Annotated in this window: 49 protein-coding genes and 3 pseudogenes (1 of these 52 running past the window's edge); 21 read left to right on the forward strand and 31 right to left on the reverse strand. The window is 62.2% G+C overall.

The features are described 5' to 3' along the window. The 11 genes from DYL59_RS11440 to tssA form a co-directional block, all read right to left on the reverse strand. Positions 1–1,669, reverse strand: the beginning of a protein-coding gene (locus DYL59_RS11440; protein ID WP_135289285.1) for an RHS repeat-associated core domain-containing protein. 2,705 nt of this gene lie to the left of the window's left edge; 1,669 of the gene's 4,374 nt are visible here — the first part of the coding sequence; it begins with the start codon at positions 1,667–1,669; its stop codon lies off the left edge, out of view. Between the two features lie 12 nt (positions 1,670–1,681). Further along, positions 1,682–2,113 (reverse strand): DcrB-related protein, encoded by a 432-nt coding sequence (locus tag DYL59_RS11445; RefSeq protein WP_135289286.1) that lies wholly within the window; start codon positions 2,111–2,113, stop codon positions 1,682–1,684. A gap of 15 nt (positions 2,114–2,128) precedes the next feature. After that, complete coding sequence (locus DYL59_RS11450; RefSeq protein WP_135289287.1) at positions 2,129–4,069, reverse strand: type VI secretion system Vgr family protein; 1,941 nt, start codon at positions 4,067–4,069, stop codon at positions 2,129–2,131. A gap of 156 nt (positions 4,070–4,225) precedes the next feature. Further along, positions 4,226–6,889: a type VI secretion system ATPase TssH gene (gene tssH, locus DYL59_RS11455; protein WP_135289288.1), complete on the reverse strand. Its 2,664-nt coding sequence runs from the start codon at positions 6,887–6,889 to the stop codon at positions 4,226–4,228. Continuing rightward, positions 6,882–7,925, reverse strand: a complete 1,044-nt coding sequence (gene tssG / locus DYL59_RS11460; protein ID WP_135289289.1) for a type VI secretion system baseplate subunit TssG — start codon at positions 7,923–7,925, stop codon at positions 6,882–6,884. The genes tssH and tssG overlap by 8 nt, the downstream gene beginning before the upstream one ends. Continuing rightward, positions 7,889–9,748 (reverse strand): type VI secretion system baseplate subunit TssF, encoded by a 1,860-nt coding sequence (tssF, locus tag DYL59_RS11465; protein ID WP_135289290.1) that lies wholly within the window; start codon positions 9,746–9,748, stop codon positions 7,889–7,891. The genes tssG and tssF overlap by 37 nt, the downstream gene beginning before the upstream one ends. Then, positions 9,745–10,260, reverse strand: coding sequence for a type VI secretion system baseplate subunit TssE (gene tssE, locus DYL59_RS11470; RefSeq protein ID WP_135289291.1), 516 nt, complete (start codon positions 10,258–10,260; stop codon positions 9,745–9,747). Before tssE ends, tssF begins: the two co-directional genes overlap by 4 nt. Before the next feature lie 78 nt (positions 10,261–10,338). After that, positions 10,339–10,827 (reverse strand): Hcp family type VI secretion system effector, encoded by a 489-nt coding sequence (locus DYL59_RS11475; protein ID WP_017735732.1) that lies wholly within the window; start codon positions 10,825–10,827, stop codon positions 10,339–10,341. 175 nt (positions 10,828–11,002) lie between these two features. Continuing rightward, a complete protein-coding gene (gene tssC / locus DYL59_RS11480) occupies positions 11,003–12,502 on the reverse strand; it encodes a type VI secretion system contractile sheath large subunit (protein ID WP_135289292.1) in 1,500 nt (499 codons plus the stop codon). Positions 12,503–12,504: 2 nt separating this feature from the next. Next, entirely contained in the window at positions 12,505–13,011 is a 507-nt protein-coding gene (gene tssB, locus DYL59_RS11485; protein WP_135289293.1) for a type VI secretion system contractile sheath small subunit, read from the reverse strand. 54 nt (positions 13,012–13,065) lie between these two features. Next, a complete protein-coding gene (gene tssA / locus DYL59_RS11490) occupies positions 13,066–14,076 on the reverse strand; it encodes a type VI secretion system protein TssA (RefSeq protein ID WP_135289294.1) in 1,011 nt (336 codons plus the stop codon). Between the two features lie 393 nt (positions 14,077–14,469). On the opposite strand from tssA, the gene tagH reads away from it, so the two are divergent. The 13 genes from tagH to DYL59_RS11555 all read left to right on the forward strand — a co-directional run bounded on the left by tagH (position 14,470) and on the right by DYL59_RS11555 (position 31,863). Then, entirely contained in the window at positions 14,470–15,774 is a 1,305-nt protein-coding gene (gene tagH, locus DYL59_RS11495) for a type VI secretion system-associated FHA domain protein TagH (RefSeq protein ID WP_135289295.1), read from the forward strand. 51 nt (positions 15,775–15,825) lie between these two features. Beyond that, positions 15,826–16,335 carry a type VI secretion system lipoprotein TssJ gene (gene tssJ / locus DYL59_RS11500; protein WP_135289296.1) on the forward strand — a complete coding sequence of 170 codons (510 nt, stop codon included), beginning with the start codon at positions 15,826–15,828 and terminating at the stop codon, positions 16,333–16,335. Positions 16,336–16,353: 18 nt separating this feature from the next. Next, positions 16,354–17,688: a type VI secretion system baseplate subunit TssK gene (gene tssK / locus DYL59_RS11505; protein ID WP_135289297.1), complete on the forward strand. Its 1,335-nt coding sequence runs from the start codon at positions 16,354–16,356 to the stop codon at positions 17,686–17,688. A gap of 6 nt (positions 17,689–17,694) precedes the next feature. Beyond that, positions 17,695–18,984: a DotU family type VI secretion system protein gene (locus DYL59_RS11510; protein WP_135289298.1), complete on the forward strand. Its 1,290-nt coding sequence runs from the start codon at positions 17,695–17,697 to the stop codon at positions 18,982–18,984. Then, complete coding sequence (gene tssM, locus DYL59_RS11515) at positions 18,981–22,481, forward strand: type VI secretion system membrane subunit TssM (protein WP_135289299.1); 3,501 nt, start codon at positions 18,981–18,983, stop codon at positions 22,479–22,481. The genes DYL59_RS11510 and tssM overlap by 4 nt, the downstream gene beginning before the upstream one ends. Further along, positions 22,478–23,098, forward strand: coding sequence for a type VI secretion system-associated protein TagF (gene tagF, locus DYL59_RS11520; protein ID WP_135289300.1), 621 nt, complete (start codon positions 22,478–22,480; stop codon positions 23,096–23,098). Before tssM ends, tagF begins: the two co-directional genes overlap by 4 nt. Next, positions 23,099–23,818: a PP2C family protein-serine/threonine phosphatase gene (locus DYL59_RS11525; protein WP_135289301.1), complete on the forward strand. Its 720-nt coding sequence runs from the start codon at positions 23,099–23,101 to the stop codon at positions 23,816–23,818. Beyond that, positions 23,815–26,772, forward strand: coding sequence for a serine/threonine-protein kinase (locus DYL59_RS11530; protein ID WP_135289302.1), 2,958 nt, complete (start codon positions 23,815–23,817; stop codon positions 26,770–26,772). Before DYL59_RS11525 ends, DYL59_RS11530 begins: the two co-directional genes overlap by 4 nt. Further along, on the forward strand, positions 26,772–27,476 hold the full coding sequence (locus DYL59_RS11535; RefSeq protein WP_135289366.1) for an ABC transporter ATP-binding protein: 705 nt from the start codon (positions 26,772–26,774) through the stop codon (positions 27,474–27,476). Before DYL59_RS11530 ends, DYL59_RS11535 begins: the two co-directional genes overlap by 1 nt. After that, a complete protein-coding gene (locus DYL59_RS11540) occupies positions 27,476–28,654 on the forward strand; it encodes an ABC transporter permease family protein (protein WP_135289303.1) in 1,179 nt (392 codons plus the stop codon). Before DYL59_RS11535 ends, DYL59_RS11540 begins: the two co-directional genes overlap by 1 nt. Then, positions 28,647–30,356: a formylglycine-generating enzyme family protein gene (locus tag DYL59_RS11545; protein WP_135289304.1), complete on the forward strand. Its 1,710-nt coding sequence runs from the start codon at positions 28,647–28,649 to the stop codon at positions 30,354–30,356. Before DYL59_RS11540 ends, DYL59_RS11545 begins: the two co-directional genes overlap by 8 nt. Before the next feature lie 84 nt (positions 30,357–30,440). After that, the gene (tagQ, locus tag DYL59_RS11550) at positions 30,441–31,364 is read left to right on the forward strand and encodes a type VI secretion system-associated lipoprotein TagQ (protein WP_135289305.1); all 924 of its coding nucleotides are present in this window, start codon (positions 30,441–30,443) and stop codon (positions 31,362–31,364) included. Positions 31,365–31,488: 124 nt separating this feature from the next. Next, positions 31,489–31,863, forward strand: a complete 375-nt coding sequence (locus DYL59_RS11555; protein WP_135289306.1) for a helicase — start codon at positions 31,489–31,491, stop codon at positions 31,861–31,863. Positions 31,864–31,966: 103 nt separating this feature from the next. Here DYL59_RS11555 and DYL59_RS11560 read toward each other — a convergent pair. Further along, positions 31,967–32,152: pseudogene (locus DYL59_RS11560) on the reverse strand (histidine kinase); the annotation flags it as partial. A gap of 357 nt (positions 32,153–32,509) precedes the next feature. Here DYL59_RS11560 and DYL59_RS11565 point away from each other — a divergent pair. Continuing rightward, positions 32,510–32,623, forward strand: a pseudogene (locus tag DYL59_RS11565) (helicase); the annotation flags it as partial. A gap of 104 nt (positions 32,624–32,727) precedes the next feature. On the opposite strand, the gene DYL59_RS11575 reads toward DYL59_RS11565, so the two are convergent. From DYL59_RS11575 to exbB, 6 genes are all read right to left on the reverse strand, one after another. Beyond that, positions 32,728–34,128 (reverse strand): aminoacyl-tRNA deacylase and HDOD domain-containing protein, encoded by a 1,401-nt coding sequence (locus DYL59_RS11575; protein ID WP_135289307.1) that lies wholly within the window; start codon positions 34,126–34,128, stop codon positions 32,728–32,730. A 77-nt stretch (positions 34,129–34,205) separates the two neighbouring features. Further along, positions 34,206–36,281 carry an ATP-dependent DNA helicase RecG gene (recG, locus tag DYL59_RS11580; RefSeq protein ID WP_135289308.1) on the reverse strand — a complete coding sequence of 692 codons (2,076 nt, stop codon included), beginning with the start codon at positions 36,279–36,281 and terminating at the stop codon, positions 34,206–34,208. A gap of 8 nt (positions 36,282–36,289) precedes the next feature. Further along, a complete protein-coding gene (locus tag DYL59_RS11585; protein ID WP_016975936.1) occupies positions 36,290–37,210 on the reverse strand; it encodes a hydrogen peroxide-inducible genes activator in 921 nt (306 codons plus the stop codon). A gap of 231 nt (positions 37,211–37,441) precedes the next feature. Continuing rightward, the gene (locus DYL59_RS11590; RefSeq protein ID WP_135289309.1) at positions 37,442–38,191 is read right to left on the reverse strand and encodes a TonB family protein; all 750 of its coding nucleotides are present in this window, start codon (positions 38,189–38,191) and stop codon (positions 37,442–37,444) included. Continuing rightward, entirely contained in the window at positions 38,188–38,613 is a 426-nt protein-coding gene (gene exbD, locus DYL59_RS11595) for a TonB system transport protein ExbD (protein ID WP_135289310.1), read from the reverse strand. The genes DYL59_RS11590 and exbD overlap by 4 nt, the downstream gene beginning before the upstream one ends. 6 nt (positions 38,614–38,619) lie before the next feature. Further along, a complete protein-coding gene (gene exbB, locus DYL59_RS11600) occupies positions 38,620–39,579 on the reverse strand; it encodes a tonB-system energizer ExbB (protein WP_135289311.1) in 960 nt (319 codons plus the stop codon). Positions 39,580–39,766: 187 nt separating this feature from the next. On the opposite strand from exbB, the gene DYL59_RS11605 reads away from it, so the two are divergent. Continuing rightward, entirely contained in the window at positions 39,767–40,618 is an 852-nt protein-coding gene (locus DYL59_RS11605; RefSeq protein WP_135289312.1) for an SDR family oxidoreductase, read from the forward strand. A 125-nt stretch (positions 40,619–40,743) separates the two neighbouring features. Here DYL59_RS11605 and DYL59_RS11615 read toward each other — a convergent pair whose 3' ends face one another. The 6 genes from DYL59_RS11615 to DYL59_RS11640 all read right to left on the reverse strand — a co-directional run bounded on the left by DYL59_RS11615 (position 40,744) and on the right by DYL59_RS11640 (position 46,056). Next, positions 40,744–41,487 (reverse strand): hypothetical protein, encoded by a 744-nt coding sequence (locus tag DYL59_RS11615; protein ID WP_135289313.1) that lies wholly within the window; start codon positions 41,485–41,487, stop codon positions 40,744–40,746. Between the two features lie 57 nt (positions 41,488–41,544). Beyond that, complete coding sequence (locus DYL59_RS11620; protein ID WP_003176922.1) at positions 41,545–41,925, reverse strand: RidA family protein; 381 nt, start codon at positions 41,923–41,925, stop codon at positions 41,545–41,547. 39 nt (positions 41,926–41,964) lie between these two features. Beyond that, complete coding sequence (spoT, locus tag DYL59_RS11625) at positions 41,965–44,070, reverse strand: bifunctional GTP diphosphokinase/guanosine-3',5'-bis pyrophosphate 3'-pyrophosphohydrolase (RefSeq protein ID WP_058424246.1); 2,106 nt, start codon at positions 44,068–44,070, stop codon at positions 41,965–41,967. A gap of 60 nt (positions 44,071–44,130) precedes the next feature. Next, on the reverse strand, positions 44,131–44,394 hold the full coding sequence (gene rpoZ / locus DYL59_RS11630; protein ID WP_003176920.1) for a DNA-directed RNA polymerase subunit omega: 264 nt from the start codon (positions 44,392–44,394) through the stop codon (positions 44,131–44,133). A 167-nt stretch (positions 44,395–44,561) separates the two neighbouring features. After that, complete coding sequence (gmk, locus tag DYL59_RS11635; protein WP_016975930.1) at positions 44,562–45,182, reverse strand: guanylate kinase; 621 nt, start codon at positions 45,180–45,182, stop codon at positions 44,562–44,564. A 10-nt stretch (positions 45,183–45,192) separates the two neighbouring features. Beyond that, positions 45,193–46,056, reverse strand: coding sequence for a YicC/YloC family endoribonuclease (locus DYL59_RS11640; protein ID WP_135289314.1), 864 nt, complete (start codon positions 46,054–46,056; stop codon positions 45,193–45,195). Positions 46,057–46,275: 219 nt separating this feature from the next. Here DYL59_RS11640 and rph point away from each other — a divergent pair, with 219 nt between their 5' ends. Together rph and DYL59_RS11650 are read left to right on the forward strand one after the other, a co-directional pair. After that, the gene (rph, locus tag DYL59_RS11645) at positions 46,276–46,998 is read left to right on the forward strand and encodes a ribonuclease PH (protein ID WP_017735760.1); all 723 of its coding nucleotides are present in this window, start codon (positions 46,276–46,278) and stop codon (positions 46,996–46,998) included. 22 nt (positions 46,999–47,020) lie between these two features. Further along, positions 47,021–47,389: a DUF4870 domain-containing protein gene (locus DYL59_RS11650; RefSeq protein WP_135289315.1), complete on the forward strand. Its 369-nt coding sequence runs from the start codon at positions 47,021–47,023 to the stop codon at positions 47,387–47,389. A 58-nt stretch (positions 47,390–47,447) separates the two neighbouring features. Here DYL59_RS11650 and DYL59_RS11655 read toward each other — a convergent pair whose 3' ends face one another. Next, positions 47,448–48,227, reverse strand: a complete 780-nt coding sequence (locus DYL59_RS11655; RefSeq protein ID WP_003195493.1) for an exodeoxyribonuclease III — start codon at positions 48,225–48,227, stop codon at positions 47,448–47,450. An 82-nt stretch (positions 48,228–48,309) separates the two neighbouring features. Here DYL59_RS11655 and pyrE point away from each other — a divergent pair, with 82 nt between their 5' ends. Then, positions 48,310–48,954, forward strand: coding sequence for an orotate phosphoribosyltransferase (pyrE, locus tag DYL59_RS11660; protein ID WP_021492595.1), 645 nt, complete (start codon positions 48,310–48,312; stop codon positions 48,952–48,954). Positions 48,955–49,140: 186 nt separating this feature from the next. On the opposite strand, the gene argB is transcribed toward pyrE, so the two are convergent. The 4 genes and pseudogenes from argB to coaBC form a co-directional block, all read right to left on the reverse strand. After that, positions 49,141–50,046, reverse strand: coding sequence for an acetylglutamate kinase (gene argB / locus DYL59_RS11665; RefSeq protein WP_016975925.1), 906 nt, complete (start codon positions 50,044–50,046; stop codon positions 49,141–49,143). Positions 50,047–50,065: 19 nt separating this feature from the next. After that, positions 50,066–51,487 (reverse strand): annotated as a pseudogene (locus DYL59_RS11670) (phosphomannomutase/phosphoglucomutase); the annotation flags it as partial. A 240-nt stretch (positions 51,488–51,727) separates the two neighbouring features. Further along, the gene (gene dut, locus DYL59_RS11680) at positions 51,728–52,183 is read right to left on the reverse strand and encodes a dUTP diphosphatase (RefSeq protein ID WP_135289317.1); all 456 of its coding nucleotides are present in this window, start codon (positions 52,181–52,183) and stop codon (positions 51,728–51,730) included. Positions 52,184–52,188: 5 nt separating this feature from the next. Next, positions 52,189–53,397: a bifunctional phosphopantothenoylcysteine decarboxylase/phosphopantothenate--cysteine ligase CoaBC gene (coaBC, locus tag DYL59_RS11685; RefSeq protein ID WP_135289318.1), complete on the reverse strand. Its 1,209-nt coding sequence runs from the start codon at positions 53,395–53,397 to the stop codon at positions 52,189–52,191. Between the two features lie 138 nt (positions 53,398–53,535). On the opposite strand from coaBC, the gene radC reads away from it, so the two are divergent. Next, positions 53,536–54,210, forward strand: coding sequence for a RadC family protein (gene radC / locus DYL59_RS11690; RefSeq protein ID WP_135289319.1), 675 nt, complete (start codon positions 53,536–53,538; stop codon positions 54,208–54,210). A 28-nt stretch (positions 54,211–54,238) separates the two neighbouring features. Here the strand turns inward: radC and DYL59_RS11695 are convergent, their stop codons facing one another. Next, positions 54,239–55,831 (reverse strand): ABC transporter substrate-binding protein, encoded by a 1,593-nt coding sequence (locus DYL59_RS11695; protein WP_135289320.1) that lies wholly within the window; start codon positions 55,829–55,831, stop codon positions 54,239–54,241. Between the two features lie 458 nt (positions 55,832–56,289). On the opposite strand from DYL59_RS11695, the gene rpmB reads away from it, so the two are divergent. Together rpmB and rpmG are read left to right on the forward strand one after the other, a co-directional pair. Further along, positions 56,290–56,523, forward strand: coding sequence for a 50S ribosomal protein L28 (gene rpmB / locus DYL59_RS11700; protein WP_003176907.1), 234 nt, complete (start codon positions 56,290–56,292; stop codon positions 56,521–56,523). A gap of 11 nt (positions 56,524–56,534) precedes the next feature. After that, entirely contained in the window at positions 56,535–56,690 is a 156-nt protein-coding gene (gene rpmG / locus DYL59_RS11705) for a 50S ribosomal protein L33 (protein ID WP_003176906.1), read from the forward strand. A 71-nt stretch (positions 56,691–56,761) separates the two neighbouring features. Here rpmG and DYL59_RS11710 read toward each other — a convergent pair whose 3' ends face one another. Then, positions 56,762–57,124 (reverse strand): cupin domain-containing protein, encoded by a 363-nt coding sequence (locus DYL59_RS11710; RefSeq protein WP_135289321.1) that lies wholly within the window; start codon positions 57,122–57,124, stop codon positions 56,762–56,764. Positions 57,125–57,238: the final 114 nt, after the last annotated feature.

A 57,238-nucleotide genomic window follows, 5' to 3' on the forward strand; every position in this document is an offset into this window, starting at 1 on the left:
GCAAGTCGTATTCGAACTGGTACGTGTCGCCCTCATCGGTCCAATGCCGCACCACACGCCATTCCAGGCCTTCCACCAAGGCCCACGCATAAAAACAGCGCAACCCGGTGGGCAGTTGGTGCTCCACCATCCGGCGGCCGCTGTCGTAGGCAAAGCGGCGTTGCACCTGGCCGGTTGCGTCGCGAACTTCGGCCAGGCTTGCGCCGGCGTCATAGGCATAGCTGACCAGCACTTCCCGGCGGTTATCCGGATACACCCGCTCGATACGCGTCACATGGCCCTGATCGCGGACCAACGCCACTTGCACCAAATCGAAGGTATCGCGCAGCCGCACCAGGCGGCCGGCTTCGTCGTAGTCGATATGGATACGGTTGTCGTTGCGATCACCAAGCTGTGCCAGACGCAGCCGCGACGAGTTGGCGGTTGGTTCGAACAACCGGTACAGGCCATCGTCGCTTTCGATCAACAACTGCCCATTGAGATGGCGCCGCACCGCCAGCCCTTCACCGGCGCTGAATACCGCACCGCCCAAGGGAATCGAACCCATGTCGATCGGGCGACCCTGCTCGTCGGTGTAGATCAGTGTCTCGCCGCCATCGGGATGGGGGCGGATCTCGACGCTCACTTCATACGCCACGCTCCAGCCTGGGCCAAACAGGCTGCCCATGCGGTCGTCGCGGCTGTTGTAGAAGCGTTGCCAGGCAATCGGCAAGATGCCCGGCAGTACGAAGTCCAGTTCCTCCACATCACCCAGCACTTTCGCGCCAGTCGCCGCATGCACCGGGTTCGACGAACCCATCGCCGCATTGGCCATCGCCCCCATGGCGCTGCTGACGGCCATCGAGGTCGCGCCACCGATCAGCATGCACGGCAACTTGCTGAAGAACTTGCCCTTGCCACCCTTGAGCATCAACAACGCGGTCACTGCCAGGCCCACGCCAGGGGTCTTGCCACTGCGGATCTCACGCACCACCACCGAGCCGCCGCCGATGGTTACGTTAGAGGAGATCAACCCGGACGACACCACCTTGGCATCGCAGGTACTGCGGTCACCGCTGCGCACTGCCGGCTGGCCGTTGATGGTGACTTTGTCCGAACCCTCGGCCAGAAACTGCGGCGGCATCGGTGGATGCTTCATGCAGGCCACCAGGTCCAGCGGCTTGGGCACGGCGCCAGGCGCGGGAGTGGCAACGGTAGGGCGCCACATCTGCGAGAAGAAACTCTCGGCCATGTCCAGGTAGCTGGCTTCTGGCGCGGGTTCTTCCAGCTCAGTGCCTGCTGGCGCGACATGGGAGCTGATCGCCCCGGCAGCACGCGCAGCGGGAATGCTGTTGGTCAGGGTATTGGTGGAGCCGGTGAGAATATTGGCCTGCACCGTGGGCGGGAACAGGGCGTTGCTGAAGCTCTCACATAAATTCGATAAGCCTTTGTCCGCCCCGGTCTTGCTCATGGCCAGCCCGACAATCGTGCCCACCACCGCGCCCAGCAGGAAGCAGCCGAGCCCGCCGGTGGCGACGGTAATGCCGGTGGCGGCGACCACGGCAGCGGTCGCCACGGCGGTGATGGCGATATTGGCCGCCACCTCCAGCACGCCACCGAGAATGTCCGCCATCATCGAGGTATGGTCGAGCGCATCGCCCATCCGGGCCGCCCAAAGCGCATCAGACATGCAGGCAACTCATCAAAGGGCGTCGAACGACAGCGAGTGCTTGATCAAGGCCCAGTGTGCCGCCTCGGCATCCCCCAGGGTGTCGGCCTTCACATAGCTCAAGGCGAGCATCTTGCGCGTGCCCGGCAGCACCAGCGCCAACTGGTACTGGAACACCTTGTCATTGCCCTTGTTGAACTGGCTGCGCAGCTCGATGCCTTCAATCTCCTGTGCGGTGTCCAGGTGCACGCTCACGCTCGGCTGGCAGCGCAAATCCTGCACCTGTTGTTCCAGGCGCTTGAGCTGGTCGGCGAAGTTGCTGTGCAGGGTTTCGCCGTCTGCCAGCAAGCTGCGGCTGATGATCAAGGAGGTCCCCAGTGCCGGGAACTTGAGGATGTTGATCGTCGCGTCCTGCAGTTCGGCGTCGGGCAGTTGCAGCTGGAATTCGTTGATTCGGTACGTCATCGCAAACAGGTCTCGTCAGGAGCTTTTCGGCGCGGGGAATGCGGCTTGGATATTGGCGTCAATGCTGGCTTTCACGCCCTGGCCATCGGGCGTTGCGCCGGGCCCGCCGCCGTTGTTCAGGTGCAGCACGCCGCCGGTGTTGAACTCGGCGTCGCCGCTGGCGTAGAAGCTGATCTGCACCCCGGTGAGGTTGATCTGCCCGCTGGCATTCAACTCCAGGATGCTTTCGCCACACACCAGGCGCAGGTTTTCGCCCACTTCGATGACGTAGCTCTGGCTGATGCTGTCGGTCTTTCGCTGGCCCACCGAGAGGATGTCTTCCTGCTTGACGATGCGCAGGCGGTTGTTGCCGATGGTCACCGTCTCGTTGTGGCCGATGCTCTTGTTGCGGTCATGCCCCACCGAGTGGCTCTCGTCCACCTCCACCACGATGTCCTGGTTGCGCTCGGCGTGGATGTACAGCTGCTCCAAGCCCTTCTTGTCCTCCATGCGGATTTCATTGAAGTTGGCCGGGGTGCCGCCTTTGCTGGAGCGACTTTTCATACCACTCTGGGTGGCGTTTTCCGGCAGGTCGTAAGGCACGGTCTGCTCGGCGTTGTACACCCGCCCGGTGATGATCGGCCGGTCGGGATCACCTTCCAGGAAGCTTACGATCACTTCCTGGCCGATCCGCGGGATCTGCATCGAGCCCCAGTTTTTACCCGCCCAAGACTGCGACACACGAATCCAGCATGAGCTGTTTTCGTTGGACTGGTCGTGACGGTCCCAGTGGAAGTGCACCTTTACGCGGCCGTATTGGTCGGTCCAGATTTCTTCGCCTTTGGGGCCGACCACCAGGGCGGTCTGCGGGCCTTTGACAATGGGCCGGTGGGTAGTGGCCAGCGGGCGGAAGCTTTGCTGGGCGTCGATGCAGGTGAGGCTGCTTTCGAACTGCGCCGAGCCTGACCCGCCGCCGCTTTCCAAGCTTTCCTGGGTGATGTAGTAGCGGGTGCCGACGATCAGGTATTCGCGGTTCTGGTCCTGGCGGCTGAAGCCGGTGAGGCTGAACAAATGCCCCGAACCCAGGCCCCGTGCATTGCCGCTGAATTCGATCTGCTCATGCTGGGTGTGCAGGGCTTCGATGCGGGTGCGGGCGTAGTGTTCGCCGTCCTCGCTTTGCACGTAGGTGCCGGGGTAGTCATACAGCGGGTAATCCCCGGCGGTGTGCTCGCGGGGCATGGCCGAACGCACGTCGATGCGGGCGCTCGGGCGCTGAAAGTCGTAGTCGTTAAGCTCAAGCGAACCGGGTTGGACGTTACGCGCCAGATGCCAATGGTGCATATGGTCGCGCTCGCGCTGCTGCTCGTCCTTGGGGTAATAGGGGATCGACGCGTAGCCGGGCACTGTGGTGTGGGCGCCATAAGCGTCGGCCAGCACCAGCACATGGCGGTCTTGTTCGTGACGGAAGAAGTAGTAGATGCCTTCCTGTTCCATCAGGCGGCTGACGAAGTCGAAGCTGGTCTCGCGGTACTGCACGCAGTATTCCCACTCGCGGTACGGCCGGCTCAAGGCGTCTTCAAAGTCAGAGAAACCCAGGTCGCGAAACACCTGCTTGATGATCTGCGGGATGCTCAGGTTCTGGAAAATCCGGCAGTCCGAGGTGCGGCTCAGCAGCCACAGCCACGGGCGCAACGTCACTTGATAACTGGCGAACTGGCCCTGGTCGATGTCCTGGCTGCAACGGGCGACGATGCCGTGGAAGTGCCGCTCGCCACCGTCTGCCAGCTGCACGCCCACGCTCATGGGTTTGCCGAGCAACTGGTTGAGGTCGATGTTGGCGTCCAGGGACGTCAGTTGCAGCTCGTAGTTGAACAGCCTGCCCAGCTCCTCACCGCCGCCCATTTGGTTGAGCAGCAGCACATCCGGCCCGAGGGGGCTGGTGATTTTGGCCAGGCGTGAGGCTTGGTTGAATAGCATCGATTAACCCGTAAATGTCGTTATATCTGACGAAACCGCATCCAATGTGGGAGGGGGCTTGCCCCCGATAGTGGTGAATCAGCCACCGGATGCGTCAACTGACACTCCCTCATCGGGGGCAAGCCCCCTCCCACATTTGAACTGTATTTCTTCAGATCAATCGGCGTCGCTGAAGGCGTAGTGCAATTCGTTATCCCGGCTACTGATCCGCACCCCCGCCAACGCCTTGCCCTCCAGCATGCGCGTGAGGAACTCACGGCTCATGTCCGGCAGCAGGCTGTTGGTGAGGATGGTGTCGATCATGCGCCCGCCGCTCTCGGTCTCGGTGCAGCGCGAAACGATCAAATCCACCACCGCGTCGTCGTAGTCGAAGGCCACCTTGTGGGTGCTCTCCACACGCTTCTTGATGCGGTTCAGTTGCAGGCGGGTGATCGCCTTGAGCATCTCGTCGTTCAGCGGGTAGTAAGGGATCGTCACCAGACGCCCCAGCAGCGCCGGCGGGAAGATCTCCAGCAGCGGCTGGCGCAGGGCCTTGGCGATTTCTTCCGGCTCCGGCACGTTCGCCGGGTCTTTGCACACGCGGGAGATCAGCTCGGTACCGGCGTTGGTGGTCAACAGGATCAGGGTGTTCTTGAAGTCGATCACCCGGCCTTCGCCGTCTTCCATCACGCCTTTGTCGAACACCTGGAAGAAGATCTCGTGCACGTCCGGGTGGGCTTTTTCCACCTCGTCCAGCAGCACCACGCTGTAGGGTTTGCGCCGCACGGCTTCGGTCAGCACGCCGCCTTCGCCGTAGCCGATGTAGCCCGGTGGCGCGCCCTTGAGGGTGGACACCGTGTGGGCTTCCTGGAACTCGCTCATGTTGATGGTGATCACGTTCTGCTCGCCGCCGTACATGGCTTCGGCCAGGGCCAGGGCGGTTTCGGTCTTGCCCACGCCGGAGGTGCCGGCGAGCATGAACACGCCAATCGGCTTGCTCGGGTTGTCGAGGCCGGCGCGGGAGGTCTGGATGCGCTTGGCGATCATCTGCAAGGCATGGTCCTGGCCGATGATGCGTTTTTTCAGGTGCTGGTCGAGGTTGAGCACCGTCTCCAGTTCGTTGCGGGCCATGCGGCCCACCGGGATGCCGGTCCAGTCGGCGACCACCGAGGCCACGGCCTGGTAATCCACGGTCGGCAGGATCAGCGGGGTTTCGCCTTGCAGGGCGCTGAGGCGCTGTTGCAGGTCCACCAATTGGGTGCGCAGCGCATCGTTGCCGCTATCGACCACGCCTGCGGTTTCGCGCAAGGTCGCGCGGGTGGCGAGCAGTTCGTCCACCAGGGCTTTCTCTTCGGCCCAGCGGGTTTCCAGGGTAGCCAGACGCTCGCGTTCAGCGCTCAACAGCGCCTCGCTGTTGGTTTGCCGCGCACCAATGGCAATGCCGATGGCATGTTCGCGGGCGATGATCTGCAGTTCGGTTTCCAGGGCTTCGATGCGACGGCGGCTGTCGTCCACTTCCGCCGGCACGGCATGCAGGCTGATGGCGACGCGGGCGCAGGCGGTGTCCAGCAGGCTCACGGATTTGTCCGGCAATTGACGCGCCGGGATGTAGCGGTGGGACAGCTTCACCGAGGCTTCCAGGGCTTCGTCGAGGATCTGCACCTGGTGGTGCTTCTCCATGGTCGAGGCCACGCCGCGCATCATCAGCAGCGCTTTGTCTTCCGAAGGCTCAGCGACTTGAACGACTTGGAAGCGGCGGGTCAGGGCCGGGTCTTTTTCGATGTGTTTCTTGTACTCGGCCCAAGTGGTGGCGGCCACAGTGCGCAGGGTGCCACGCGCCAAGGCCGGCTTGAGCAGGTTGGCCGCATCGCCGGTCCCGGCAGCGCCACCAGCACCCACCAAGGTATGAGCTTCGTCGATAAACAGGATGATCGGTTTGGGCGAGGCTTGTACGTCTTCGATGACCTGGCGCAGGCGCTGTTCGAACTCGCCTTTCATGCTCGCGCCGGCTTGCAGCAGGCCCACGTCGAGGCTACGCAGTTCCACGTCCTTGAGCGCTGGCGGCACGTCGCCGGCGACGATGCGCAGGGCGAAACCTTCGACCACGGCGGTCTTGCCCACACCCGCTTCGCCGGTGAGGATCGGGTTGTTCTGGCGGCGGCGCATGAGGATATCCACCAGTTGGCGGATCTCTTCGTCGCGGCCCACGATGGGGTCGAGCTTGCCGCTGCGGGCCTGTTCGGTCAGGTCCACGGTGAAGCGCTTGAGGGCTTCCTGCTTGCCCATGGCACTGGGCGCCATGGCGCCGCTGGCTTCGCCCGGAACGGCTCCGGCGTTAAAACCGTCGCTGGCGCTCAGGGCGTTTTCCGGCGAGTCGCCCACGTATTCGTCAAAGCGTTCGCTCAGGGCTTCGGCCTTGATCTTGTCGAACTCCGACGACAAGCCCAGCAGCGCATGGCGCAGGCTTGGTGTCTTCAAGATGCCCAACACCAGGTAGCCGGTGCGCACCTGGCTTTCGCCAAACATCAGGCTGCCGTAGACCCAGCCGCGCTCGACGGCTTCCTCCACATGGGACGACAGGTCGGTGATCGAGGTTGAGCCACGCGGCAGGCGGTCCAACGCTTCGGTGAGGTCGCGGGCCAGGCGCGCCGGCTCGACGTTGAACTGGCGGATGAGGCGGTGCAGGTCCGAGTCCTGCAGTTGCAGCAACTGGTGAAACCAGTGGGCCAGTTCCACATACGGATTGCCCCGCAATTTGCAGAACACCGTGGCGGCTTCGATGGCCTTGTAGGCCACGCTGTTGAGTTTGCCGAACAGTGCGGCGCGACTGATTTCACCCATGCTCTGGATTCCTTGAGGTGGTGGCGTGATCGGCGTAATGCCGGGCCAGGGTTAGGTCGTTGGCGTCATGCGCCGGTTGGCCGAGCCAGGTGTTGAAGCCCAGGCGGAACTGGCCGTTGAGTTGCAGCGCAGGCACTTCGGGTTGTTGCAGAACCAGGTTCAGGTCCCAGTCCAATTCGTGGCCCAGGTACTCGGCCACCCACGCCACCAGCTCGTTGAACGGCTGTTGGCCGGGCAGCATGCCCATGTAGTCGTCGAGGGTGAGCGGGCCGAGGCGGATACGGAATTTATGCTGGCGGTCCCACACATGGCTGCCCAGGCAAAAGTCCACGCCCAGGCGATTGGCGCTCACGCCCACGCGGCTGCGCTCGGGCAGTTCCAGCCATTGGCCGACGTATTCTTCGATCGCCACCGGCAGGCCGAAATACTCGCTGAGGATGGCCTTCAAACCGTCCGGGTAGCGGGTTTGCGCCGACAGGTGGCCGCTGTAATGCAGCTTGGCCGTGTCGGGGATCAGCCCCTGATTGAGTAGGCTCGGCATGCCGCGACCACTCAGGGCTGCAAGGCGGGCGGACCAGTAATCGTCGTCGGGGCGGTCATGGCTGACGGTTGGCCGCGCTTCGGCCCAGGCCCGGTAAAACAGGCTGAGCAGGCGATGGTGGAACACATCCAAAAACTGCTTGCTGGTGCTGTCGGCGTTGTTGCGCTGACGCTCGCGCACGTACTCGGTGATGTGCAGCGGCAGCGGGCCGTTGGGGCCGCCGAGGCCGAAGAAGAACTGCTCCAAGCGCGCGGGTTTGCCGTCGCCGCCGGGGTCGACCGAGGCCAGCGTGGCCGGCGCGAAGGTGCAATCGGCCTGCTGCCCCAGGCGCAGCGGGTCATCGGCCAAGCGCAGGGAATGGCCCAGGCGCGGCAGCTCTGGCGATTCACACTCGATACGCCGCAGTGCCTGGAAGAAATCGTATTCCCAGGGCTCCTGATGCATCGCATCCAGGGTATTCACAGGGTCGGCCGCCGGCCAGGCTTGGCTTTCCAGCGCATGATCTCGCCGCGTTCGGTGGTGCGGATCACCGTTTCGGTAAAGCTGTTGATCGACACGTAGCGCGCCAAGAAGCGCTCCAGCACCGCACCGAGCAGGAACACACCGGTGCCGCGAAACGCGTTTTCATCGAATTCCAGGGTGATCTCCAATCCACGGCCAAACACGATCGGGCCGGGCATCGGCAGGCGACGTGTCACGGCTTTGCTGCTGACCTCGCGCAGGCCTTCGATCTGCAGTTGCAGCGCCGCGTCGTTGCTGTCGCCGTACAGGCGCAGCAGTTCACGCAAGGCGCCGGCGCCTTGGCCCTGTTCGCTCAGCGACAGGTAGTTGAGCGACAGCTGGCTGATCAGGCGCCAGGCCTTGGCGTCGTGGGCATGGCTGGCGCGCGGGCGGCTGGGGCCGGCCACGCAGCGCACGGCCAATACCGGGGCGCTGTCGGCCAGGGTGAAGTCGGTCTTGCCATTGCCCACGCTCATGAACAGTGGCAGGTCGCGGTTGGTGCACAGCGCGGTCACGCCCAGTTGGCGCAGGTCGTGGCCGTAGGGGGCTTGACGGCTGTCCACCAGGCTGACGAAGGTTTCGCTGCCCACATAGGTGGAGCGCGGGCCGTTGCGACGCTGGTCGCTGGACAACACGCGGGGCTCGCGGCGTACCGTGTAGTAGGCCTGATCGCGGCCATAACGGGACGGGTCGCGCACCGCGTAGAACGGCAAGAACGGTTGCTCCGGCCCGGTGCCGTGACCGGTCAGGCCGCTCAATGAATGAATCTCGAAGTCCATCGGCCGCGTGCGATCAGCGATCACATGGTGTTCGTTGACCCGGTCGGACAAGTGGATGCGGTCCACACGCTTGGGAAACAGGTTGATCGCCGGGGTGCAGAACGGCAAAAACTGCGCCGCGCCGACGCTGCCTTCCAGGCTCGGCTCGTGACGATCAAACAGCACGATCAGTTCCAGTTCCTGGCCATCGCAACGCTTGACCGCACGGCTGAGCTCGGCGAACTCCACGAACAGATAGCGGTGGGGCAGGGCGAAGTATTCCTGGAGCAAGCGATAGCCCTGGAACGCCCGCGCCACCACCGGCATGGCGGCGTCTGCATCGTCAAAACCACGGGAGCGCAGGGCGTCCTGGGGCAACCGCTCGACCCAATCGCCACCCGGCTTGCGTGCGAACACCGCGCAGGCGTTGCCCAGCAGTTGCTCGTAAAGGCGGAACGGCTGCTCATCGGCGCCGCTTAGGTACAGCGGCAGGGTGTCCAGGTCGAGGCTGTTGAAGGGCAGTTCGGCGCCGGTACGCAGGGTCAGGCGCAGACCCGCCTTGGCCTTGGGTTCGCTGGCAGCCAGGCGACCGAGCACGGCGCCGGGGTTGCCGAAGTATTCGGCGTTGCTCACCTGCAACGGCCACAACGTCACCGGGTGCGCGGTGCGGTACTCGCAGCAGGTCTGGGTTTCACGGCCCAGGGCGGCACGCAGCACGGTGTCGCGGGGCAGGGGGAAACCGCTGGCAAGCGAGCCTTCGTCCGGGTCGGTCTGCAACTGCACCACGGTCATCGACGGCGTGGGCGCCAGGTAGTGCGGGTAGGCGATTTCCAGCAGGTTGTGGGTGAAGGTCGGGTACTCGGCGTCGAGCTTGAGTTGCACACGGGCCGTGAGGTAGGCAAAACCTTCGAGCAAACGTTCGACGTACGGGTCGGCGCAGTCCATGCCGGACAGGGTCAGCCGACTGGCGATCTTCGGGTATTCCTTGGCGAACTCGGCGGCGCTTTCGCGCACGTGGTGCAGTTCCTGGTTGTACAGCTCCAGCAGGCGCGGGTTCATGGGCGTCTCCGCTGGTCGGCATTGACCACGCGTACATGGCCGGACTCCAGGTCCAGGTCGGTTTGCAGCAACAGGCGCAACGGCACCGGCTGCGCCCACAGGTCGCCTTCGATCTCGAAACTCAACGCGTTATGGTTCATCTCGCCCTGGCCCACGCGCGTCTTGACCCGCAGGGTATGGCGCAGAATACGTGGTTCAAAGGTGGCGATGGCCTGGTAGATCAGCGCTTCGAGGGCCTTGATATCCACGCTGGACACACTGTTGCCCGCCAGCGCCGGCAGGCCGTAGTTGACCACCGAAGTACCGGCCGGAGTGTGCAGCGTGGCATCGGCATCCAACAACGACGTGGTGTTGAGCAGCCACGCCAGGTCACGCAGCACCGAGGCTTTCAATTGGGTCAGGGACAGCACGCGTTTGTCGGCGCTTTCCTTGGGGTTGGTTGGATCGTCATCGGTCAACCGGTCCAGCAGGGACGGTTGCAGACGGTCGCGGGAAGCGATTTCAGTGACCACCAAAGCAGCTCCACGGACGGGTTGCGAGAGGGACAAAATGCAGGCGGCCGTGGCGCAGAACCCAGGCCGCCAAGGCTATCAGCGCTTGGTGTTGGAACGGATATTCCAGCCAAACTTGATCGCGCCGCCGTCTTTGGTGCCGTCGGCTTTCTGCGGCTGGTAGTCGACCATCACTTGGGCGAAGTTCAGGGTGACGTTTTCGGTGAGGCGGTCATCGGAGCCCGAACCGCCGGTGCTCAGGGACGTAACCAGCACTTCTTCCAGGTTGATCACCATGTACTCGACCTGGCTTTCACCACCGGCCTTGCGCACGGTGAGCTTGACCTTGTCGATGTGCTTGCCGCTGGCGCAGTGCATCATCAGGTTCGGCGAGGCTTTGTCGACGTACTTGGTCAGCGACAGGTCCTGGATATTCACCTTGCCAGCGCCACCACCACCGCCTACGTGCATGTTGCCGGACTGGGCCATGCCCCAGCTCCAGTTGAGCACGTCGATTTCGTCCTTGTGGGCCTTGTCCATGGACTCGCCCTTGATGTCGCCGATCTTGATGAAAATATCAACAGCCATGTTTTCTCCCTGTGTGGCCAGAGCCACTGAATGTGTTGACGTCGCCGACCCCTGTAGGAGCGAGCTTGCTCGCGAAGGTCGTCAACGATGACGCGGGCACCCTGAATGTGCGCGGCGTCTTTAAGGTTTTCGCGAGCAAGCTCGCTCCTACAAGGAGCGAGCCGGTCCCGATTATTTAGGCGCTTTTAGCCGAAGGCAGCTTCGATACCAAACGCAGCGACACGGTCAGCCCTTCCAGCTGGTAGTGCGGGCGCAGGTAGAACTTGGAGTTGTAGTACCCCGGGTTGCCTTCGACTTCTTCCACGATCACTTCGGCAGCGGCCAACGGGTGCTGGGCCTTGGTGGTTTCGGTGGAGTGCGCCGGGTCACCGTCCACGTAGTTGAGGATCCAGTCCTGCAACCAGCGCTGCATCTCGTCCTTCTCTTTGAAGGAACCGATCTTGTCGCGCACGATGCACTTCAAGTAGTGAGCGAAACGGCAGGTGGCGAACAGGTACGGCAGGCGCGCGGCCAGGTTGGCATTGGCGGTGGCGTCCGGGTCGTCGTATTCGGCCGGTTTTTGCAGCGACTGGGCGCCGATGAACGCGGCGAAGTCGGTGTTTTTCTTGTGCAGCAGCGGCATGAAACCGTTCTTCGCGAGTTCCGCTTCACGGCGGTCGCTGATGGCGATTTCGGTCGGGCACTTCATGTCCACGCCACCGTCATCGGTCGGGAAGGTGTGGGCTGGCAGGTTCTCGACTTCACCACCGGACTCCACGCCACGGATGCGCGAGCACCAGCCGTAGTGCTTGAACGAACGGTTGATGTTCACCGCCATCGCGTAGGCGGCGTTGGCCCAGGTGTACTTGGAGCTGTCGGCGCCGTCGGTGTTTTCTTCGAAGGCGAAGGCTTCCACCGGGTCGGTCTTGGCGCCGTACGGCAGGCGCGCCAGGAAGCGCGGCATGGTCAGGCCGATGTAGCGTGCATCTTCGGATTCACGCAGGGAGCGCCAGCCGGCGTATTCCGGGGTGGTGAAGATCTTGGTCAGGTCGCGCGGGTTCGACAGCTCTTGCCACGAGCCCATGCCCATCACGGTCGGCGAGGCCGCAGCGATGAACGGGGAGTGCATGGCAGCGCAGACTTTGGACAGCTCGCCCAGCAGTTCCACATCCGGTGGCGACTGGTCGAAGTAGTAGTCGCCCACCAGGCAGCCGTAAGGTTCGCCGCCGAACTGGCCGTATTCTTCTTCGTACATCTTCTTGAAGATCGGGCTCTGGTCCCACGCGGTGCCCTTGAATTTCTTCAGGGTCTTGTGCAGGTCCGGCTTGGAGATGTTGAGCACGCGGATCTTGAGTTGCTCATCGCTCTCGGTGTTGTTGACCAGGTAGTGCAGGCCGCGCCAGGCGCTTTCCAGCTGCTGGAAATCCTGGTGGTGGATGATCTGGTTGACTTGGGCTGTGAGCTTGGCGTCGATGGCGGCGATGATCGATTCAATCGACTTGATCGCGTCGTTGGACACCAGGTCAGTCTGGGCCAAAGCCTGTTCGGCCAGGGTGCGCACGGCGGTTTCCACGGCTTCGCGGGCACGCTCGGTCTTGGGCTTGAACTCTTGCAGCAGCAGGTTGGCGAACTCGCTGGCTTCTTCGGTTTGGGTGCCGAGGATCTGGCTGCCTTCGCGGGCGGTATTGTCCGTCATGATTACTGGTCCCCTACAGGCTTGGGCGCGCTGGCAAGTGCTTGCAGCAATGCCGGGTCCTTGATCGCCTTCATGATGATTTCTTCAGCGCCGGTCTTGCCGTCCATGTAGGTCAGCAGGTTGGCCAACTGGGTGCGGGCTTCGAGCAGTTGGTTGAGCGAATCAACCTTGCGCGCCACGGCGGCGGGGCTGAAGTCGTCCATGCTTTCGAAGGTGATGTCCAGGCTCAGGTTGCCTTCGCCTGTCAGCTCGTTGGGTACGTGGAAGGCTACGCGCGGCTGCATGGCCTTGAGGCGCGAGTCGAAATTGTCGACGTCCACTTCAAGGAACTTGCGGTCGGCCACGGGCGCCAGCGGCTCGGCGGGCTTGCCGGCGAGGTCGGCCATGACGCCCATCACGAAGGGCAGCTGGACCTTTTTCTCGGCGCCGTAAAGCTCGACGTCGTACTCGATCTGCACTCGAGGCGCACGGTTGCGCGCGATGAATTTCTGAGAACTTTGCTTCGCCACGTTGCTGCTCCTGGTCGCTTGAGCGACGGTGTTGTTACTGGACTGCCGGACGCCTTATTCGTCGTCCGGGCCGCGCAGGTTTTCAAATTGGGACATGCCGTCGGGAATCAGGTTGCGCACGATGGCCGCGAAGTCGGCGTGCACCAGATGCTTCGCCCGGTTCAACAGCACCGGCAGCGGGCTGGAAGGCTCGTGCCGGGTGTAGTACGCAAGGATCTTGTCGAGGCTGCGCAGCACGTCATCGCGGTTGGCGATGTCGCCCACCGGGCGGGGTGCTGCGGGGGCAGCGGCGTATTCGACCGAGGGGGCACTGTCTTCACTGACGGCCTCGGGAACATCACTGCCGGGGACTGCTTGATTGAGAATGTGCAGCGCCTGCTTGAGCGGTTGCTTCAAGGCACTGAGGTCCACGCCCTGGGCGGAACCGACCTGTTCGTTGACCTGCTGCTCGATGGCTTCGCAGGCCGCCCGCGCGGCACTCAAGGCGTCGCGGGTGGCTTGCAGGTGCTCGGGGTCGCTGTCGAGGAACGCGGCGTTGAGCTGCTGGGCGCCGAGTTGTTCATCGGCAAAACTCTGCAAACCGCTGGCGTTGAGCGCCGCACGCAGGCTCACGGGGCCGAAGGTGCGCGAGCGCGTGAGGATGCTTTCGCGCAGCAGGCGAATGTTGGTGTCGCAGGTCAAGCCGGTGAGGGCGTTGATTCGCACAGTAGGGTCGTTATCGTCGTCGGCGTCCAGGCGCGGGTGCAGATCGGCCCAGTAGTCGCGCAGCAACGCATTGATCAGCGAAAGGACTTCGGCAAGTCCCGCCACACCCTGCAGGGCCAGCGAGCTTTGCACCAGAAAATGGGTGATGCGCAGGTCTTTGCTGCGTTGCAACAGGTCGAGACTTTGCTGCTGGATGCTGCGCCATTCCGGTGGTTCGGCAGGCAGGATCGAGTCGCCCATGCTGCGCTCGGGCTGGCCCTTGGCGGCACGCTCTAGTTGGAGAAAGTCCGCGTCATATTCCATGTCTTCACCACACGGCGAAGTCGCGGAAACGGCGGTGAGCAGCAACGGCACATCCACTGAAATTGATCTCCCTATCAGCCCGTTAGATGGCGGGCAATTCATGCATTAGTTGCGTAATGAACTTTGCATGTTTTCTCGGTCATATAAGCAAGATGCCACTACTGTGCCACCACTGCTGTCTGAGAAGTTGTGCATTTTTGGTGTAGTAGTTGGGCCTTGTCAAGGTAAGCTATTCGCCCTCTGTGACAGATGTGCGGTGCTTAACAACCTGCGCGACTGGTGGGTCGAACGGCGCACCGGGACAGGATTTTTGTCATAGAACCCAGTTAAGATCAGCGATCATGCAGGAAAAGTCAGGTTGTAGCGGGTTGTTGCGCGACCTGATGGGGATTTCCCGGGAACCACGGCCCCGGAAATCGCTCGCGTGCGAAGTATCAGCAAGGAGGCAAGATGTCGCTGTGTTTGACTATCACTAGTTATCACAAGATTACCCCTGGGCAATGCCCCGAAAAGTCCATGAACCTGGGCTCGATGGCGATTGGCCGCAGTTCTGATAATGACTGGGTATTGCCTGATCCAGAGCGTCTGGTCTCCTCGCAACATTGCGTTATTCAATACAAAGACGGTCGTTACTATTTAACCGATAACAGCACAAACGGTGTGGAGTTGGTTAAAGCCGGTATTCGCATGCGCCGGGGTAATAGCGAGCTGTTGCAAGATGGCGAGTTGATCCGCATCGGTGATTACGAGATTCAAGCGCGTATCGACTTCAATGTGCAGGCCATCGACAGCCAGGCGTTTGCAGCGGATTCGCCCAACAGTTTCGAGGCGTTGATGGGGGCCGTGGCCAGTCCGCAAACGCCCACCCCTGTGATCGCACCGCAGTTCCACGGGGCTTCGTCGATGGACACCCTGCCGGACCTGTTCGACTTCCTCGGCCCTGCCGTCGTACCGCCGCCCACCGTGGCCGATCACGTGCCGGCCGAGCAGCATGACTTCCGCCCGCCGACCCCGGTCGCCGTCGAGAAGCCTGGGGTGTCGGCGTCGGTGATTCCCGAAGATTGGGACCTGTTTGGCGATGCGCCAACCCCTGTTGCGCCACCGCAGGTACCGGTCATTGAACCGCCGCCTGTGGTCGAGCCCGTGCGCCCCGTGGCAGACCACCAGCAACCCGATCTGCTGCAAGCCTTCTTGCGCGGCGCCGGCCTGGATCAACTGAGCCTGGACAAAGCCCAGGCAGAGGCCCAGATGGAAAACATCGGCCGCAGCTACCGCCTGATGGTCGAAGGCCTGATCGATGTGCTGCGCGCCCGTGCCAGCCTCAAGGGCGAATTCCGCATGCAGCAGACGATGATCCAGCCTGCTGAAAACAATCCGTTGAAATTCGCCCCCAATGCCGACGAAGCGTTACTGCTTTTGCTTCGCCACGGTAACCAAGCGTTTATGGCACCCGACGCGGCAGTGCGCGACAGTTTCAACGATTTGCGCGCCCACCAACTGGCGGTAATGGCCGGGGTGCAAGCGGCGATCAAACACCTGCTCACGCGCTTTGAACCAGCGCAGTTGGAAGAGCGCATGGGCAAGCCGGGTGGGCTGTCGAGCCTGTTCAATGGCTCGCGCCAGGCCCAGTACTGGCAGCAGTTCACCGAGCTCTACAGCAATATTTCCCGCGAGGCCCAGGAAGACTTCCAGGACCTGTTCGGCCGCGAATTCAGCCGAGCCTACGAAGACCACAGCGCCCGGCAGCGGCGCTGACCCGCAACACATGGATTAACGGATAGCTAAGTACGTCATTGAGGACGCAGGATGATTCCCAGGTTTTTACTCGCAGTTGCCACGCTGCTTCTGCTGACGGCGTGTGCCAGCGACGCAGCCAAGCCGCAGGCGGCAGCCGAAGCCGAAGCGGACACCGCCGCCATCGAGTTGCACTTTCACGCCATCGATGGGCTTAACCCCGGCGCCAATGGCCAGGCCGCCCCGGTGCGGGTGCGCATTTTCGAGCTGAAGAACGCTGCCACTTTTGCCCGCTCCGATTACTTCTCCCTGGCGGATCGCGCCCAGTCCACCCTGGGCCTGGACCTGCTGGACCAGGACGAAGTGGTGGTGCAACCCGGCCAACAACTGAGCATCCAGCGCGACCTCGACCCGTCCACCCGCCAGATCGGCCTGCTGGTGGGCTATCGCGAGCTGGACCGCGCCCAATGGCGCACGGTGCTTACTGTGCCGCCGCGCCAGTACACCGAATACCAGATCAGCCTCGATGTGCGTGCCGTGCGCGCCGACGTCGTGGTTCCCCCATCCAGCCCTGCCCAATAAGAAGCAATCGGAGCCCCCATGTCCTGGAACAATCGCGTGGTCTGGTCGGAAGGCATGTTCATCGGAACGCAGCACTTCCAGCAGCATGACCGTTACCTGGAAAACCTGATCGACGCCCGCAGCCGTCCGCTGTCCGCAGGCGCCTGGGGCTTTTCTGAATTGCTGATCGACCAGGGCCTGTTGGCCCAGGGCAAGCTGGCGATTGTGTCGGCGCGCGGCCTGCTGCCCGACGGCACACCGTTCAATATCCCCCAGGATGACCTGGCGCCGAGCCCGCTGAACATCGACGACAACCTGCGTGACGGCCTGGTGTACCTGGCGCTGCCGCTCAAGCGCGCCGGTGCCCGTGACACCGTGGACGAAGGTGAGGCCCTGGAAGCGGCCCGCTACGTGAGCCAGGTGCGCGAAGTGCGCGACGACAACGCCCCGTTCGAAAACCGTGCGCCGGTGGCCGTGGGCTCCCGGGCCCTGCGCCTGTTGACCGCCCAGGATGGCATCAGCGATTACGCCGCCATCGGCCTGGTGCGCATCAAGGAAAAACGCGCCGACCGTGCCTTGGTGCTCGACGACACCTACATCCCGCCGGTACTGGACGTGGCTGCGAGCAAACCACTGACAGCGTTTCGCAGTGAATTGCTGGGCCTGCTGCATCAGCGCGGCGAAGCCCTGGCCGGTCGCGTGGTTGCCTCTGGCGCCGGTGGCGCTTCGGAGTTTGCAGACTTCTTGCTGCTGCAACTGGTCAACCGCGCCCAGCCGCTGATCCAGCATTTGAGCCAGTTGAGCCCACTGCACCCGGAGCGTCTTTTCAGTGAGCTGGTGAGCATGGCCGGCGAGTTCTCGACCTTTTCCGCTTCGGCTCGTCGCCCCCAGGAATACCTGCAGTACCAGCATGACGACCTGGCCCTGAGCTTCGCTCCGGTGATGGCGGCGCTGCGCGAAGCCTTGTCGATGCTGATCGACAGCAAGGCCACGCCCATCCCGATCGTGGAGAAAGCCTACGGCATTCACGTCGCCATGCTGGCCGACAAAACCCTGCTCGACAACGCCAGCTTCATCCTGGTGGTGCGCGCCGATGTGCCGGGCGAAACCCTGCGCGCGCGCTTCGGCCAGCAGAGCAAGGTGGGTTCGGTGGAGCACATCCGCGACATGGTCAACCTGCAACTGCCGGGCATCAGCCTGCAGCCATTGCCGGTGGCGCCGCGCCAGATCCCGTACCACGCCGGCAGCACCTATTACGAGCTGGACCGGGGCAGTGAGCACTGGCAGCAACTGAACAACTCCGGCGGCTTTGCCTTCCACATCGCCGGGCAGTTCCCGGGTTTGAACCTGGCCTTCTGGGCGATCCGAGGATAATCCGCGATGCATCCCAATGATGACGACCGCACCCAGTTCATGCCGCGCCCAGGTGGCCGAGAGCCTGCGCCGGTGCGTGCTGAACCTGCGCCTTTGTCGATGCCGGCCGCGCCGATGCTCACTGGCAAAAGCCAAGGCCTCAACCCGCTGGAAAGCGCTGCCGGGCCGCTCTTGGCCCTGCTGACCCGCCTGCGTAACACCATCGCTCACCCGGCGCCGGCCAGTTTGCGCGCGCAGTTGCTGGCGTACCTGCGCCAATTCGAAGAGCGCGCCGAAGCCGCTGGTATCGCCCGCAACGAAGTGCTGTTGGCCCGCTACGCGCTGTGCACCGCCCTCGATGAAGCGGTGTTGAGCACGCCATGGGGCAGCACCAGCGATTGGGGCAAGCAAAGCCTGTTGATCACCGTGCACAACGAAGCCTGGGGCGGCGAAAAAGTCTTCCAGTTGCTCGACCATTGCCTGCAAAGCCCACGGGAACGCCTGTACCTGCTGGAGCTGTTGTACCTGTGCATGTGCCTGGGGTTTGAGGGCCGCTACCGCGTGATGAATGACGGCCGCAGCCAGTTGGAAGCCTTGCGCGAACGCACCGCAGCAGCCATTCGCAGTGCCCGTGGCGAACACGAGCGCGAACTGTCGCCGCACTGGCGCGGAGTGACGGTAGTGCGGGATCGGCTGGCGCAATTCATGCCACCGTGGATCGCCGTGGCCATTGGCGTGGCGCTGTTGCTGGCGTTGTTGTTTGGCTTGCGCCTCAAGCTGGCCTCGGATGCGGAGCCGGTGTTCAAGAACATCCATGCATTGGGCGAGATCCCGGTGCAGGCTATCGACCGCCCGGCGGTGCAACCCAAGGTGATCGAGCGGCCGCGCTTGGCCGGCTTTCTCGTCGAAGACATCAAGGCTGGGCGCGTGGCCGTTGAAGATGCAGTGGACCGTTCGGTCGTGACCATTCGTGGCGATGAACTGTTCGCGTCGGCCAGCTCCAGCATCGTCGATGACTACCAGCCGCTGATGCTGCGCATCGCCGATGCCATTCGCAAAGTGAAGGGCCAAGTGCGCGTCACCGGGCACAGCGACAACCGTCCGATTGCCACGCTGCGCTTCCCATCCAACTGGGCGTTGTCCGAGGCGCGGGCCAAGTCGGTGCTGGAGATTCTGGCGGCCAAGACAGGCCAGGCCGAGCGTTTCAGCGCCGAAGGGCGCAGCGACACCGAGCCGGTGGCCACCAACAGCACAGCCGAAGGCCGCGCCCGTAATCGTCGGGTCGAAATCACCGTATTGGCGGAGGGCGTCGAGTGAAGGCGTTTTTCAGTTTCATGATTCGCTGGGTGATCCCGGTGCTGGGCTTGATCGCCCTGAGCCTGATCATCTGGTTTGTCGGGCCGTTGCTCGATGTGCTGGTACCCGAAGGGCGCCGCTGGGCGCTGATTATCCTGGTGTTTGCGCTGTGGCTCGCCTACCGCGTGTTGCGCATCATCCAGGCCCGCCGTCAGGCCGCCGAAGTGATGCGCAGCCTGGCCGCCGAAACCCCGGCCGACCCCAATAGCGTTGCCACTGCTGAAGAACTCACCACCCTGCGCCAGCGTATGGACGAGGCCTTGGCGTTGCTGAAAAAGGCCAAGCTCGGTGGCGATGAGCGCCGCAACCTCTACGAGTTGCCGTGGTACGTGATCATCGGCCCGCCGGGTTCAGGCAAGACCACAGCGCTGGTCAATTCCGGCCTGCATTTCCCGCTGGCCGCCCAGTTGGGGGCTGGCGCGGTGCGCGGTGTTGGCGGTACACGCAACTGCGACTGGTGGTTCACCGATCAAGCCGTATTGCTCGACACCGCCGGGCGCTACACCACCCAGGACAGCAACTCCACGGTGGATAAAGCCGCGTGGCTGGGCTTTCTCGACCTGCTGAAAAAGCAGCGCTCGCGTCGCCCTATCGACGGCGCGTTCATTGCCATCAGCCTGTCGGACCTGTTGCTCGGTACGGACGCCGAGCGCGCCGCCCACGCTGCCGCCATACGCCTGCGCATCCAGGAGCTGTACACCCAACTGGGCGTACGCTTCCCGATCTACCTGATGCTCACCAAGCTCGACCTGGTGCCGGGCTTCATGGAGTTCTTCGACAACCTGAGCAAGGAAGAGCGTGCCCAGGTGTGGGGCATGACCTTCGCCCTGGACGATGGCAAAAACAGCGACAGTCCGTTGGCTCATCTGCAAAGCGAATTCGCAGGGCTCGAACAGCGCCTCAACGAACGTTTGGTAGAGCGCCTGCAACAAGAGCGCGACCCGGCGCGGCGTGACTTGATCTATGGTTTCCCGCAGCAGTTCGGCGCCTTGAAGGATTGCCTGCAAAGTTTCCTTGAGGGCGTGTTCAAACCCAATGCCTTCGAAGAGCGCGTATTGCTGCGCGGCGTGTACTTCACCAGCGGCACCCAGGAAGGCAGCCCGATCGATCGGCTGATCGGCGCCATGGCCCAGAGCATGAACCTGGACCGCCAGCACCTGGCGCGCCAGAGCGGCACCGGGCGCAGTTACTTCATCGAAAAGCTCTTCACCGCCGTGGCGTTTGCCGAGCGTGGATTGGTGGGGGTTAACCCCAAGGTCGAACGCCGACGCAAGTGGATCGCCCGCGGGGTGCTCGCAGCAACCGTGGCGACCGTGGTGGTGGTCAGCGGCTTGTGGTGGGTGAGTTATCGCGCCAACCAGGCCTACATCGCCCAGGTTGACCAGAATGTCGCGCCGCTGGGCCAAGCGGTGCAAACCCTGAGCCCGGCGCAGCGTGACATCCTCGCCGTGCTGGCGCTGCTCAATGCGGTGAAAAACCTGGCCGGTGATGCGCCGAGTTGGTCCGAAGGCCTGGGTCTGTACCAGGGCGACATGCTCGAAGCCGAGTCCGCCAGCGTCTACCGCAAGCTGTTGATCGCCGTATTCGCGCCCCGTTTGGTGACGCGCATCGAAGAGCAACTGCACGGCGGCGGCACTTCCGATTTCCTTTACGAAGGCCTCAAGGCCTACCTGATGCTGGCCGATGCCGAGCATTACGACCCGGACTTCATCAAGGCCTGGATCGCGCTGGACTGGGACCGCAACCTGCCCCGCGACCTTCCCGCCGATCAGCGCCAGGCCCTGGCCGGGCACTTGCAGGCGCTGTTCGAACGCCATCCGCCCAATGCACGCCTGGATCCGCGCTTGATCGACGACCTGCGCCGCCAGCTGCAACAACTGCCGGTGGCCCAGCGTGTGTACGACCGGGTCAAGCGCCAGAAGCTGCCCGAAGGCGTCCCGGATTTTCGCATCAACGAAGCGGCAGGCCGTGACGCCGCGCTGGTGTTCAGCCGCAAAAGCGGCAAGCCGTTGGGCGAGCCGCTAAGTGGGTTCTTCACCGCCAAGGGTTATCGCCAGGCATTCTTGCTCAGCAGCCTGAACCAGACCGGCACCCTGGCCGAAGAGCAATGGGTGCTGGGCCGCGAGCAAGCCGATCAACAGAACGTGGTGAGCCTGGCCGCCGATGTGCGCCGCCTGTATTTCCAGGACTACCAGCGCCAGTGGGACGGGTTGCTGGCGGATATCGACTTTGTGCCGATCACCAGCGTGGCCCAGGCCGCCGATGTGCTGCGGGTAATTTCCGGCCCGACTTCGCCGCTGAAAAAACTGCTGGTGGCGGTGGCCAAGGAAACCGATCTGCAAGCCGAAGAACGCCAATTGGCGGCCAAAGGCGTGCCGGTGGAAGGCGGTGTCGACAAGCTTAAGGAGCGCCTGGGCAGCTTGTTGGGTCAGGAGCAGGCGACCTCCAATACGGCGGTGGCAGCGGATGACCCAGTGACCGCGCACTTTGCCGAACTCAACAGCATCGTCAGCAAGAACGAAGGCGAACCGGCGGCTATCGACGCTTTGCTGGCGGACATGAACGCGCTGTATGTGCAGGTCAGCGCCATGGTCGGTGCCAGCGGTGATGCGTTGCTGGGGGAAGCGAAGAACCAGGCGGCGGCAGCGGCCACCCGCGTCAGCCTGAATGCCGAACGCCAGCCAGCGCTGGTGCAGGGCATGGTCAAGTCGGTGGTCAACTCCACCACCAACAGCATGATGGGCGGGGTGCGCAACCAACTGAACGCAGCCTGGATGAGTGAAGTGGTCAACGTCTATCGCCAGTCGCTGGCCGGGCGTTACCCCATGTCGCCGGGCAGTGCGCGGGACGCGACCCTGGATGACTTCGGCATGTTTTTCGGCGTGGGCGGGGTAATGGATAACTACTTCCGCAAATACCTGCAGCCGTACGTGGACACCTCCGCCCAGACCTGGCGCTGGCAGCCGGGGGCGGCGCAGAAGCTCGGGATTGCCCCAGGGGTGCTGCAAACCTTCCAGCGTGCCGCGAGCATTCGTGATGCGTTCTTCCGCGCCGGTGGCACTCAGCCTATCGTACGGTTCGAGCTCAAGCCGGTGTCGATGGACCCGAGCATCACCCAGTTTTTGCTCGACCTCGACGGCCAGCAACTGAGCTACGACCACGGCCCCAGCCGCCCGGTGGCGATGCAATGGCCGAACCCCGGCAGCATTGGCGTGGTGCGTATCTCGATCATGCCCCCTGCTGCCAGCGGCCGTTCCGGCGTGACCCTGGACGGGCCGTGGGCCTGGTTCCGCCTGCTGGAGCAATCGGACTTGACCGCTGGCAACTCGCCGGACCGCTTCAACCTGCGTCTGCGGGTGGATGGGGCGAGCATCGCTTACGAGCTGCGCGCCAACAGTGCGTTCAACCCGTTCAAGAGCCGTGTACTCAGCGGTTTCAGCCTGCCGGAGCGGCTATGACGACGCTGGGTTTCTACGGCAAGTTGGCCAGTCGCGGGGATTTTGTCAGCCGCGCCTTGCCCCAGAGTTTTATCGGCCCGTGGGACAGCTGGCTGGCAGCGGGTTTGCTCGCCAGTCAGCACAGCCTCGGTGGTGAATGGCTCAACGTGTACTTGGTAAGCCCGTTGTGGCGCTTTGTGTTGGCGCCCGGTGTGTGCGGGCCGGACGCTGCGGTGGGGGTGGTGATGCCGAGCATTGATCGGGTCGGCCGCTACTTTCCGCTGGCGGTGGTTGCAGTGCTGGATCACGACTGCAATCCCGCCGCCTTGGTGGGCGGGCCGGACGCTTGGTTTGAACAGGCCGAAGACCTGTTGCTCAGCACCCTGGACGCGGGCGCGACCTTTGAAGGTTTCAACGCTGGCCTCGACGCGCTGGGCGTTCCGCCCAGTGAGCCGCGAGTGGCTCAAACCCTGCCCTTTGGGCGCATGAATGCCCTCGCCGAGCAGGCCTGTGTAGGTGCCAGCGTGTGGTGGGGGCGGGGTTCAGAGCGGGTGAAGCCTGGTTTATCACGGTGTCAGGGCCTGCCTGCCGCCGATGTTTTTGCGCAGTTTTTGCTCGGACAAGAAGGTGTGGTGTAGATGGGGTCGACGTACAAATCCGCGAGCAAAAGCCATGTGGGCATGGTGCGCCAGGTCAACGAAGACGCGTGCCTGGACCTGCCGGAAAACCGCCTGTGGGTGGTGGCCGATGGCATGGGCGGGCATGCGGCCGGGGACTACGTCAGCAGCCTGATCGTCGACAGCCTGCGCAATGTGCCGTTGGGGCGTTCCCTTGAGGAATACACCGCAGCGCTACGCAATGACCTGCTGCGCATCAATACCGCCGTGCGCGAAGAAACCGCCAACCGCGGCGTGACCCTGATGGGCAGCACCGTGGTGCTGCTGGCCGCCCGTGGCCTGCGCGGCGTGTGCCTGTGGGCGGGCGATAGTCGCCTGTACCGCCTGCGCGACGGCGTGCTGGAGCGTATCTCTCGCGACCACAGCTACGTGCAAGACCTGCAAGACAGCGGTCTGCTCAGCGAGGCCGACGCCCGCGTGCACCCGCGCGCCAACATCGTCACCCGCGCCATTGGCGTGGAGGCCCAGCTTGAGGTGGCGGCGGTGGACCTGCTGATCGCCCCCGGTGACAGCTACCTGTTGTGCAGCGACGGCCTCAACAAGACCGTCGAAGACCATGAAATCCGCGACGTGCTCAGCCACGACGCGCCGGACGAAATCGTCCGCAGCCTGGTGCACCTGGGCCTCAACCGGGGCGCGCCGGACAACATCACTACTATCGTCGTGAAGGTGTCGGCATGAATATCCAGATCCCTGGCTACGACATCGAAGGCGAAATCGGCGAAGGCGCCATGGCCAGCGTGTACCTGGCGACCCAGCGTTCGCTGGAGCGCAAGGTGGCGTTGAAGGTGATGGCGGCGGCGTTGGCAGCTGACCCGAGTTTTTGCGAGCGCTTCCTGCGCGAGGGCAAGACCCTGGCGCGCCTGTCGCACCCGCACACCGTGACCATCCATGACATCGGCAACGTCGGTGAGCTGTATTACATGGCCATGGAATACCTGCCCAACGGCACGCTCAAGGAGCGTATCGCCGCTGGCATGACGCCGGAGCAAGGGGTGACGCTGATCCGCCAAATCGCTTCGGCGCTGGGTTACGCCCACGCTCAGGGCTTGGTGCACCGCGACGTCAAACCGGCGAACATCCTGTTCCGTGCCGATGGTACGGCGGTGTTGTCGGACTTCGGCATCGCCAAGTCCCTGGACGACCGCACCCAATTTACCCAGGCCGGTTTTGCCGTGGGCACCCCGAGCTATATGAGCCCGGAACAAGCGCGGGGCCAGGAGATCGATGGCCGCGCCGACCTGTATGCGTTGGGTGTGGTGCTCTACGAAATCCTCGTCGGCAAGCTGCCCTACAGCGGCACCGACGCGCTGTCCACGGCGCTGGCGCACCTGACCGAACCGCTGCCGGAATTGCCGGTGCACCACGGCCGCTACCAACAGGTGTTGCGCAAGCTGTTGGCCAAGGACCCGGCCGAGCGTTACCCGGATGCGGCAGCGTTGTTGCGGGCCTTGGATGAGTTGCCGGTGGATTCGCCAGAAGCCACGCTGGTGCGGCCGTTAGCGGTTCCGGTGAGTTTTGACCTGGGGGGTATTACTCCGGAGTCCATCGAGATTCCCACCGACAAACCTCAGCCGCCGCGCCAACCGGTGGTGCCGCCGACTCAGCACAGCGAACAACGTCGCGGCCCGGTGTTGGCGCTGGCGGGCATTGCGGTGGCGGTTGCCTTGGCCATTGGCGGCGCCAGTTATTGGTGGTTGAGCGGTAGCGATGAACCTGTGGCTAAGCCGCCCGTTGCCGTTGTTCCTGCAGAGGTGCCAGCGGTTGCCGAAGTGGACGGCGGTCAGCGTCCCTTGCTGATGGCGGGCAAGAAAACCTTGTTCCAGCGTGTGCTCAGCAAGCCCGGCGCCAAGCTTTCAGCAGACGCCGGCAGCGCGCCGGGCAAGGCGCTGCCGGCGTTCTCCGTGCTGTACGTGTACCAGCGCAAAGACATCGACGGCAGCCCGTGGGTACGTGTCGGCGCCGCCACCGATGGGCGCAGCGACGGTTGGTTGCCTGCCTCCCAGGTCAGCGACTGGAAGCAAAGCCTGGTGCTCAAATTCACCGAGCGTTCGGGCCGTGCGCCCGTGATGTTCCTGCGCCAATCCGGCGAAGTAGAGAAGCTGTTGGCTGATCCCGCTGCCGCCAAAGGCGTGTTGGCCAAGGCGCAGAAAAACAGCGACGACAATAGCCAGATCCTGGCCCTGGAACCCACCGCCAGCGCAGTGCCGCAAAACCAGTTCTACCTGCTGCCGATCTTCGATTCCAAAGAGAGCTTCGACGAAAACGGCACGCCGGTGCAGTTGCTGAATGTGGCGTCCATCGACCCTGGCAGCAGCGCCGTGGCGAAACCTGCGACGCCTGTGCTCAATGCCAACGCCGATGCCTTCCGCACGGCGGTAGTGCTGGTGGTGGACACCACGGTGTCGATGCAGCCCTATATCGACCAGATTCGCGACGTGGTTCACGAACTGCAAACTCGCATCGCCGAGCGCGGCGAGTTGGACAGCGTCAGCTTCGGCATGGTGGGTTTTCGTAGCAGCACCAAGAAGACGCCGGGGCTGGAGTACGTGTCCAAAACCCTGATCACCTTGGATCAAGGCCGCGACCCGCAACGCTTCCTCGACCTGGCGCGGCAGGTCAAGGCGTCCACCGTGTCCAGCCACTCCTTCAACGAAGATGCGTTCGCCGGGGTGATGCAGGCGGTGGATGGCATGGATTGGTCCGGCTACGGCGGGCGCCTCATCCTGCTGGTCACCGATGCCGGTGCCTTGCGCAAGAACGACCCGTTCGCCGCTACCCAAATGAACGAAGCCGAAGTGCGCCAGGCCGCGCTGGGCAAGCAGATCAAGATCTACGCCCTGCACCTACGCACCGACGCCGGCAAGAAGACCCACGCCGGTGCTGAAAGCCAATACCGCGTTCTCACTGCTGATGCGAACCCGCAGATTGGCGATCTCTACACGCCGGTGCCCGGTGGTGATGTACGCAAGCTGGGCGAGCGGGTGGATGAGATCGGTACAGTGTTCGCCAACCTCGTGCACCAAGTGCGCAGCAACACGCCGCAGCCGGTGCCGTTGCTCAATAGCGCACCGAGCCTGGCGGATAAATCCGCAGCGGTCGGCTACGCCATGCACATGGACTTCCTGGGGCGCAAAGCCGCGAGCCAGGCGCCGCAACTGGTCAGCGCCTGGACGGCTGACCGCGACCTTACCAACCCGGCGCTGCCAGCGTTTCAGGTGTGCGTGATGCTCACCAAGTTGCAGCTCAACGACTTGCAGCAGTCGCTGAAGCTGATCGTCGATGCGGCACGCAAAACCCAGACCTCGCCCAAGGATTTCTTCCAGGAAATTGCCAGCGCCTCGGCCTATATGAGCCGCGACCCGCAAGCCCTGCGCAAGGGCGGCAACCTGGCCGATGGCGGCATCCTCGGCGAATACCTGGAAGGCCTGCCGTACCGCAGCAAGTCGCTGAACATGACCCAGGACTTGTGGCTGTCGTTGAGCGTGGCCGAGCAGGAAGACTTTATCGACGAGCTGGACTCGAAAATCCGCCTGTATGAAACCTTCCACAACGACGTGGCCAACTGGGTCCGTTTCGGCGCTGCCGAGCCGGGTGATGCGTTGTACCGCGTGCCGTTGTCGACGCTGCCGTGATGCTGAACCTGAGCGCAGTGCACAAGAGCCGGGGCGTGGGGAGCCAGCGCTATAGCCTGGTGATTCCGGCGCTGGCGCTGCGGGCGGGTGAGCAGGTGGCGATTGTCGGGCCCAGCGGCTGCGGCAAAAGCACCTTGCTGGATTTGCTGGCGCTGGTGTTGGCGCCGGATTCGGTGGGCCAGTTTGATTTCAATCAGGTCGATATCGGCGGGCTGTGGCGGGCTGATCGGCAGACCACCCTGGCCCAATTGCGCAGCCAGCAGTTGGGCTATGTGCTGCAAACCGGCGGGCTGCTGGGGTTTCTCGATGTGCGCAGCAATATCGCATTGTCTCGACAGCTGTTGGGCTTGAAAGACGATGGCAGCGTGGCGCGGCTGGCTGAGCAGTTGGAGATCAGCGATCAGTTGGCGAAGAAACCGGCGGCATTGTCGGTGGGCCAGCGCCAGCGCGTCAGTTGTGCCCGCGCCCTGGCCCATGCGCCGCAATTGGTGCTGGCCGATGAGCCGACGGCATCCCTCGATCCGCTGAACGCCGAGCGCGTGATGCAGGCTCTGCTGGCTCAGGCCCGCGAGCACCGTGCGGCCTGCGTGATCGCCACCCATGACGAGCCTCTGGCCCGTGCCAGCGGCTTGCAGGTGCGCCGCATCCGTTGCCGTCGCGACGCCGACGGCGGTGTTACCGCCACCCTCGGGGAGCCGTGCTGATGCGCCTTGGTCTGGTGGCTTCCCTGGCGTGGCAGGACTATCGCAACGATGCGTGGCTGTCGGCCTGTTCGGTGCTGGCGTTGGTGGCGGTGATCGCGCCGTTGCTGGTGTTATTCGGCCTGAAATTTGGACTGGTTGGCAGTTTGACCGAACGTTTGGAAAACGACCCCGCCACCCGTGAAATTATTCCGTTGGGCGGTGGTCGATTCAGCAGCGCATTTATCCGTCAGTTGGGCGAGCGCAGTGATGTGGCGTTTGCGCTACCGCGTACGCGGCAGATTGCGGCGACGGCGCAGGTGGGCACGCTGACCTTGGAAATGCTGCCTACGGCCTCGGGTGACCCGTTGTTGAGCGGCCTGCCGATGCCTGAAGGCCTGGATCAGGTTGTGCTTAGCCACACCGCCGCCGAAAAGCTTGCGGCGCGGCCCGGCGATGGATTGGAGATCAGCTTTGCACGGCAAGTGGCGGGGCGCATCGAGGCCCAGCGCACACGCGTGCAGGTGCTGGCGGTGTTGCCGCTGCAAGCTTTTGCTCGAGACGGGTTGTTTGCCGACCTGAGCGTGTTGGAAGCGGCGGAAGATTATCGGGACGGCCGTGCAGTCCCGGCGTTGGGCTGGGACGGTGAAGCGCCAAGCGGACAGCGGATCTATCCGGCGTTTCGTTTGTATGCCCGCACCCTTATCGATGTGGAACCGCTGCGGCGGTTTTTCGCCGGACAGAATGTGTTGGTCTCGACCCAGGCCCAGGCCATCGCCCAGGTGCAGTCATTGAGCCGCAACCTGTCGATCGTGTTCTGGGTAATTGCGGGGTTGGCGTTGGCGGGGGCGTTTGCGGCGGTCTTTGCCGGGGCGTTGGCCGCCGTGGCGCGCAAGCGTCGGGAATTGTCGGTGTTGCGCCTGTTGGGCTTTTCTACCGCTGGGCTGTTGCTGTTTGTGGTGTTGCAGGCGCTCTACAGCGCAGGCTTCGCTGCCGTACTCAGTGCCGGCCTGTATGGCTTGGCCGAAGCGGCGTTGAATCAATTATTTGTGCAGGTGCCGGGCGAGCACGCCAGTCACCTGCTGGCCCGTCATTATGGCCTGGCCCTGGTTGCAGTCATGGGCGTCAGCGCCGTGGCGGCGGCCTGTGGCGGTTGGCGAGTGGCGCGTATCCAGGCTTCTGAAGGAATCAGAGATGTTTAAGTTACTGGGCGCCTGTGTGGCGCTGAGCCTGGCCTCGATGGCCTGGGCCGATGAGGCAAGCGACAAGCTCGACAACCCCAAGCCGTTGGAAGGTGACGTCAGCCTGCCGTTGCCGTGCGACGGCAACATGGTGTTCCGCTACGCCTATGTGCTGGCCCAGGGCACCCTGGATGACCGTGAGATCAGCCTCGGTTACCCCTTTGCCGAAGGCGAGGCGGGCTATCAGCAGTCGTTTATTTCCGGTTACCGCCGCGACTATATCAACGGCCAGTTCACGCTGAAGGACTTGCCCAAGCAATGGAACAAAGTCATCGCGCCGTTGATGCCCAAGACCGAGGCCAAGACCCCGCTCAAGCCCATGCTGTACTTCATTGGCAAGTACGAAGTGACCGCCCGCCAGTACGCCCAGGTGATGGCCCAGGCCCAGTCCCTGGCCAGCGGCGAGCCGGCGCCGGCCTGCGATGTGCCTGCCGGTATGGCCGGGCGTTTGCCCAAGGTGAAACTGTCACGCTTTGAAGCCGAACGCTTCTCGGCGGTGTACAGCGCCTGGTTGATGAAATACCACCGCGATTTGCTGCCCGTCAGCGGGCGTGGCTCATCGGCAGATGAAGGTGGCGTTGGTTTTGTACGCCTGCCCACCGAAGTGGAGTGGGAGTTTGCTGCGCGCGGCGGCCAGGCGGTCAGCCGTCAGGACCTGGAAGGGCGGCTGTTCCCGCGCCGTGCCGAAGGCAGCGACAGCGACGGCCCGCTGGGTGATTACGCGGTGTTCAATCAGGTCGCCGGCGGCACCGGACAGGCCGCACGCTTGATGCCTATCGGCACCAAGTTGCCTAACCCCATCGGTATGTTCGACGTGATTGGCAACGCTGCCGAAATGGTCCAGGAATCCTTCCAGCTGGTACACGCCGGGCGTCGCCAGGGCACCTACGGCGGCTTCGTGGTCAAGGGCGGCAACTACCTGGAAGGCGAGGGCACGCTGTTTACCGGCATGCGCCGCGAGTACCCGTTGTTCGCCGCCGATGGCACCGAGCAAAGCAACGAGACCACCGGTTTTCGCGTGGCGATTGGCGCGTTGTCGGCACCGCGTTCGCGCTACAAGGAACTGTTTGCCCAGTGGCAGAAAGAAGGCCGCCTGGCCGCGCTGACCGATGCCATCGACGACGCCCAGGACCCGACCAAGCGCCTGGACAGCATCATCGCCGCCAGCGTCGACCCCAAGCTGCAGGCCGAGTTGGGGTTGGTCAACGAAGAGCTCAAGCGCAACGTCTCGCTGATCGCCCAGCAACGCGAAGAAGCGGCGGGCAATTTGATCCAGTCGGCCGCGTTGGTGGCCGAGACCATCGCCAACTACAACATCCGCCTGGCCAACCTGCAGAAGAGTCGCCAGCAGGCCAAGGACAACAAGGACGAGGCCAGCGTGCAGCTGTTTGACATGGCTATCGCCAATGGCCGCAACGCGCTGGACGGCGCGGTGGCGATTTACATCGACAACCTGGCCACTGGCACGCGCTACACCGACGCGGTGATCCAGGCGCAGTTTCAACGCATCAAGGAAGAGTTGGATCGCAAGCCCGTGCTCGGCAAGAGCCTGGTGACGCGCGCGACACTGTTCGTCCGCCATGTCGGCAACTACCGCAAGCAACAGCGGGCCGACCCGGCGACGATCTTGAAGGAATTGCTCGCAGCGAGCGGTCAGCGATGAGCGCTGGCTGTATGGCGAGCTTGGAAGGGACTCAGGCGGCGGTGGGCCGTGCTGGGCAAGTCAAACTAAACAGAGAACACACCTATGCTTTTTTCCCGTAAGGCGGTTTCCAAGCGTCACTTGTTGTTGATCGCGGCTGGTTTCAGCACTGTGCTGACCGGTTGCGCCACGTCGCCGGCCGGTAAGGTCGCGTCGAGCACCAAGGTCGAGTACTACCCCAATTGCTACGAGCCGGTGCAGCACCTGCGTGCCACCGACTCGGACATGACCAAATCGGTCGTGACCGGTGCTGCCATCGGCGCGGCCGGCGGTGCCTTGCTGGGCGCCCTGACCGGCGACAAGGAAAAACGCGGTCGCAATGCCGCCATCGGTGCAGCGGGCGGCGCGTTGGCCGGTGGCGCGGCGGGTTACTACACCGAGCGTCAAAAGCAGATCAGCGATGACAACCAGCGCATTGCGTCGTACTCCACTGACTTCAACAAAAGCGCGTCCGATATCGACCGCAGCACCGCCTACGCCAAGGCGTCGCAGCAGTGCTATCAGAGCTCGTTCACCAAGCTGGTGGCTGACCGTAAGGCCAAGACCGTCAACGACACCGAAGGCCGCAAGCGCCTGGCAGAAATCGTCGCGGGCCTGAAGGAATCCAATGACCTGATCGTCGCGGTCAACGGCAAAGCCAGCGAAGACCTGAACAACTACACCCAGGCTTACGAGAAAGACCTGCAACAAGTGGGCGTGCAGCGTACCGACGTGGTCACCGTAGCCACTGCCGATACCACACCGGTGACCCCGCCTGCCAAAGGCAAGAAGGCCGTGAAACCGGCGAAGAAGCCCGTACTGCCAACCGTACCGAAAGAAGCGGTGACCACCGAGAAGAGCATCCAGACCGTGCAGGCCAAGCAAGCTGAAAGCAAGCAGGTCGCCAGCGCCGGTAAAGCGCAGCTCGAAGGCTCGTGCCGCGATCCAAACCTGGCCGACTGGGCGCCGGTGCCTTGCCCAAACGTTTAAGTAACATGCTGCTATAAGCGTCAAACGCAAGCCGATCTTCCGCTAATGCGCAAGATCGGTGGCGTTCTTTTTGCAAATCGTTACACTGCTGCGGCCACTCAATAATTACACCGAGGCCGTGTGCATGAAATTTCGTCTTCTTCTGTGGGTGCTGGGCCTGATGATGGGCAAAGCCAGCCGCACCAACCCTGCGTTCCAGCAACAGCTGGGTGACAAAGACCTGGCGTTCCAGGTGCAGACCCTCGACGGCAAAGTCGCCCGTCATTTCATCGTCAAAGACCAGCGCATCACCAGCCGTTCGGGTGTACACCCGTCGCCTGCGTTTGCTATCGCCTTTAAAGATGCCGCCTACGGCTTCGCCACGATGCAGGCGAAGAACAAGCAACTGGCGTTCATGACGGGGATTCAGGACAAGTCGATCCAGATCAAGGGCAACCCGGCACTGGTGATCTGGTTCCAGGGGTTGACCAAGTATTTGAAGCCGAAGAAAAAGAAGTAACTGTAGGAGCGAGCTTGCTCGCGAAGGTCGTTAACGATCACGCGGGGTGCCTGACACCCCGCAGTGTTCTCGGGTTTTCGCGAGCAAGCTTGCTCCTACATGTTCAGTTCTGATTGAACTGGGACGCCAGTTCACGCAACAACACCTCAGCATCCAGCACCTTGCCCACCACTTCCTCAGCCTTGTCCCGGCTCAAGCCCAAACGCTCCAGCAACGCATCCGGGATGGCTTCATCCGGCCCGGAGCCAATGCCGCGGCTGCGCAGCAGGCACACCAGATTCGGGTACTCAGTTCTACGCTTTTGCTAAACCGCCAAAAGTTGACGAACTTGCTCCTGTGTTACGCACATATGTAACCTTGTCGCCCACCGCGTAATTTCCATTGGCGACGATAGTGACCTCACCACTTCCATCGTCTGCTTTGACGCTCACTGTCTGGCTCGTTGAGTGGGGACCTGTCATCCTGGTTCCCAATTTCGTTACAGTGCCTGTAAGTTGTGTCTGCGTGACTGGCATGAGTTTTCTCCTCAGGGCTCGTCATTGGGTTGCAGTAACTACTCATGCCGATTAGATCACTCGGAAGTTGTCCCGAATACTGTCAACCCTCACAGGTAGTCGCACACCCTGCTCTTCTGAAGAACAAGTAACTGGCGTTCATGACGGGGATTCAGGACAAGTCGATCCAGATCAAGGGCAACCCGGCGCTGGTGATCTGGTTCCAGGGGTTGACCAAGTATTTGAAGCCGAAGAAAAAGAAGTAACTGTAGGAGCGAGCTTGCTCGCGAAGGTCGTTAACGATCACGCGGGGTGCCTGACACCCCGCAGTGTTCTCGGGTTTTTCGCGAGCAAGCTCGCTCCTACATGTTCAGTTCTGGCTGAACTGGGACGCCAGTTCACGCAACAACACCTCGGCATCCAACACCTTGCCGACCACTTCCTCAGCCTTGTCTCGGCTCAGCCCCAGACGCTCAAGCAGTTCGTCAGGAATGGCTTCATCAGGCCCGGAGCCAATCCCACGGCTGCGCAACAAGCGCACCGCCAAACACACCAGGTTCGGGTATTCGGCGTACTGACCGTCATAGGTCGGGTCATGCTGGAAGCGCAGGGCCGTGGACAGTTCGTCCGGCATATCCCAGTAACGCATCAGCCACGCACCAATCTGCTCGCGGCTGATGCCCAGCAGGTGTTGTTCCACATAGCTGTGGCACAGGTGCGGGTTGACCTCCAGGTGGCGGCAGATCAGCGAGAAGTGCGGCGGGAACACATGGGCCAGCAGCAGGTAACCGAAGTTGTGCAGCAGGCCGGCGAGGTAAGTCAGGCCCGCTTCCGGGCGCTGGGCACGGGGCATGGCACGGGTGAGGCCTTCGATCACGGCGGCGGTGTAGATCGACTGGTGCCAGTACGGCGTGGCCTGGTGCGGGTGGTCCTTGGGCAGGCTCAAGGTCTTGCCCAGTGCCAGGCCCAATGCCAGGTTGATCACCAGGTCAAAGCCCAGCACGCGCACGATGGCGTCTTCCACCGAGCGGATCTTGCCCGGCGAGGCGTAATACGGCGATGCAGCCCAGCTCACCACTTGGGCGGCCAGGGCCGGGTCGGTTTCTACTACGCCGGTGATGTCATCGATGGTGGCGTTGGGGTCGACCCGCAGCTTGATGATCTTTTGCGCGGTATCGGCCAGCGGCGGAATCTCGATGGTCGCTTCCAGGCGTTGCTGGATGCGACGGGCGGTGAACGCCTGCATCGCCTGGGTGATTTCCTCGCGGTCATCGTTGGGGCGGTCGAGGTTGGGGCGGATATTGCTCAGCGGCTCGCCGAAGTGCGCGGCACTGGCTTTGGTAAGCATGGTCTTGAAGTCGGCGCTGGCGATTTCCAGCAGCAGCCCGGCTTCGCCCGAATGTACCAGCAGGCTTGGTTCATTGAGCAGGCTGCCTTCGTATAGGCACGGTGAACTGGTCAGCGCTGGCAGGCCCGGCAGCAGGCTCAGCTCGTGCTTATCCAGCATGCGCTTGACGCGCTCTGGCGACACCGCCGTAAGGCGTCGGCCGGTGAGTTCGGCAAGACGGTTGAGGTCGAGCAACTGGTTTTGCGGGAACAGCACCATCAGTGCGCCCACCGCATCTTCCAGCAGCACGGCCTGGACCTTTCGCGCGGGATTCAGGCCAGGTTGTTCGGCGACTTCCGTGTAACTGATGGAGAGTTTTGCGAGCAGAGCCCGAATGACCGGCGGGGCGGTCAGTGGGGCTGTAGCGAGGGCAACTTCTGACATGGCCTGATCCAATTTTTTACAATCAAAGAAGTATAACCAGCTTGATACATCTGTTGGTCGTATAAGTGAGTCAGGCGTCACACTTGGCCGTATTGCTGCCCGTGCCTGAGCCAGCGATCCAGCAATGGGCTGACATGCTCCGGCCAGCGCTCCAGCAGCGCTTGCGCCGCATCGCGTACAGCGGGGAGCAAGTCGGCATCGCGCATCAGGTCGGCGACCTTGAATTGCAGCAGGCCGGTCTGGCGGGTGCCGAGCATTTCGCCGGGGCCGCGCAGTTCCAGGTCCTTTTCGGCGATGACAAACCCGTCGTTGGTTTCGCGCATGATGCCCAGGCGCTGACGACCGATCTGTGACAGCGGCGGGTGATACAGCAGCACGCAATGGCTGGCGGCGCTGCCTCGGCCGACGCGGCCACGCAATTGGTGCAGCTGGGCCAGGCCCAGGCGCTCGGGGTTTTCGATGATCATCAAGCTGGCGTTGGGCACGTCCACGCCGACTTCGATTACCGTGGTGGCCACCAGCAATTGCAGGTTGCCGGCCTTGAATTCGGCCATCACCGCCGCCTTTTCCGCAGGCTTCATGCGCCCGTGGATCAGCCCCACCTTAAGCTCGCCGAGGGCGCTGGTGAGGTCTTCGTAGGTGGTTTCGGCGGCCTGGCAGGTGAGCTCTTCGGACTCTTCGATCAGCGTGCACACCCAGTACGCCTGGCGACCTTCGGCGCAGGCACCGCGTACGCGTTCGATCACTTCGACACGCCGGGTGTCGGTGACCAGCACGGTATTGACCGGGGTACGGCCTGGGGGCAGTTCGTCGAGAATGGAGGTGTCGAGGTCGGCGTAGGCGCTCATGGCCAGGGTGCGCGGGATGGGCGTGGCGGTCATGATCAGCTGGTGCGGGTTCATGCGCCCGCCCACACCTTTCTGGCGCAGGGCCAGGCGTTGTTGCACGCCAAAGCGGTGCTGTTCGTCGATGATCACCAGGGCCAGGTTCTTGAACTTCACTTCGTCCTGGAACAGTGCGTGGGTGCCCACCACCATCGGCGCGCCACCGGCGATTTGCTCCAGCGCGGCGGCTCGGTTCTTGCCCTTGAGCTTGCCCGCCAGCCACGCCACTTCCAGGCCCAAGGGTTCGAGCCAGCGCTTGAAAGTGATGAAGTGTTGCTCGGCCAGGATCTCAGTCGGGGCCATCAGCGCTACCTGGTAACCGGCTTCCAGTGCTTGCAGGGCGGCGAGGGCGGCGACGACGGTCTTGCCGGCGCCTACGTCGCCCTGGATCAGGCGCAGCATGGGTTCTTGCTGGCTGAGGTCGTAGGCGATTTCATTGCCGACGCGCTGCTGCGCGCCGGTGGGCGCAAAGCCTAAGTTGGCCAGGTACTGCGCGGGCAGGTGCGTGGCCTTGGGCATCGCCGGTGCGCGCAGGGAGCGCATGCTCTCACGCAGGCGTTGTTGGGACAGCTGGTGGGTCAGCAGTTCTTCAAAGGCCAGGCGGTGCTGAGCCCAGTGATGCCCCAAGGCCAGTTCATCCACATCGGCGTCGGCCGGCGGGTGATGCAGGTAGCGAATCGCATCGTCCAGCGGCGCCAGTTGGTAGTCGCGGGCCAGCTCCAGTGGCAGCCAGTCGGGCAGGCTTTTGGGGCCGAGCATCGTCAACGTTTGCGTGCACAGTTGGCGCAGGCGTTGCTGGGTCAGGCCTTCGGTAAGCGGGTAGATGGGGGTGAGGGTGGTGTCTACCGGCGGTGGTTCATCGCCGGTTATGGCGCGGTATTCCGGGTGGTAGATCTCAAGGCCCGATGCGCCGGGGCGTGCTTCGCCGTAGCAACGCACGCGGGTGCCGCGCTTGAGGCCTTCTTTCTGCGCATTGCTGAAATGATAGAAACGCAGGCTCAGGCCGCCGGTGCCGTCCTGCAGGCGCACCACCAGGCTGCGACGCTTGCCCATCACTACATCGGCGCCGCTGACGGTGCCTTCGACCACTGCATCCTGCCCAGGGCGCAGTTGGCCAATGGGCACTACGCGGGTGCGGTCCTGGTAACGCAGGGGCAGGTGGAACAGCACGTCCTGAAGATTCTCCAGGCCGACCTTGGCCAGTTTCTCGGCCATGGCTTCACCGACACCCTTGAGTGCCGTCACCGACACCTGCGACAGCTCAGTCATACGTTGGCTTAGCTCGCAGCAGTCGGCTTGGCCACCGAGCACAGGCGGATCGAGTCGGCGAGGATCTCAATGGCCTTGGGCCGTGGGAAGCTGGCGCGCCAGGCAATGGCCACGGTACGGAACGGTACCGGCGGCGTGAGCGGACGCACTTCAATCACACCAGGGGCGTAATGATGGCTGTCGACGGCCGACAACGGCAGGATCGAAATGCCCAGGCCGGACGCAACCATGTGGCGGATGGTTTCCAGGGAGCTGGACTCCACGGTGGTGTGCTTGGCGCCGTCGTTGCCTTTGGTCAGGGTCGGGCAGGCTTCGAGCACCTGGTCGCGGAAACAATGGCCTTCGCCCAGCAGCAGCAGGCTCTTGTCGTTGAGCAGGCCGGCGTCGATGGTGTCTTTTTGCGTCCACGGGTGGGAGGCCGGCATTAGCACGTAGAACGGCTCGTCGTAGAGGGGCAGGGTGAGTACGTCCGCCTCATTGAACGGCAGGGCGATGATGATCGCGTCCAACTCGCCGTTGCGCAGTTTGTCGCGCAGTACGTGGGTGAAGTTTTCTTCGATATACAGCGGCATCTGCGGCGCGACGCGGTGCAGTTGCGGGATCAGGTGCGGGAACAGGTACGGGCCGACGGTGTAGATGGCGCCGACTTTCAGCGGTGCGGTCAGCTGGTTCTTGCCGGCCTGGGCCAGCTCGCGAATGCTTTGCGCTTGCTCCAGCACCTTCTGGGCCTGGGCCACGATGCCTTCGCCCACGGGGGTGAGGCGCACGGCGCTCTTGCTGCGCTCGAAAATCAGCACACCGAGTTCGTCTTCAAGCTTTTTCACGCCCACCGACAACGTCGGCTGGCTGACGTGGCAACGCTCGGCCGCGTGGCCGAAGTGCTGCTCTTGGGCGAGGGTAACGATGTAGCGTAATTCTGTAAGAGTCATAGCGGGCGTCCATGAGGTTGCGGGCCAAGCATACCGGCTGCAATCGATAGACGCACGTTATCAGAAGTTTGTTGGGGATTGAGTGGGGGCGTGGAAGAGTTTTTTGGTTGTACGCAATCAAATGTGGGGGCGGGCTTGCTCGCGAATGCGGTGTATCAGTGACGAATGTATCGACTGACACTCCGCATTCGCGAGCAAGCCCGCTCCCACACAAGCCCGCTCCTGCAACCCTTAGCGGCGGCGCTTCTCGATGTTGTACACAAACGGTGCAACGATCTCGATGCTGCCGCCCTTGAGCATGTCGGCCGGTGGCTTGGGCAGCGGCTGGGCACGACGGATCATGTCCAGGGTGGCGCGGTCCAGGTCGGCGTTGCCGGAGCGGCCCACCAACTCGTAGGACAGCACGTTGCCGTCAGCATCCACCACGAACCGCAGGCGGTTCAGGCCTTCTTTGCCACGGGCCTGGGCGCCGGGCGGGTACTTCTTGTACTTCTGCAAGTGCGCCAGCAGGGTGCCTTCCCAGGATGCCTTGGCAGCAATCTGTTGCGGCGACGGGCCTGGTACGGGCTGGGCCGACTTCTCCGCAGGGGCGTTGGTCGGTGGAGCGTCGCTCGGCGGATCCTCGGAAGGTTTCTCCTTGGGCGGCTCGATCTTCTTCTCCACCGGTTTTGGCGGCGCAGGCTTAGGCTTTGGTTTGACCGGTTTGGGCACCTGGATCGTCGGCTTGGGTGCCTCGGCCAGTTTCGGCAGGGGCAGTTCTTCGACCGGCGTCGGTGGTTGCGGCGGCGTGATCACCTTGGGCGGTGCCGGAGGCGGCGGCGCTGGCATCGGCGCCAGGTCAATGACCATGGCGGCCGGTGGCAACTGCACCGTGTGCGGCGCTGACCAATGGAGCGCGATAGCGATCGCGACGGCATGCACGCCCAGCACGACGGCGAGGCTGGTGCCATAACGCGTCAGTTTGTGGCGCGTCGTGATCATTTCTTGGCTGCCGTCTCAAGTCCGACCAGGCCTACCTTGAGGTAGCCGGCTGCCCGCAGGGCATCCATCACGCTCATCAGGTCGCCGTAGTCCACGCCCTTGTCGGCCTGGAAGAAGATCGTCGTGTCTTTTTTGCCTTGGGTCTTGGCGTCCAGCACCTGGCCCAGGGTTTCGGATTTGACTTCTTCTTCGCCCAGGAACAGACGCTGGTCTGCCTTGACGCTGAGGAACACCGGTTTCTCTGGCCGCGGCGCCGGCTTGGCGGTGGAGGCGGGCAGATCGACCTTGATGTCCACGGTGGCCAGTGGAGCGGCCACCATGAAGATGATCAGCAGCACCAGCATCACGTCGATAAACGGCGTGACGTTGATTTCGTGGTTCTCGACGAGTTCGTCGTCGCCTTGATTCAAATGCAGGCCCATGGCCGATTACCCCACTTTCACCATGTGCGGTTGCGAGCTGCGCTCGGTAGGCAGGTGATCGAGGTCGCGGCTGACCAGCAGCAGGACTTCTGCCGACGCGTCCGACACCTGGGCTTTGTAGCCAGCGATCGAACGGGCGAAGACGTTGTAGATCACCACCGCAGGAATCGCAGCAACCAGGCCCAGGGCAGTTGCCAGCAGGGCTTCGGCGATGCCTGGGGCAACGACGGCGAGGTTGGTGGTTTGGGTTTTGGCGATGCCGATGAAGCTGTTCATGATGCCCCACACAGTACCGAACAGGCCGACGAACGGCGCGGTGGAACCGATGGTCGCCAGCACGCCGGTGCCGCTGCTCATGTTACGACCGCATGCTGCAACCAGGCGCTCCAGGCGGAAGGCCACGCGCTCCTTGATGCCTTCTTTTTCGCGGGTGTTGGCCGACAGGCGCATTTCTTCCAGCGCATCGTGCACCAGGGTGTTGGCCAGGGTGCCCTTCTTGGTTGCGCTTTCGCTCGCTTCCTTGAGGGTGGTGGCCTTTTTCAGGTGCACGATTTCGGTGCGCAGACGACGCTTGGCGCCCAGCAGCTCGAAGCCTTTGGCGATCCAGATGGTCCAGGTGATGATCGAGGCGATGGCCAGGCCGATCATCACGGCCTTCACCACGACGTCAGCGTTCTGATACATGCCCCATGGGGACAGGTCGTGGGCCATGCCCAGGGTGTTGTCTTCTTCCAGTACCACGCCGGTTTCGTCGGCGGAGGCAGGATCGGCAGCCAGGGCTGGATCGTTAGCGGCTGGGGCGATGGCTGGAGCAGCAGTGCTTTGCTCGGCAGCAGCCGGTGCGGCTGGGGCGGTGGCATCCGCGAAGGCGGCGGTCGGCGCCAGCATGACGCTGAACAGCAGCGCGGCAATCGCGCGCCAGGCGCGGGATGTGGTTGGCGAAGCGGGGGTGGTATTACGTGTCATGCTGGCCGGACCTGAGAGGAAAAATGAGTGATCGTCCTTCCAGACCTGGGAGGCCGAGGACAAATGGGCGGTTATTATTGCAAGTAATTCTTGTTAACAGAAGTAATACAGTAACTTTATTTGTGCTTTTTCTGGCCGTTTGTCACCTGCGAGGGCTAACCTAGACCTTTCTGTACGGAGTTTTGTGATGTCTGCGCCTTCTGTTGTGATTGCCGGCTGTGGCGATGTGGGGAGCCGGTTGGCCAGCCAACTGCTCGCCTCGGAATGGGAGGTTCATGGCCTGCGGCGTGATATTTCGCGCCTGCCCGAGGGGGTGATCGGCATCGCGGGCGACCTGTTCAACAAGGATTGCCCCGACACCTGGCCGATTGGCGGGGTGGATTACCTGGTGTATTGCGCGGCCGCCACCGATCACGACGAAGCGGGGTATCGCGCGGCTTACGTACAGGGTCTGAAACATGTTCTCGAATGGCTGGGTGACTATGGCCAGGAGCCGAAGCACCTGCTGTTTGTATCCAGCAGCAGCGTGTACGGGCAACAGAAGGGGGAGTGGGTCGACGAAACGTCCGCCACTCAGGCGCAGGGCTACTCCGGGCAAGTGATGCTCGAAGCCGAGCAAGTCGCACTCGAAAGCGGCATTCCGGCCAGCATCGTGCGCCTGACCGGCATCTACGGGCCGGGCCGTGAATGGCTGCTGACCCAGGTGCGCCGAGGTTATCGCGTGGCGATTGACCCACCTTTATATGGCAACCGTATTCACGCGGACGACGCGGCGGGCTTGCTGGCCTTTATGTTGCGGCATGTAGAAAAGGGCGGTTCGTTGGAGAAGGTCTACATCGGCGTCGACGATGCGCCCGCGCCGCTGGCGGAGGTGGTGGATTGGTTGCGTGAGTATCTGGGTGTGACCGAATGGGCTGATGATGCCAGCGTGCGGCGTGCGGGGAGCAAGCAGTGCAGTAATGCACGGGCCAAGGCGTTGGGATGGGTGCCGACCTATCCGACCTTCCGGGAAGGTTATGCAGCGATTCTCAAAGGCTGAAACGCGGTAAAAAATGTGGGAGCGGGCTTGCTCGCGAAGGCGGTGTGTCAGTCACTGGAAATGTTGACTGATCCGCCGCTTTCGCGAGCAAGCCCGCTCCCACATTTGAGTCTTCGTGAGGCTGGTTACTGCTTTTCAAGCAGCCATTGGCGAGGGCCGGGCGTGAACTGAGGCACTTCATCCGCCTGCGCAGTATTGATCGCCTGGAAGATTTCCAACTGCTTATCCTTGCGCACAAAGATCCACGGGTTGCCCTGGCCGTTCAATTGCAACCAGATGCTGTCATAGCCGCCGCTCATGGACGCGCAATCACCCGCCAGGCACAACGAGTACTGATCGACATTCGGCAGCCCGGCAACTTTGCCGTTGGCCTGGAATTGCACGATGGCGCCGCTGCCGAAACCGTCGAGGATCTTCCAGTCACCGCCCAGATACGCGGCGTACAGTGCTCGCTCGAAGTTGGCACCCAGTGGTGCGCCTTCCGGTGCTGGCTCTTTGGCTCGTGCAAACAATTGCTCAGGCTCATTGTCGTTGGCCACTTGCAGCAGTTGCTTGCCTTTGCGCTTGAGTTCGGTGGCGGAGCTGCCGTAGAAGTCGACGCTCCAGGCGCCGGATTTTTCACCCAGCAACTTGCCTTCTGCTACTTCAAAACCGTTGTAGTAGCGCGCCTGCCCTGCCTTGGGGTTGACCTCCCATTCGAGGTTCGGGCCAAAGCTTTGCAGGGCTTCACGCAAAGGGCCGCCCTTGGCTGCCGCATCGATGGCGACCTGGTTGATCCAGGTGCCGCTCACATCCAGGTCGGCGGGGTTGCTGGCGCAGCCGCCGAGCAGCAGGGTGAGCAACGATGAGGCTACAAGCGCTTTGCGCATTACGAAATCCTTCTGAAACAGAGTCGGCGCAGCCTGGGGAAAGCTGCGCCGGGTGTTTTACTCGATGACCAGAATCGCGTCCATCTCAACCTGCGCGCCCTTTGGCAGGGCGGCAACGCCGATGGCGGCACGGGCTGGGTACGGCTGTTCGAAGTACTTGCCCATGATCTCGTTGACCTTGGCGAAGTGGCTCAGGTCGGTGAGGAAGATGTTCAGCTTGACGATGTCCTTGAACGAACCGCCGGCGGCTTCGGCCACGGACTTGAGGTTCTCGAAGACCTGCACGGTCTGCGCTTCGAAGCCTTCCACCAGTTCCATGGTCTTCGGGTCCAGCGGGATCTGGCCGGACATGTAGACGGTGTTGCCTGCCTTGATCGCCTGGGAGTAAGTGCCGATGGCGGCTGGGGCCTTGTCGCTGGTGATAACGGTCTTGGTCATTTATGACTCCTTGTAAGAGGCAATGGCTTATTTGAAGAGTTATGCACGCATGCGGGTGATGCGGATCACGCCGGTCAAGGCGCGCAGTTTCTTGATCACGCGGGCCAGGTGCACGCGGTCGTGCACGCTGACCACCAGCTGGACCACGCTGATGCGGCCATCGCGTTCGTCCATGCTGATTTTTTCGATATTGCCGTCGGCCGCGTTGACGCTGCTGGCCAGCAGGGCGATCAGGCCGCGTTGATGTTCCAGCTCCACGCGCAGCTCGACGTTGAATTCGCCGGTGACATCCTTGGCCCACGAAAGCTGGATGCATTTTTCCGGGTTGTGGCGGATTTCGGTGATGTTGCGGCAGTTGTCCAGGTGCACCACCATGCCTTTGCCGGCGGACAAGTGACCCACAATCGGGTCGCCCGGGATTGGCGTGCAGCACTTGGCATAGCTGAGCACCAGGCCTTCGGTGCCGCGAATCGCCAGCGGGCCTTCGGGGCTTGGCAACTGTTCGCCTTCGCCCAGCAGGCGGCGGGCGACCACATAGGCCATGCGGTTGCCCAGGCCGATGTCTTCCAGCAGGTCTTCGATGGTTTCCTGGCGGTACTCGTGGAGCATCGCTTGCACGCGTTCCTGCGGGATCTTGTCCAGGGCGCTGTCGAAACCGTTGAGCACCTTGTTCAGCAGGCGTTCGCCCAGGCTGATGGACTCGGAACGGCGCTGCAGCTTCAGGGCGTGGCGAATGTGCGTGCGCGCCTTGCCGGTGACCACGAAGTTGAGCCATGCCGGGTTCGGGCGTGCGCCCGGTGCGCTGACAATCTCCACCGTGGAGCCGCTTTGCAGTGGCTCGGACAGCGGTGCGAGACGGCGATTGATCCGACAGGCAATGCAGCTGTTACCCACGTCGGTGTGCACCGCGTAGGCAAAGTCGACCGCCGTGGAGCCTTTGGGCAGCTCCATGATCCGGCCTTTGGGCGTGAACACGTAGACCTCGTCCGGGAACAGGTCGATCTTCACGCTTTCGATGAATTCCAGGGAGTTGCCGGCACGTTGTTGCATCTCCAGCACGCCTTTGACCCACTGACGGGCGCGGGCATGGGTGCCTTTTGGCTGTTCGTCACCGCTGGATTTATACAGCCAATGGGCGGCGATGCCGTTGTTGGCCATTTCTTCCATTTCCCGCGTGCGGATCTGGATCTCGATCGGCACCCCGTGCATACCGAACAGTGTGGTATGCAGCGACTGATAGCCGTTGGCCTTGGGAATGGCGATGTAGTCCTTGAAGCGGCCCGGCAGGGGTTTGTACAAATTATGTACAGCCCCCAGCACGCGGTAGCAGGTATCGACCTTGTCGACGATGATCCGGAACGCATACACGTCCATGATCTCGTTGAAGGCCCGGCGTTTGCCGCGCATCTTTTTATAGATGCCGTAGATGTGCTTCTGCCGCCCGCTGACTTCGCCCTCGATCTCATCGATCGCCAGGCAATGGCTCAGGGACTCTTCGATCTTGTTGACGATTTCCTTGCGGTTGCCCCGGGCGCGCTTGACCGCCTGGTAGATGCGCGCCGAACGCATCGGGTGCATGGCCTTGAAGCCAAGGTCTTCGAATTCGATACGAATGGCGTGCATGCCCAGCCGGTTGGCGATGGGCGCGTAGATTTCCAGGGTTTCCTTGGCGATGCGCCGGCGTTTTTCGCCGGACAGCACTTCCAGCGTGCGCATGTTGTGCAGCCGGTCGGCCAGCTTGACCAGGATCACACGAATATCGCGTGCCATGGCCATGGCCATCTTCTGGAAGTTTTCCGCCTGGGCTTCGGCCTTGGTCTCGAAGTTCATCTGGGTCAGTTTGCTGACCCCGTCGACCAGTTCGGCCACGGTTTCGCCAAATTGCGCGCTGAGCGCTTCCTTGGCGATGCCGGTGTCTTCGATCACGTCATGCAGCATCGCGGCCATCAGGCTTTGATGGTCCATGTGCATGTCGGCCAGAATATTTGCCACCGCAAGGGGATGGGTGACATACGCCTCACCGCTACGGCGGCGCTGGCCGTCGTGGGCTTGTTCGGCGTAGAAATACGCTCGGCGGACCAGGTTGACCTGGTCTGGGCCGAGGTAGGCCGATAAGCGATCGGCGAGGGCGTCTATGCTCGGCATAGGAGTGACTCCTGCCGCATGCGTTGACCCCGCGCCGTGCTACGTCGACCAGGCATAGGCTTAGACGGCCTCGTTGGACTCGTCCTCGAACGCGGCAAACAGCGGTTCGTCTTCAACGATTTCAGCGTTGGCGATGAACTCGTAGCTCATCAGGCCTTCAGCGATTTCACGCAGGGCTACAACGGTAGGCTTGTCGTTTTCCCACTGGACCAGGGGCTCTTTGCCGCCAGTGGCCAGTTGACGAGCACGCTTGGTAGAGAGCATGACCAGCTCAAAGCGGTTATCCACGTGTTCTAAGCAGTCTTCAACGGTTACGCGGGCCATGGTATTCCTCGGAGCGAATGCAAGATGCGCGCTGCCCGGTTGGGCGAGCGGACTGAGCAGTTTAAAAAATCACCAGCGTTTAGGGAAGCGCTGATTTTTCGAGAGCCTTCGTAAAACCGCTGCAAGCGCCAATGTAAAGCCCTTGCAGCGGTTTTGGGAAGTGCCAATCAGCCGAGCAATTCGGCGAGTAATTTGCCGAAACGCTGCTGCTGGCGCTTTTGCTGGAGCTGATTGGTGCGGAAAATCGCCTTCAAGTCATCCAGTGCGTGGGCAAAATCGTCGTTGATGATCAGGTAATCGTAGTCGACGTAATGGCTCATTTCGCTGACGGCTTCGCGCATGCGGCCTTCGATGATCTCGTCGCTGTCCTGGCCACGGTTGGTCAGGCGCTGGTGCAAGGCCTCAAGCGAGGGCGGCAAGATGAAGATCGAGCGCGCCTGTGGCATCAGCTTGCGCACTTGCTCGGCGCCCTGCCAGTCGATTTCCAGGATCAGGTCGTGGCCTTCGTCGAGGGTCTGCTGCAGATGGCTTTGGGAGGTGCCGTAGAGGTTGCCGAACACTTCGGCGCGCTCCAAGAAGTCGCCGTGTTCGATCATCTTGACGAACTCGGTGCGCTCCACGAAGTGATAATGCACGCCGTTCACCTCGCCCGGACGCATGGCGCGGGTGGTGTGGGAGACCGAGATGCGGATCTGCTCGTCAGCGTCGGTCAGGGCCTTGACCAGGCTGCTCTTGCCCGCGCCCGAAGGGGCGGAAATGATGTAAAGGGTGCCGGTGCTGTGGGTCATGGAAGTTGCCTTACTCAATATTCTGTACTTGTTCGCGCATCTGCTCGATCAACACCTTGAGGTTGACCGCAGCCTGGGTGCTGCGCGGGTCGAAAGCCTTGGAGCCCAGTGTATTGGCTTCGCGGTTGAGTTCCTGCATCAGGAAGTCAAGGCGCCGACCGGCGGCACCGGCTGACTTGAGCACGCGACGCACTTCGAGGATGTGGGTGCTCAGGCGGTCGAGCTCTTCGGCGACGTCGCTCTTCTGTGCCAGCAGGACCATTTCCTGCTCCAGGCGCGTCGGGTCGAGGTCGGCCTTCATGTCGGTGAAGCGGTCGAGAACCTTCTGGCGCTGGGTGGCGAGCATCTGTGGCACCAGTTCGCGCAGGGTGACCACGTCTTCCTCGATCGAGGTCAGACGCTCGTTGATCAGGCGAGCCAGCTCGGCGCCTTCGCGCTCGCGACCGGCCTTGAGTTCCTTCAAGCCCTGGTTGAACAGGGCGAGGGCTTCGGCGTTGAGGGCTTGCGGGTCGGTGGCGTCGCCCACCAGTACGCCGGGCCAGGCCAGCACTTCCAGCGGGTTCAGCGCGGCAGGCTGCTTGATCAGGCCGGCGATGGTCTCGGCGGCGGCCACCAACTGTGCGGCGCGGTCGCGGTCGATCTGCAGGGCCTTGCCGGTGGTTTCTTCGGTAAAGCGCAGGGTGCATTCCAGCTTGCCGCGGGAGATACCCTGGCGCAGCGCTTCGCGCACGGCGCCTTCGAGGTCGCGGAATGACTCCGGCAGACGCAGGTGCGGCTCCAGGTAACGGCTGTTGACCGAGCGCAGTTCCCAGCTCAGGGTGCCTTGGACGCCGGCTTTTTCGACGCGGGCGAAGGCGGTCATGCTGTGCACCATGGAGGTACCTCGCGTTGCAGTCCCGCAAACACGGGCTGATGGTTAGGCTTTTTTGTAGGAGCGAGCTTGCTCCTACAGTCTGAAGGCGCAGGATTGTAGCGCAGTGAGAGGAGTGCGCCCAAACCCGGCCAATCGTTACCGAGTTTTTAGAAGTGCCCCGAATCGGCTCGCGGCTCTATAATGCTCGGCAGTTTTTCGTCCTCAGTACAGGTATCCCCTATGAAACGTCCAAGTGGTCGCGTTGCCGATCAGCTCCGCTCGATCCGCATCACCCGCAACTACACCAAACACGCCGAGGGATCTGTACTGGTCGAGTTTGGCGATACCAAGGTTATTTGCACTGTCAGCGTCGAAAACGGCGTGCCGCGCTTTCTTAAAGGCCAGGGCCAGGGTTGGTTGACTGCCGAATACGGCATGCTGCCGCGCGCCACTGGCGAGCGTAACCAGCGTGAAGCCAGCCGTGGCAAGCAAGGCGGGCGCACCCTGGAAATCCAGCGCCTGATCGGCCGTTCCCTGCGCGCAGCCCTGGACATGTCCAAGCTGGGCGACGTGACCCTGTACGTCGACTGCGACGTGATCCAGGCTGACGGCGGCACCCGCACCGCGTCCATCACCGGCGCCATGGTGGCCCTGGTTGACGCACTCAAAGTGATCAAGAAGCGTGGCGGCCTGAAAGGCGGCGACCCGCTCAAGCAAATGATTGCCGCCGTATCGGTGGGCATGTACCAGGGCGAGCCTGTGCTGGACCTGGACTACCTGGAAGACTCGGCCGCCGAGACCGACCTGAACGTGGTGATGACCAGCACCGGTGGTTTCATCGAAGTGCAAGGCACTGCCGAAGGCGCGCCATTCCAGCCTGCCGAGCTGAACGCCATGCTGGCCCTGGCCCAGAAGGGCATGACCGAGATCTTCGAACTGCAAAACGCCGCATTGGCCGACTGAGCCGGCCTCAAGGAGAAACGCCATGAGTGACAGTCAATTGCCAGCGTCCACGCCTTCCTATGAAGCGCGCCAGGGTGCGATGTTGTGTCATTTCGCGGCCTTCCTTGGGTTTGTGTTCCCGTTCGGCAGCGTGATCGGGCCGCTGATCCTGTGGCAGCTCAAGAAGGAAAAGGATGCGTTCATTGATGACCAGGGCAAGGAGGCCTTGAACTTCCAGATCACCGTAGCCATCGCCTGGATTGCTTCCATGGTGCTGGCCTTCGCGGTGATCGGGTTTTTCCTGATGATCGTGCTGGTGATCGCCACCCTGGTGTTGACCATCATTGGTGGCATCAAGGCCAACAAGGGGGTTGCCTATCGCTATCCCTTGACCTGGCGATTGGTCAAATAATGAACGCCCACAAAAAAACCGACAGCGATGTCGGTTTTTTTGTACCTGGAAAAAGACCTTAGATGGTCAGTGTCCAGTCGTAGTCCACGATCAGCGGCGCATGCTGCGAGAAACGCGGCTGGCGCGGCAGGCGTGCACTGCGAACGAACCGGCGCAGACCAGGGGTCAGCAACTGGTAGTCGAAGCGCCAGCCCAGGTTGAGCATTTCCGCCTGTTCGTTATCCGGCCACCAGCTGTACTGGTCGCCTTCACGGCTGACTTCGCGCAGGGCATCCACATAGCCCATGTTGCCGACAATCTCGTCCATCCAGGCCCGTTCCGGCGCCAGGAAGCCCGGGGATTGCTGGCTGTCGCGCCAGTTCTTGATATCCAGCTTCTGTTGCGCCACGTACAGCGAGCCACAATAAATGTACTCGCGACGTTTGCGCCGCTGTTTATCCAGGTAACGGGCGAAATCGTCCATTAGCTTGAACTTCTGGTTCAAGTCTTCATCGCCGTTCTGCCCCGAAGGAAGCAGCAAGGTCGCGATGCTGACCTTATCGAAATCGGCTTGCAGGTAGCGCCCGTAGCGGTCGGCTGTCTCGAAGCCGAGGCCGCTGATGACCGCCTTGGGTTGCAACCGCGAATACAAAGCCACGCCACCTTGGGTGGGCACTTCGGCATCGCAGGCATAAAGGAAGTAGCCATCCAGTTGGAAGGCTGGGTCGTCCAGTTCAAAGGCGGAGGCGCGGGTATCCTGCAGGCAGATGACGTCGGCATTCTGGGCTTGCAGCCAACTGAGCAAACCACGCTCGACTGCAGCCTGAATACCATTAACGTTCACACTGATGATCCGCATAAATGGCCCCAAAAATCGCGTGCGTGTATGATACACGCCGTCTAACTAATTAGCTAAATCCGTGGTATCTGAGGCTTTTTTCATGCAGGCGTATCAACGCGATTTCATTCGTTTTGCCATCGATCGCGGCGTTTTGCGCTTCGGTGAGTTCACCCTCAAGTCCGGGCGCACCAGCCCGTACTTCTTCAATGCAGGCTTGTTCAACTCGGGTTCGGCCCTGGCTCAGCTGGGTCGTTTCTATGCGGCAGCCATCGTTGAAAGCGGTATTTCCTTCGACGTGCTGTTCGGTCCAGCCTACAAGGGCATTCCCCTGGCGGCCGCGACGGCCGTGGCGTTGGCCGAACATCACGGGCGGGATCTGCCATGGTGTTTCAACCGTAAAGAGGCCAAGGCCCATGGCGAAGGCGGCAGCCTGGTGGGCGCGCCGCTGACCGGTGATGTGCTGATCATCGACGACGTGATCACCGCAGGCACGGCGATTCGTGAAGTGATGCAGATCATTGCATCCCAGGATGGCGCCAAGGCTGCCGGTGTGCTGATCGCGTTGAACCGCCAGGAGCGTGGCAATGGTGAATTGTCGGCGATCCAGGAAGTGGAGCGTGATTTTGGTATTCCGGTGGTGAGCATCGTGTCGTTGAACCAGGTGTTGCAGTTCCTGGAAGATGACCCGCAGCTCAAGCAGCATTTGCCGGCGGTTCGTGCATACCGCGAGCAGTTTGGCGTCTGACATCGGTCCCTCTGTATAAGAGGGCTTGTGTGGGAGCGGGCTTGCTCGCAAATGCGGTGGGTCAGAAACATATCCAGTGACTGACACTCCGCATTCGCGAGCAAGCCCGCTCCCACATTTGGACCGCGTACAAATAAAAAGCCCCCGCTCAATTGAATTGAGCGGGGGCTTTTTGGTTTTCGGTGTTTAAGGACGCTTGCGGTTGCTGATCAGCGTACCCATGCCGGTATCCGTGAAGATTTCCAGCAATACCGCGTTCGGTACGCGGCCATCGATGATCAGCGAACTGCCAACGCCACCTTGCACGGCTTCCAGCGCGCAGCGGATCTTGGGCAGCATGCCGCCATAGATGGTGCCGTCGGCGATCAGTTCGTCCACCTGTTGGGTGGTCAGGCCGGTCAGTACCTTGCCTTCCTTGTCCATCAGCCCTGCGATGTTGGTCAGCAGCATCAGCTTTTCAGCCTTCAGCGCTTCGGCCACCTTGCCGGCCACCAGGTCGGCGTTGATGTTGTAGGACTCACCGTTGGCGCCCACGCCGATTGGCGCGATCACCGGGATGAAGTCACCTTTGACCAACAGGTTCAGCAGGTCGGTGTTCACGCCCACCACTTCGCCCACCTGGCCGATGTCGATGATTTCTGGCTGGGTCATCTCCGGAGTCTGACGGGTGACCGTCAGTTTTTTCGCACGGATCAGCTCCGCGTCCTTGCCGGTCAGGCCGATGGCGCTGCCGCCGTGGCGGTTGATCAGGTTGACGATGTCCTTGTTCACCTGGCCGCCGAGGACCATCTCCACCACGTCCATGGTCTGCGCGTCAGTGACGCGCATGCCATCGATGAAGTGACTCTCGATCGACAAGCGCTTGAGCAGGTCGCCAATTTGCGGGCCACCACCGTGAACCACCACAGGGTTGATCCCCACGGCCTTCATCAACACGATGTCGCGGGCAAAGCCGGTTTTCAGCTCGTCGCTTTCCATGGCATTGCCGCCGTATTTGATCACCAGCGTCTTGCCGACGTAGCGTCGAATGTAGGGCAACGCTTCGGACAGGACCTTGGCGGTGTTGGCAGCGGCTTCGCGTTCGAGGGTCATTCAGGGCTCCGGTAAAAAATCAGAACGGTAATTGGAGATCAGGGGCAACACGTTTCAACTGGGCGTGGAATACGTCCTTGATGCGCTGCAACTCAGCCTCGGTATCCGCCTCGAAACGCAGGACCAGCACCGGTGTGGTGTTGGACGCGCGAACCAGGCCCCAGCCTTTGGCGTAATCGACTCGCACACCATCAATGAGGGTCAGGTCGGCGCCTTCGCCCCATTGCGCATCGTGCAGTGCGTCAATGATGCTGAATTTGCTCTCCTCGGTCACATGGATATTGATCTCTGGCGTAGAAATATCATTCGGGAAGGTCTGAAACAGCTCCTCGGCCGTGGATTTTTCCTTGCTGAGGATCTCCAGCAGACGAGCGGCGCTGTAAATGCCGTCATCGAAGCCGAACCAGCGTTCCTTGAAGAACACATGGCCGCTCATTTCGCCGGCCAGCAGGGCGCCAGTTTCCTTCATTTTCTTTTTGATCAACGAGTGACCGGTCTTCCACATGAGTGGGCGGCCGCCGTATTCCTTGATCAGCGGGGTGAGGCGGCGGGTGCACTTCACGTCGAAGATGATCTCGGCGTTGGCGTTGCGTGCTACCACATCACGGGCGAACAGCATCAGCAGGCGGTCCGGGAACACGATCTCGCCGGTCTCCGTCACCACGCCCACGCGGTCACCGTCGCCGTCGAAGGCCAGGCCCACGTCAGCCCCGGTTTCCTTGACCTTGGCGATCAGGTCCACCAGGTTTTCCGGCTTGCCTGGGTCTGGGTGGTGGTTGGGGAAGTGGCCGTCAACCTCGCAGAACAGCGGGATTACCTCGCAGTTCAGCGCTTCGAGCAGTTGCGGGGCGATCACGCCGGCCGCGCCGTTGCCGCAGTCCACCACTACTTTGAGGCGGCGCGCGAGCTTGACGTCACGGGTGATTTCATCGGAGTAGCGCTGCAGGATGTCGACCTTGGTGATGCTGCCTTTACCGCTGGTCAGGTCGTTGGTCTTGAGGCGGTTGTGCAGGGCCTGGATCTGTTCGTTGGCAAGGGTATCGCCGGCGATGACGATCTTGAAGCCGTTGTAGTCCGACGGGTTATGGCTGCCGGTGAGCATCACCCCGGACTTGCCGGCCAGCACGTTAGCGGCGTAGTACAGCGCAGGGGTAGGCACCAGGCCGACGTCGCTGACATGGCAGCCGCTGTCGGCCAGGCCTTGGATCAGTTGTTCCACCAACTCGGGGCCGGACAGGCGACCGTCACGGCCGACCGATACGTTGGGCTCGTCCTGGGCCAGGCTTTGGGAACCGATGGCGCGGCCAATCCAGTAGGCAGTTTCGGCAGTCAGGGTCTTGGGCACCACACCACGGATGTCGTAGGCGCGAAAGATGCTGTCGGGGAATGTCGGGGCTACTCGGGCTGCGGTACTCATCGCGGGGGGAAACTCCATCTGAAGGGGGCAAGGCTGGTCTGAATGTGACTGACCGGCAGGCTCAAACTGAAGGGTATGACGGTGTTTTTGGCAGAGAGTTCGTGGTGCAAAAATGCCATCGGAGCTTGGGCTCCGTCTTTTTGTCTGCGTAATTCATTGATTTCAATGGGGAAATCTCGCTGATTAAGTCCGCGCATTCTTCGTCCTGAAAAGCCTTGCGGTGGCGTCAGGCCGGGCAACGGCGCCCGGCCAGGTTCAGCGTAGTCAGTGGCTGCCGGAATGCCCGAAACCGCCTGCGCCGCGTTGGGTTTCATCGAATTCCTGGACCAGTTCGAAGTGCGCCTGTACCACCGGCACCAGCACCAACTGTGCAATACGCTCGCCGACCGCGATATTGAATGCGGTCTGGCCACGGTTCCAGCACGACACCATCAGCTCGCCCTGATAGTCCGAGTCGATCAGGCCCACCAGGTTGCCCAGCACGATGCCGTGTTTGTGGCCCAGGCCCGAGCGCGGCAGGATCAGCGCCGCCAGGCCCGGGTCGCCGATGTAGATCGACAGGCCGGTGGGAATCAGCAGGGTCTGGCCCGGCTCAAGGACAGTGTCCTCCTTCAGCATGGCGCGCAGGTCCAGGCCGGCAGAGCCTGGGGTAGCGTAGGCCGGCAGGGGGAATTCGTTGCCGATGCGGGGGTCGAGGATCTTGGCTTGCAAAGCGTGCATGGAAATTAAACCTGGTTCAGCCGTTGGGCGATAAAAGAGATCAGTTGGCGGGCAATCTTGCCCTTGCTGGTCTGGGCGAAAAGGGTGGCCTGCAGGTCGCGGTCGATCACGCTGCAGGCGTTTTCCTCGCTGTTGAAGCCGATGCTCGGGTTGGCGACATCATTGGCAACGATCAGATCGAGGTTTTTGTCTTTCAATTTGCGTGCGGCATAGTCCAGCAAATGCTCGGTCTCGGCGGCAAAACCGACGCTGAATGGGCGATCCGGACGGGTGGCGATGGTGGCCAGGATGTCCGGGTTGCGCACCATTTGCAGGAGCAGGCCGTCGCCGCTTGTAGGGTCTTTCTTGAGCTTTTGCGGGGCTACGACTTCCGGGCGGTAATCCGCAACCGCTGCCGAGGCGATGAACAGGTCGCAGGGAATGGCCGCTTCACAGGCCGCCAGCATGTCGCGGGCGCTGACTACGTCGATTCGCGTGACCCGATCAGGGGTGGGCAAATGCACCGGGCCTGTGATCAGGGTGACGCGCGCGCCTGCCTCGACCGCCGCTTCCGCCAAGGCAAAGCCCATTTTCCCTGAGCTATGGTTGGTGATGTAGCGCACCGGGTCGATGTTTTCCTGGGTTGGACCGGCGGTGATCAGCACATGCTTGCCGGTCAGGGCCAGGTGCTGGAAGCACTCGGCGGCGCACAGCGCCAGGTCATTGGCTTCAAGCATGCGGCCCATGCCCACGTCGCCGCAGGCCTGGCTGCCGGATGCCGGGCCGAAAACCTTGAGGCCACGGCTTTGCAGCAACTGGGTGTTGGCCTGGGTGGCCGGGTCGCGCCACATGGCCTGGTTCATGGCCGGTGCGATGGCGACGGTGGCGTCGGTGGCCAATACCAGGGTGGTCAGCAGGTCGTCGGCGATGCCTTGGGCCAGACGGGCGATCAAGTCGGCGGTAGCCGGGGCGATCAGCACCAGGTCGGCCCATTTGGCCAGCTCGATGTGGCCCATGGCCGCTTCGGCCGCCGGGTCCAGCAGGTCCAGGTGAACTGGGTGGCCGGACAAGGCCTGCATGGTCAGCGGGGTGATGAACTCACTGCCGCCGCGGGTCATGACCACGCGCACTTCGGCGCCTTGGTCCAGGAGCCTGCGAACCAGTTCTGCGCTCTTGTAGGCGGCAATGCCGCCGCCGACGCCGAGAACGATGCGTTTCCGATACAGACGCTGCATTGGTTTGCCTTTCCAGTTCAGTGACGCCTGCGATGCCCCCTCCCCAGGTGAAATCGCACGCAAAAAAGAGGGCCTACGATAACACAGCGTCCGCCAGGCAACAGCGGTGCACATGGCGCATATGGAGAGGGAGGTGGGATGAGTATTCGCGATTGGCCGGTGGCCGAGCGGCCACGGGAGAAGCTGTTGGAGTGGGGGGCGGCGAGTCTTTCGGATGCTGAATTGCTGGCGATTTTCCTGCGCACCGGCGTTGCCGGCATGAGCGCCGTAGACCTGGCGCGCCATCTGCTGATGCAGTTTGGCGGCCTGCGCCCGTTGCTGGAGGCCAGCCAGACCCAGTTCAGTCAGCACTTGGGCCTGGGGCCGGCGAAGTTTGCCCAGTTGCAGGCGGTGCTGGAAATGTCCCGGCGCCACATGGCCGAGCGGCTGCGCAGCCATTCGGTGTTGGAAAGCCCGGTGGCGGTGCGGGATTACCTCAAGGCGCTGTTGCGTCATGAGCCCCACGAGACCTTTGGTTGCCTGTTTCTGGACTCAAAACACCGGGTGCTTGGGTTCGAGGCGTTGTCCCAGGGCACCATCGACGCGGCGATGGTTTACCCCCGGCAAGTGGTCAAGCGCGCTTTGGCTTATAACGCTGCGGCGCTGATCCTGTGTCACAACCATCCTTCCGGCAGCCTGGAGCCCAGCGCAGCTGATCGAAAATTGACCAAGTTGCTGCAAAAAGCCCTGGAAGTGGTGGATGTGCGGGTGCTGGACCACATCATCGTGGGCGACGGTGACCCCTTGTCGATGGCGGAATATGGCTGGATGTAACCCCGCCCGATCAGGGCGGGGCACAGGTTCAGGGCTTGATGCTGACCTTGGAGAAATCCTGGCGGCCGAACGGGCTTACCTGGTAACCCTCGACAGTCTTGCGTGCCAGAGCGAACGCCGTTGGGTGAGCCAGCGGCAACCACAGCGCCTGTTGCTGGATCTGCGCCTGGGCCTGCTGGTACAGCTTGCTGCGTACCCCTTGCTCGCTGGTGGTCTTGCCAGCACTGATCAGCTTGTCCAGCGCCGGGTCGCAGTAGCGGGCGAAGTTGGTACCGGACTTCACCGCCGCGCAAGAGAACTGCGGGGTCAGGAAGTTATCCGGGTCGCCGTTGTCGCCGGCCCAGCCCATGAACAGCAGGTCGTGCTCACCGGCCTTGGCGCGGCGGATCAGCTCGCCCCACTCGATCACACGGATCTCGGCCTGGATGCCGATTTTGGCCAGGTCTGCCTGCAGCAGTTGGGCGCCGAGGTTCGGGTTGGGGTTCAGCAGGCTGCCGGTGGGGCGTGTCCAGATCGTGGTCTTGAAGCCGTCCTTGAGACCGGCACGGTCCAGCAGGGATTTGGCTTTGGCCAGGTCCTGTGGATAACCCGGCAAATCCTTGGCGTAGCTCCAAGTATTGGGCGGGTAAGGGCCATTGGCGGCTTCGGCGGTGCCTTCAAATACAGCCTTGAGGTAGCTGGCCTTGTCGAACGCCAGGTTGATTGCCTGACGTACTTCGGGCTTGTCCAGCGGTGGATGCTGGCTGTTGATGGCCACGAATGCGGTCATGAAGGCTGCGGTTTTCTCGACCTTGAGTGCGGTGTCCTTCTCGGCCTCGCCCACATCCAGCGGCTTGGGCGACAGGGCGATCTGGCATTCATTGCGGTGCAATTTCTGCAGGCGCACGTTGGCATCCGGAGTGATGGCGAAGATCAAGTTATCCACAGCCGGTTTGCCAGCGAAGTAGTCCGGGTTGGCCTTGTAGCGCACTACAGCGTCTTTCTGGAAACGCGAGAAAACAAACGGCCCGGTGCCGATTGGCTGGCTGTTGAGCTTTTCGGGAGTACCGGCCTTGAGCAGCTTGTCGGCGTATTCCGCCGGGTAGATGGAGGCAAAGCCCATGCTCAGCGCGGCAAGGAACGTGGAGTCGGCGTGATCGAGGGTGAACCGTACGGTCAGCGGGTCGAGGGCGTCGATTTTCTTGACCAGCGTCGGCAATTGCAACGACTGCGCGTGGGGGAAGCCACTCTGGGCGATCTTGTGCCACGGGTTGGCCGGGTCGAGCATGCGCTCGAAGCTGAAGCGAACGTCTTCGGCGGAAAGGGCGCGGCTTGGGGTGAAATAGTCGGTGCGGTGGAACTTCACATCCGGGTGCAGCTTGAAGGTGTAGGTCAGGCCGTCCGGCGAAACTTCCCAGCTGTCCGCCAGGCTGGGCACCAGCTTGCCACTGGCCGCGTCGTAGTCCACCAGGCGGTTCATGAGCACATCGGCCGAGGCGTTGGTGGTGGTCAGCGAGTTGTATTGCACCACATCGAACCCTTCGGGGCTGGCCTCGGTGCAAACGCTCAAGTTGCTGGCGGCAGAGGCCAGCGGCGCGATAAAGAGAGGGGCGAGCAACAGCGGTAGGGCAGCGAGGCGCATGTTCGGTTTCCTTTGCAGATCGAAGGCCCATCTGCGAGTGCAGTCTGGAAAAGGCCTACCGTAGAGGTCTGATTGATAAATGACTAGCCCATTTTTGCCTGTGCTTTTGCTTCAAATGCTGTTTTCATGGCGCCTCAGCGCGTTCCGCCGTGCATTTTTTTGCGCGGGTGGGCGCTGTAAATCATTCTGTGCGACGAGTGGTCGGCTGTGACAGCGGCCCCTCCTGGCAACGGTTCAGGTGTGTTTTGCCTAGATTTACGCCGGTAAAAACACACGGGCTGTTGTTGCACTGGGGTCTTTCTGGTATAAAGCAGCGCTCTTTTCTAGGGGCCCGGTTCCTTCGCTTGTAGGTGTAGCCGGTAAGACCCTAAAGAAACGCGGCGCCTGGCGCCAAATGACTGAGAGATTAAGCGGCCAACCCATGCCGGGTTGGGCATGTGGTTTTAGAGGGCTGAGGCATGTCGAGAGTCTGTCAAGTTACCGGTAAGGGTCCGGTGACTGGGAATAACATTTCCCACGCAAATAACAAAACCCGTCGTCGTTTCCTGCCGAACCTGCAGCATCACCGCTTCTGGGTTGAAGAAGAGAAACGTTTTGTTCGCCTGCGTGTATCTGCTAAAGGCATGCGCATCATCGACAAGCGTGGCATCACTGTCGTGCTGGCCGAAATCCGTGCCGCTGGCAAGATCTAAGGAGCTCTATCATGCGTGAATTGATTCGAATGATCTCTAGCGCCGGTACTGGTCACTTCTACACTACCGACAAGAACAAGCGTACTACCCCGGACAAGCTCGAAAAGAAAATGTTCGACCCGCGCGTTCGCAAGCACGTGATCTACAAAGAAGGCAAAATCAAGTAATTGATTTTCTTCCTTGTGAAAAAAAGCCCGTCTCTCACGAGTCGGGCTTTTTTTTGCCTGTGATTTGCCGGTCAGGCCTTCTGTTCAAACACCACGTAGATCTTGCGGCACGGCTCCAGCACTTCCCAAGTGCCCACGAACCCGGCCGGGATCACGAAGCGGTCGCCGGCGCGCAGGGTCTTGGCGTTACCCTCGGCATCCCTCAGCACAGACACACCCTGCACAATTTCGCAGTACTCGTGTTCGGTGTAGTTGACCTTCCAGTGCCCGACCTCTCCCTCCCACACCCCAGCGCTCATTTGGCCGCACGGGCTGTTGTAGTGGTTGTAGATCGTTTGCTCAGGGTCGCCCTTGAGGATTTTTTCCGCAGCAGGGCGGTAGCGGTCGGGGGCGGTGTTGGCTTGGCTGAAGTCGACGATGTCCTGGATGCTCATGTGCGTGTCCCGTCTGGCCTGCGGTTGAAGAGCCCAAAGTCTATGTTTATTAAAATGAACATCGCAAGGGCGTATCCCGGGGTTATGTCAAATATATTGAAACATCCCCAGCGG

The organism is Pseudomonas kairouanensis (assembly GCF_004682055.1).
Lineage (GTDB): Bacteria > Pseudomonadota > Gammaproteobacteria > Pseudomonadales > Pseudomonadaceae > Aquipseudomonas > Aquipseudomonas kairouanensis.

Bases quoted from the DNA above. Each gene is read 5' to 3' on its own strand.
- argB (WP_016975925.1), bottom strand. From the start codon at position 50,046: ATGACCCTCGAACGCGAAGCCGCTGCCAACACCGCCAAGGTCCTGTCC.
- DYL59_RS11510 (WP_135289298.1), top strand. From the start codon at position 17,695: ATGCATCCCAATGATGACGACCGCACCCAGTTCATGCCGCGCCCAGGT.
- DYL59_RS11695 (WP_135289320.1), bottom strand. From the start codon at position 55,831: ATGCGCCTCGCTGCCCTACCGCTGTTGCTCGCCCCTCTCTTTATCGCG.
- DYL59_RS11710 (WP_135289321.1), bottom strand. From the start codon at position 57,124: ATGAGCATCCAGGACATCGTCGACTTCAGCCAAGCCAACACCGCCCCC.
- DYL59_RS11640 (WP_135289314.1), bottom strand. From the start codon at position 46,056: ATGGTGCACAGCATGACCGCCTTCGCCCGCGTCGAAAAAGCCGGCGTC.
- DYL59_RS11615 (WP_135289313.1), bottom strand. From the start codon at position 41,487: ATGCGCAAAGCGCTTGTAGCCTCATCGTTGCTCACCCTGCTGCTCGGC.
- tagH (WP_135289295.1), top strand. From the start codon at position 14,470: ATGTCGCTGTGTTTGACTATCACTAGTTATCACAAGATTACCCCTGGG.
- tssC (WP_135289292.1), bottom strand. From the start codon at position 12,502: ATGACGGACAATACCGCCCGCGAAGGCAGCCAGATCCTCGGCACCCAA.
- DYL59_RS11590 (WP_135289309.1), bottom strand. From the start codon at position 38,191: ATGATCACGACGCGCCACAAACTGACGCGTTATGGCACCAGCCTCGCC.
- radC (WP_135289319.1), top strand. From the start codon at position 53,536: ATGAGTATTCGCGATTGGCCGGTGGCCGAGCGGCCACGGGAGAAGCTG.
- rpmG (WP_003176906.1), top strand. From the start codon at position 56,535: ATGCGTGAATTGATTCGAATGATCTCTAGCGCCGGTACTGGTCACTTC.
- DYL59_RS11445 (WP_135289286.1), bottom strand. From the start codon at position 2,113: ATGACGTACCGAATCAACGAATTCCAGCTGCAACTGCCCGACGCCGAA.
- DYL59_RS11575 (WP_135289307.1), bottom strand. From the start codon at position 34,128: ATGTCAGAAGTTGCCCTCGCTACAGCCCCACTGACCGCCCCGCCGGTC.
- DYL59_RS11555 (WP_135289306.1), top strand. From the start codon at position 31,489: ATGAAATTTCGTCTTCTTCTGTGGGTGCTGGGCCTGATGATGGGCAAA.
- tssF (WP_135289290.1), bottom strand. From the start codon at position 9,748: ATGAACCCGCGCCTGCTGGAGCTGTACAACCAGGAACTGCACCACGTG.
- DYL59_RS11535 (WP_135289366.1), top strand. From the start codon at position 26,772: ATGCTGAACCTGAGCGCAGTGCACAAGAGCCGGGGCGTGGGGAGCCAG.
- DYL59_RS11545 (WP_135289304.1), top strand. From the start codon at position 28,647: ATGTTTAAGTTACTGGGCGCCTGTGTGGCGCTGAGCCTGGCCTCGATG.
- rph (WP_017735760.1), top strand. From the start codon at position 46,276: ATGAAACGTCCAAGTGGTCGCGTTGCCGATCAGCTCCGCTCGATCCGC.
- DYL59_RS11475 (WP_017735732.1), bottom strand. From the start codon at position 10,827: ATGGCTGTTGATATTTTCATCAAGATCGGCGACATCAAGGGCGAGTCC.
- DYL59_RS11530 (WP_135289302.1), top strand. From the start codon at position 23,815: ATGAATATCCAGATCCCTGGCTACGACATCGAAGGCGAAATCGGCGAA.
- spoT (WP_058424246.1), bottom strand. From the start codon at position 44,070: ATGCCGAGCATAGACGCCCTCGCCGATCGCTTATCGGCCTACCTCGGC.
- DYL59_RS11540 (WP_135289303.1), top strand. From the start codon at position 27,476: ATGCGCCTTGGTCTGGTGGCTTCCCTGGCGTGGCAGGACTATCGCAAC.
- DYL59_RS11525 (WP_135289301.1), top strand. From the start codon at position 23,099: ATGGGGTCGACGTACAAATCCGCGAGCAAAAGCCATGTGGGCATGGTG.
- exbD (WP_135289310.1), bottom strand. From the start codon at position 38,613: ATGGGCCTGCATTTGAATCAAGGCGACGACGAACTCGTCGAGAACCAC.
- tagF (WP_135289300.1), top strand. From the start codon at position 22,478: ATGACGACGCTGGGTTTCTACGGCAAGTTGGCCAGTCGCGGGGATTTT.
- DYL59_RS11650 (WP_135289315.1), top strand. From the start codon at position 47,021: ATGAGTGACAGTCAATTGCCAGCGTCCACGCCTTCCTATGAAGCGCGC.
- tssK (WP_135289297.1), top strand. From the start codon at position 16,354: ATGTCCTGGAACAATCGCGTGGTCTGGTCGGAAGGCATGTTCATCGGA.
- tagQ (WP_135289305.1), top strand. From the start codon at position 30,441: ATGCTTTTTTCCCGTAAGGCGGTTTCCAAGCGTCACTTGTTGTTGATC.
- tssJ (WP_135289296.1), top strand. From the start codon at position 15,826: ATGATTCCCAGGTTTTTACTCGCAGTTGCCACGCTGCTTCTGCTGACG.
- gmk (WP_016975930.1), bottom strand. From the start codon at position 45,182: ATGACCCACAGCACCGGCACCCTTTACATCATTTCCGCCCCTTCGGGC.
- exbB (WP_135289311.1), bottom strand. From the start codon at position 39,579: ATGACACGTAATACCACCCCCGCTTCGCCAACCACATCCCGCGCCTGG.
- coaBC (WP_135289318.1), bottom strand. From the start codon at position 53,397: ATGCAGCGTCTGTATCGGAAACGCATCGTTCTCGGCGTCGGCGGCGGC.
- pyrE (WP_021492595.1), top strand. From the start codon at position 48,310: ATGCAGGCGTATCAACGCGATTTCATTCGTTTTGCCATCGATCGCGGC.
- DYL59_RS11655 (WP_003195493.1), bottom strand. From the start codon at position 48,227: ATGCGGATCATCAGTGTGAACGTTAATGGTATTCAGGCTGCAGTCGAG.
- dut (WP_135289317.1), bottom strand. From the start codon at position 52,183: ATGCACGCTTTGCAAGCCAAGATCCTCGACCCCCGCATCGGCAACGAA.
- recG (WP_135289308.1), bottom strand. From the start codon at position 36,281: ATGACTGAGCTGTCGCAGGTGTCGGTGACGGCACTCAAGGGTGTCGGT.
- DYL59_RS11585 (WP_016975936.1), bottom strand. From the start codon at position 37,210: ATGACTCTTACAGAATTACGCTACATCGTTACCCTCGCCCAAGAGCAG.
- rpmB (WP_003176907.1), top strand. From the start codon at position 56,290: ATGTCGAGAGTCTGTCAAGTTACCGGTAAGGGTCCGGTGACTGGGAAT.
- tssH (WP_135289288.1), bottom strand. From the start codon at position 6,889: ATGGGTGAAATCAGTCGCGCCGCACTGTTCGGCAAACTCAACAGCGTG.
- DYL59_RS11605 (WP_135289312.1), top strand. From the start codon at position 39,767: ATGTCTGCGCCTTCTGTTGTGATTGCCGGCTGTGGCGATGTGGGGAGC.
- DYL59_RS11450 (WP_135289287.1), bottom strand. From the start codon at position 4,069: ATGCTATTCAACCAAGCCTCACGCCTGGCCAAAATCACCAGCCCCCTC.
- rpoZ (WP_003176920.1), bottom strand. From the start codon at position 44,394: ATGGCCCGCGTAACCGTTGAAGACTGCTTAGAACACGTGGATAACCGC.
- DYL59_RS11620 (WP_003176922.1), bottom strand. From the start codon at position 41,925: ATGACCAAGACCGTTATCACCAGCGACAAGGCCCCAGCCGCCATCGGC.